Raw genomic sequence first — 57671 nt, 5'->3', positions numbered from 1 at the left:
CGACGAAGGCGATGCCGGCGGCCTCGCAGGCTTCGGCGAACGCCGCGTTTTCGGAAAGGAAGCCGTAGCCGGGATGGATCGCCTGGGCGCCGCTGCGTTTGGCGATGTCGAGCAGCTTGGCGACGTCCAGATAGGTGCCAGCGGCGGGGCCTTCACCGAGGCTGAAGGCTTCGTCGGCCTGACTGATGTGCAGGCTGGCGGCGTCGGCTTCCGAGTACACGGCGACGCCGCGCACCTGCAGCGTGCGCAGGGTTCGCAGGATGCGGCAGGCGATCGCGCCGCGGTTGGCGATCAGCAGCGTGCTGAACATGAGGTGTTCCCCATGAAGGGGCGGGGCGTCCCGCCGCTATTCGGTTGACACCACGGTCGTCCGTGGTGGGTGGTATCTCTGTGTTTCCTCATCCCTTTCGGACGGTGAGGGCGTTGCGTATTCGGAGGCTGGGTCGGGCGAAGCGATACCCATCAGGACCGGCGTTGGAAAGCGATGGGTATCGCGGGCTCAACCCATCCTCCGGTTGCCCTTTCGGGACGTTGCGTCACTCCCAGACCAGCAGCTCGGCCGCCGTGGGGTTCCAGCCGTTGCACGGGTTGTTCAGCTGCGGGCAGTTGGAGATCAGCACGATCACGTCCATCTCGGCGCGCAGTTCGACGTATTTGCCCGGTGCGGAGATGCCGTCCTCGAAGGTCAGCCCGCCTTCCGGGGTCACCGGGACGTTCATGAAGAAGTTGATGTTCGGCGCGATGTCCGGCTTGCTCAGGCGGCCGTCGTGCAGGCTGGCGCGCAGGAAGTTGTCGCGGCAGCTGTGCATGTAGCGCTTGTCGAGGGCGTAGCGCACGGTGTTGCTCTCCTGCGCGCAGGCGCCGCCGAGGGTGTCGTGGCGGCCGCAGGTGTCGGCGACGATGGTCAGCATCGGGTTGCCGAGGTTGGACCAGAGCACCGTGCCGGTGGTGAGGTAGACGCGGTTCTGCTTGCGCAGGGTGCGCTGGGCGTCGTAGCGCTCGCGCGGGTTGCGTGCGCTGAAGAACAGCGTGTCGACCGCCTGGTTGCCCTCTAGGTCATGGATGCGCAGGGTCTGCCCGGCTTTCAGCTCGGTCAGGCTCGGTTCGCCCGCCGGGATGTAGGTGCGGGTGGCGGCGTCGGAATGTTTTTCGCTGGTGGTCAGGGACATGGCGGCAGCCCTCAGAGGTACAGACGTTCGGTGTTGTGGAAGCCGCGGCCGTTTTCCGGGCGCGACGTGCGGCAGAGCACGCTGATGCCATCGCTGGCGACCTGGCTCCAGCTCAGCTGGACCGGTTTGGGCGCGTACTCGGGGTTCGGGTCCATCGGATGCTGCAGGGCGGTGAGCACCACCAGGCAGTCCATCGGCGCGTACAGCTCGATGTAATCGCCGGCCTTGGAGTTCTCCGCCTCGAAATGGAAGTAGCCCTCGGCGTCGACGCTGACCTTGCTGAACAGGTTGAGCACCATCAGCAGGTCGGCCAGGCCGAGGTTCCACTTGCCCATTTCCACCAGCAGGTTGTCCACACCGTTGCGGAAGAAACCGTTGCGCAGTTCCTGGTAACGGCCTTCGCCGTACTTCTCCTTCACCTCGGCGGCGTTGAGCAGGCCGCCGAAGCTGTCGTGCCAGCCGCAGGTGTCGGCGGTGATCGCCGCCAGCACGCGGCCCATGTCCGAATACAGGCAGTGACCGGTGGTCAGTTTGGCGGTGTGCTGGCACTTGAGGGTGTCCGGCAGGTTCAGCCGTTCGCTTTTCTCGGTGGCGTTTAGCAGCATCAGGCTGACGTTGGCGCCGCCTTCGAGATCGGTGATGCGCAGCAGCTGGCCGCGCTTGAGCACGAAGGAGGTGTGGCCGCCGCCCGGAACGGTTTCCTGGTAGAGGGCGGGACGCAGGGGCAAGCTCGAAGTCATGGCGATTACCTCGGGATCAGGGCCGCGGCTGAAGCGCCGGGCGACGTGACCACTGCAGCCAGCGACACCGGTTCGCGGCGGCGGCTGAGCGGGATGTTGTAGGTGATGCGTGCGCCATAGGCGCCCGGTTCGTGCGGATCGACGCGCAGCTTGTCGAAGACCAGCACGCGGCTGGCCAGGCTGAAGCCTTCGTTGAGGTCGTGGGTGACCATGAACACGGTCAGCCGGGTTTCCTGCCAGAGCTCGCGCAACAGCGCGTGCATGTCCTTGCGGATGCCCGGGTCGAGCGCGCCGAAGGGTTCGTCGAGGAGCAGCACGCGCGGCTTCATGATCAGCGCCTGGGCGATCGCCAGGCGCTGCTGCATGCCGCCGGAGAGCTGCGCCGGGTACTTCTGCAGCGCATGCCCGAGGCCGACGCGCTGCAACAGCTGGCGCGCTTGTTCGCGGGCTTCGGCCTTGGCGCTGCCGAGCAGGCGACCGAGCAGCGGCGCGCGCGGCAGTTCCAGGCCGAGGGCGACGTTGTCCAGCACCGACAGGTGCGGGAACACCGAGTAGCGCTGGAAGACCACGCCGCGGCTGCTGTCCGGCTCATCCGCCAGGGGCTTGCCGTCGAGGAGGATTTCGCCGCGCGAGGGCCGTTCCTGGCCGAGCAGCATGCGCAGGAAGGTCGACTTCCCGCAGCCGGAGGCGCCGACCAGGGAGCAGAACTCGCCTTCCTTGATGGTCAGGTTGATGCGTTCGAGCACGGTCTGGTCGCCGTACTGCTTCCACAGATTGCGTACTTCGATCATGCCCGGCCCCCTTCGTACCAGGGAAAGGCCAGTCGGGTGAGGTGCTTGAGGCCGAGGTCCATCAGCCAGGCGAGCAGGGTGATCCAGGCGACATAGGGCAGGATCACGTCCATCGCCAGGTAGCGGCGCACCAGGAAGATCCGGTAGCCGAGGCCATCGGTGGAGGCGATCGCCTCGGCCGCGATGAGGAACAGCCAGGCCGAGCCGAGCGCCAGGCGCAAGGCGATCAGCAGACGCGGCAGCAACTGCGGCAGGATCACCCGGAGGATCAGCGTCCAGGTGGTGGCGCCCAGGGTCTGGGCCTTGACCAGCAGCTCGCCGGGGATCTCGCGGGCGCGCTGTTCGAGGTCGCGGGCCAGTACCGGGGCGACGCCGATCACGATCAGCATCACCTTGGACAATTCCCCGAGGCCGAAGACGATGAACAGGATCGGCAGGATCGCCAGCGGCGGCACCATCGACAGCACGCCGATCAGCGGCGACAGCGGTGCGCCGAACAGCGGCAGGCTACCGGCGGCGATGCCCAGGCACAGACCGACCAGCGCGGCGATGCCCAGGCCCATGCCGAGGCGTTGCAGGCTGGACAGGGTATCGCCCCAGAACAGGTAGTCGCCGGAGCGCTTGTCCGCTTCGAAAGCCAGCCGGTGGACGGCATCGACCATCTGCGCGGCGCTGGGCAGCAGCTTGTCGTTGGGGTTTTCCGCGAGCCTGTCCGCCGAGCCGATGAAGTACACCAGCAACACCAGGGCGAACGGCATGAGCACCAGGAGCAGCCGGCTGGGCCGATCGGGGTAGCGGTTGATCAGGCGCATGGGCGTGTCCTCGTGCGGGAAGCGGGGCGTCGTCGGGCGGGCGCGTGCATCAGCGCCTGCCGCCGTGGGTGGCGGAACGCAGCGTGAGGTGAGCCGGGGCGCCCGGGTGCCGGGCAACGAGGAAGGCGATTGAGCGGGGATCGTGCATGTAACCTCCAGTTCGTTTCGGGGCCGGCAGGAGCTGCGCGATCTATCCCCTCAGCGTTGAGGGGCGCGCGTTCTCCCGGGCTTTTATCCCGCCGTGTAACCTCGACTGGAGGTCGCCAACTCTCGGACCAGACACTCGTCGCACCCCGAAGGTGGCGAGCCGGAACCCTAGTCGGCTATTTGCAAATTATGGTGCCGTACCCGGTGTCCTGGGCAGCTCCTGCACGCCAAGGCCAAAGCGAATGACGTGCCAACCTGGGGGCGATCCGCACGGGCTGGGCGTTTCGCCGGGTTTCCGCACAGAGGGCAGGCTGCCATTCGTGCTCCCTAACGGTGCGCGACATAACTGGAAATCAAGATTTTGCGCCGTCACACAGCAAAATCGCCGATTCGTTGTCCAACCTGGCAGGGAGTGAATCCCGGGTGTCGACGCCCGTCGACGCTTTCCCAGAACCGCCCGCGAACGCCGCCCCCGTGGTTCGTGAGCAGGTTCTCCAGCGGTCGCAGGAGGCCGCCCATGTCACTCAAAGCATTGCTGTTCGCCGTGATTGGTCTTTCGCTGGTCGGCTGCGCCTCGCCCTATGCCGATGCCGATGGCGTGCGTATCTACAGTGGCGGTGGTTACGGCGGCTACAACGTGCAGCGTTACGACTCCTACGAGTACTACCGGGCCACTCCCATCGAGCGTCGCTGGAACGATGGCCGCTATTACTACCGCGAGGATTTCCGCAACGATAATTACCGCTATCGTCAGGCACCGCCGCGCCACGATTACCGCCGTCCGCCACCGCCGCCGCGCTATTACCAGCCGAAGCGTCACTACGGTCCGCCTGGCTACGGCGGGCCGCGTCCGCACGGGCGCCCGCAGGGTGGGGCGATCCATGGCATGCCGCGCCGCTGACGGCGGCTTCGCCAGGTCGCGGGCGCAGCGGCGGCGCCCGCCTGCCGCAGTGAGCAGTGCTCGCCGTGATTCTAGAGTGCCATTGTCTTTTCACCCGCCAGCCCGCACCATTCCTCCCCCATGAAGGCGTTCGCCCAGCGGCCATTGGTCGCTTGGCGAGCCAGCGTCACTTTTTCGGGAATCCAGGCTGTGTTCAAAGGCTCCGTCAGGTTCTGCGCATGGCGTCGGCGCTGTTCGCTGACGGCGCTGCTGTGCCTGCTGATGGGCGTGCTGATCGGTTCGCTGCAGGCGGACTGGAATTTCTCCCTGATCACCGAACGCGCCGAGTCGCTGTACGGTCCGCTGGGTGCCGGGCGCGGACGGATCAACGCCTGGCAGCGTCTGCTCGAAGCCGAGGCCGGCAAGCCGGTGGATGAGCAGATGCGCGAAGTGAACGACTTCTTCAACCGGTCGCTGGAGTTCACCGACGACCGCTCGCTGTGGAACACCGAGGATTACTGGGCAACGCCGGTCGAGGCGTTGCGGGTCGGGGGCGGCGATTGCGAGGATTTCGCCATCGCCAAGTACATGAGCCTGCGTCACCTGGGGATTCCCAGCGAGAAGCTGCGCATCACCTACGTCAAGGCGTTGAAGCTGAATCAGGCACACATGGTGCTGACTTATTACGAAACCCCCGAAGCGGTGCCACTGGTGCTGGACAACCTGATCGACAGCATTCGGCCGGCGAGTCAACGCAAGGACCTGCTGCCGGTCTATGCCTTCAACGCCGACGGTCTCTGGTTGCAGGGCTCCGCGGGCAACAAACGTGTCGGCGACGCCAAACGGCTGTCGCGCTGGCAGGACCTGCTGAAGAAGATGGAAGCCGAGGGTTTCCCCACGGACTTGCCCCAATAGGAGAAACGATGTCCCTGTTCAAACAGCTCTTGCTTGCCATCTGCCTGTTCCTGGTCGTGGCGTTCAGCGGAAGTTTCCTGGTTGGCCTGGAAAGCTCTCGCGAGCAGTACGTCAACCAGCTGCGTTCCCACGCGCAGGACGCCGCGACGGCTCTTGGCCTGTCGCTGACGCCGAACATCGATGATCCGGCAATGGTCGAGCTGATGGTCAGCTCCATCTTCGACAGTGGCTACTACGAGAGCATCCGCGTGGTCGACCTGGCCAGCGGCAATGTGATCGTCGAACGCAGCGGCACGCCGGACGTGCCCTCGGTGCCCGCCTGGTTCGTCAAGCTGATCGGCCTCGAACCGGCCGGTGGCGATGCCATCGTCAGCCGCGGCTGGGAGCAGGCGGCGCGGGTCGAGGTGGTCAGCCATCCGATGTTCGCCGTCGCCCGGCTGTGGCGCAACGCCCTCGGCAGCCTGGCCTGGCTGGCGGTTTGCGGCGTCGTCAGTTGCCTGCTCGGCGCGTTTCTCCTGCGCCGTCAGCTGCGCCCGCTCGACTACATGGTCGAGCAGTCCCACGCCATCGCCCGTCGCGAATTTCTCAGCCTGCCGAACCTGCCGCGCACGCCGGAGCTGCGCCGCGTCGTGCAGGCCATGAACCAGATGGTCGAGAAGCTCAAGACGCTGTTCCAGGAGCAGGCGCTGCGCAGCGAGAAGCTGCGCGAGGAGGCGTACCAGGACAGCCTCACCGGTCTCGCCAACCGGCGTTACTTCGACATGCAGCTGCAGAGCCGGCTGGGCACCGAGGAGCAGGCCAGCCACGGCTACCTGCTGTTGCTGCGCGTCAACGACCTGGCCGGGCTGAACGCCCGCCTGGGCGGCCAGCGGACCGACCAGTTGCTGACGGCCATCGGCGAGCTGCTGCACCATCCGATCGCGCCGACGCGCAGCGACGTGCTGATCGCCCGCACCCGCGGTGGCGAGTTCGCCTTGCTGGTTCCCGGCCTGGTGCGCGAGGAGGCCGAGCAACTGGCGATCAGCCTGGAGAGCGCGCTGGCCAGCCTGCATGCCACGGGTGTCACCGATGTGTTGCCGGTCGCCAGCATCGGGCTGGCGCCCTTCCGCCCTGGAATGTCGCCGGCCACATTGTTGAGCCAGGTGGACGAAGCGCTTACCCAGGCCGAGGGTCTGGGCGAGCGTTGCTGGGCCTGCGTGGAGCTCGCCGGCGAATCGCAGCCGGGCGACGAGACCCATACCTGGCATGCGTTGCTCGACCAGGCATTGGCGCACAAGCGCTTCCAGCTGTTCTTCCAGCCCGTGGTGGACAGTCACGAGACCGACCGCGTGCTCCATTACAAGGTGCTGTCGCGGTTGCAGGACGGCGAGGGTGCGCTGATTCCCGCGGGTCGCTTCCTGCCCTGGATCGAACGCTTCGGCTGGTCCGGCCGGCTCGACCTGGTGATGCTGGACCTGGTGCTGGCGCAAATGGCCAGCCATGACAAATCGCTGGCCCTGAATCTCTCCGGCGCGACGCTGGAGGACTCGACGGCGCTCAATGCTGTGCTGGACAAACTGGCCCACTACAGCGCCTTCGGTTCACGCCTGACGCTGGAGCTGGAAGAGAACCGTCTGCCCGACCAGGCGGGCCTGGAGCGCCTGAACAAGCGCCTGCACGACCTGGGCTTCAACCTCAGCCTGCAACATTTTGGCGGACGCTTCAGCATGATCGGCAACCTGGCGCGCCTCGGCCTCGCCTGGCTGAAAGTGGACGGCAGCTACATCCGCCATATCGACCGGGAAAGCGACAAGCGCCTGTTCATCGAGGCGGTCCAGCGCGCCGCCAACAGCATCGATCTGCCCTTGATCGCCGAGCGCGTGGAAACCGAGGGTGAACTGCAGGTGCTGCGCGAGATGGGCATCCAGGGCGTGAAGGGCCGGCTGTTCGGCGAGCCGGGGCCGTGGGTGAGCAACTGATCGCCGTCTGGCAGGGCTGAAATGAAAAAGGACGCGACCGAGGTCGCGTCCTTTTTCGTTGCGCTGGATGTAATGCCTTTCTGTCCGGTGTTGCCGTTCAGATCATCCCGTCTTCTTCTTCGTTGATCAGGCTGTTCAACCCGCCCAGGGCTTCACGCGCCTGGTTGCGGTTGAGCAGCTTGGCCTGCGCCGCGGCCGGCAGATCGGTCAGGCGAATGACGCCCTTGATCATCAGCAACTGCAGCAGGTCGTCGAGTACCCGGATCATGTCCAGGTCGCTCTGCTTGAGGTGCAGCAGGCTGGTCTCCACCGACTGGTTGGAATACCAGGCCAGCACCTCCTGATCGTCCGCCGGAAGCGTCTCGGTCCTGCCAGGAAAATCGGCCGCTTCCACGCGAACCAGCTGTCCCTGCATGTCGCGTTGCACGTAAAGCATCGCTGATCCTCGTTATCGAACGGCCGATCCCGGCAGCACCCGCTGGGGTGCTGCCGGAGACCTCGCCGCTTAGTGGTCGACCTTCAGGTGTTCGCTTTGAATCAGCGAGCTGATGATCTGCGACGAGTTGGCGCCCAGGTTGCTGCTGCTCAGGTCAACCCCGTCGAGCTGGATGGTCAGGTCGGCCTTGCCGGTGTTGGCGGTGGCGCTGGCAGCGGTATCGAACTGGCCGGTGGTGCTGACCAGCAGCGTGCTGATGCCGTTCTGCGTGCTCATCTGCAGGAAGTGGTCGATGGAGTCCGTGGTCTCGCCTTGCAGCAGGTCGCGCAGGTCGATGCTGTCCTTCTGGCTCAGGCTGAAGTCCTTGATGATGTCGGCAGCCGGCGACCCGATGCTGCCGGCATCGCCGGATTTCCAGACGAAGGTATCCGCGCCGGCACCCCCCCACAGTACATCGTTGCCTTTCCCGCCGATGAGGATGTCGTTGCCGTCACCGCCATACAGCGTGTCGTTACCGTTGCCGCCTTCGAGGCGATCGTCGCCACCGTAGCCATACAGCGTGTCGTTGCCGTCTCCACCGCGCAGCAGGTCGGCCGCGGCGAGGGTTTCGGAGCCCTTCAGCGTGTCGTTGCCCGAGGTTCCGGTGCTGAGCACCGAGTTGCCGTTGGCCAGCGTCAGGTACTCGCTGGTGCTGGCGGAGTCGCCGTTGGGCAGGGTGCTGGTGGCGGTGAACACCAGGGTGCCGGATTCCGTACCCGTGTTGCTCAGGGTCAGCGAGCCCAGCGTCCAGCCGGTCAGGTCGACGTTGTCGTTGACCCCTGTCGACGTGTGGCTGTGGGTGCCGTCGCTGATGACGATGTCCTTGGCCAGACCGCTGACGGTGGTGGAGGTCACTCCGGCGCTTTCCGCCAGGCCCAGGCTGAGCTTGTCGGCGGCCGAACCCCAGGCGTTGGCGATGGCGGTGTGCTCGTAACCGTTCTCGACGTTGTGGATCGCCGCGATCTGGCCGGCGCTCAGCACGCCGCTGTAGATCCGCAGGTCATCGAGGGCGGCCGTCAGGTACTTGGTGTCCGTCAAATCGGTCACGTTACTGCCGTTGAGGTCGAAGCGGTTGGTCGCGCCGATCGACAGCAACTGGTTGTACAGGCCGTTGAACGCCGAGTCGCTGGTCGATCCGCTCGCGTTGAGAACACCGTCGATGTAGATGTCGACGGTCGACCCGCTGTGAGTGATCGCCACGTTGTGCCACTGGTTGTCGGTCACCGAGGTGGTGCTGTAGACGCCAGCGGCGTTGCCGACCGCCAGCCCGATCTGGCCGGCGTTGTTGATCGCGCCCCACTGGATGTCGTTGCCGCCACCGTTGTGTTCGCTGCCGATCACGCTCGGCAGGTCCCAGGATCTTCCTGCGCCATCGTTGCCGCTGTCTGGCTGGGCAGCCGCCTTGATCCAGAAGGTGAGGGTGGCCGCGGCTCCCATCAGCGCATGGGTCGCGCTGGCGTCGAGGTTGATGCGGTCGCCGGTGTCGTTCAGCGAAATGTAGTTGCCGGCCCCTTCGGCGCGCGGGGTGGTGACGAAGGTCGGCAGGCCGGTCCCGCCCGCGCTGTCGCTGTCCGCCAGGGTGCCTTTGGCGCCGCTGGACTGGTTGGTCGTGACGCTGCTGCCAGGCGCTTCATTGAAGGTCCAGAAGCCTTTCGGCGTGACGTTCAGCGTCGGGTTGACGGCATCGTTGGTCGACACCACATCGAGGTTGACGGTAGCCGTTTCGCTCACGCCGCCGGAGGAGACGGTGTAGGTGAAGGTCGCGGCACCGTGGTAGTCGGCGGCCGGGGTGAAGGTCAGCTTGCCGTCGGCGCCGAGCTTGACGACGCCGTGCTCGACGCTCACGGTGCCGTCGCTGCCGAAGGCCTTGCCGTCGATGGCGGTGATGGTCTTCGCCGCCGTGCCGAAGGTGTCGTTGGCCAGCACGTCGAGGGTGATCGGCGTGTCTTCCTTGACCGAGGCGGTGTCGTTGAAGGCGTCGGTCGCGGCGGTGACGTAGAGCGTGACCTTCGCATCGGCGGTGGCGCCGTTGGCGTCCTGCACGGTGTAGGTGAAGGTCGCTTCGCCGTTGTAGTTGGCGGTCGGGGTGAAGGTGACCACCCCGTTGACCAGTGACACGCTGCCGTGCTCGGCGGATTGCACGCTCTTGAGGGTCAGCAGCGTGCCGTCGACGTCCTTGTCGTTGGCCAGCAGCGAAGCGGCGCTGATGGTCAGCGGCGTGTCTTCGGTGGTCACCAGCGAGCTGGTGCCGCCGCTCGCGCCGAGTACGCTGTAAGCGCTGTCGGGCGCGCCGGCGGGCTTGCTTTCCACCTTGAGAATGGCGTCGCCGCCCTGATCCCAGTAGATGATCTCGACCTGGTGCGCGCCGCCGGTGGCGATGGTGTAGGGAACGGTGGAGATGGTCACGCCCTGGCTGCGGATGCCGTCGAACTTGACCACGTCCTGCCCGTCGATGCGCAGGATGAAGCCATCGTCCGAGGTGACCTTGAAGTCGTAGCTGCCCGCTGCCAGGGTCACCTGGCCGCTCAGCTTAATGATCGCGTCAGAGGTATCGCCCGGGTCCTGCGACAGCCTGCCCTTGTCGTTGCCGAGGAACTGCTGCAGATGGTCGGCCCGGCCAAGGTCCCCACCCACCGAGCCGTAGTTGATCGACGTGGCGGTGAAGGTGGCGTTCGGCGTCTTGCCGGCGATGAACCCTTCCACCTGGGCGATGCTGGTCAGGTTGGGGTTGGCCCCATTCTGCGCATAGCCGAAGTACTGACCGGTGAGACCCAGGCTGTAGTGATCGTCCACGGCAACCGGCGCGTCGTTGGCGCCCAGCACGTTGACCGTGATGGTCTGCGTGGCGGTGCCGCCGTGGCCGTCGGAAACCGTCGCCTGGAAGGTCTCCAGCTTGGACTCGCCTTCTTTCAACGCCTGCGTGGCCGCCGCGTTGTTGTCCAGGGTATAGGTCCACACGCCGGCGCTGGTCATGGCGATGGTGCCGTAGGTGCCGGCGGTCGATGCCAGCGACCAGGACGCGGTGGCTCCTGCGTCGGCATCGCTCGAGGCGAGGGTGCCGGAAACGCTGGGCTGGCCATTTCCGTTGACGCCCGCTTCGGTTACCGAACCGGTAGCCGCGGCGGCGGCGGAGGTGATCACCGGGATGTCGTTCGCCCCGTTGAGGGTGATCGCGATGGTCCGGGTATCGGTCGCGCCGTTCGGGTCGGTGACCGTCGCGGTGAAGTTTTCGGTGACCGATTGACCGGCGTTGAGCCCGTTGACCGCCGCGTCGTTCACCACGTAGGTGTAGTTGCCGTTGGCTTCGACGATCAGTTGCCCATAGGTGCCCGAAGCGCTGCCGCTCCAGGTGAGCACGCTGTCATCGGCATCGGTGGCCACCAGGGTGCCGGTGATGTTGGCGAAGTCGTCGGTCGCCGGCGTGTCGTTGATGGTGCTGGCATAGGTGCCGGTAGCCACGGGCGCATCGTTGGTGCCGATGATGGTGATGGTCGCCGTGGCGGTATCGGTACCGCCATGCCCGTCGCTGACGGTGTAGGTGAAGGTGTCGGTGGCGACCTGACCGGCTTTCAGACCGTCGAACTTGCCGTTGGGGTCGTAGCTGAAGCTGCCGTTGGCATTCGCGACGAGCAATGCGCCGCTGGCGAGCGTGATCGCACCGCTGGTGAGGTTGCTGCCGTTGATCTGGGTGACGGTGAGCGTGTCGCCATCGGCGTCGGTGTCATTGGCCAGCAGATCGCGGTTGCCATCGGCAATCGACAGCGTGGCGTTCTCGTTGATCGTGTAGGCGGTGTTGGCGCTGGCAGGCCCGGTTCCCTTGAAGCCGGTGAGGTAGTAGTCGGAGCCGTCCCCGCTCCGGTTGGCGGTATCCACGGACTCGAAGCGGATGCTGTCGAAGACCAGATCACCGGTATCGATCTGCACGGTCGTGGTGCCGCCAGTCGCGGCGCTGAAGGTGCCGCTGGCGACTACCGAGCCGTTGTACAGGGCGACCCATTGACCAATCTCGCCGCCGTTTTCGTTGGCGATCAGATGGCTGACGGTGAACTCGGCCTGGTTGAGGTTGCCGTTGAAGTTCAGCTCGACGGATTCGCTCTTGTCGGTAGCCCGGTCGTATTCGATCTGGTTGGCGACGGCGGTGGAATCACGCGGCGTGCCTGCCACGCCGAGCGCGTTGCGATCGCCATCCACATTCCCCGCGTAGAGGGTTCCGGGCGTTCCGTCGGCGTTCAGTGCGACCGGCGTGATGCCCAGCCCCTTGCTGTCCAGAGCATCCCAATGGGAAGCGCTGGTGCCGCCGGCCAGTTGACCGAGGGCAACGCTGTAGGCCACGCCACTCGGGTCGTCCACGGCATCCGGGTTGTCGTTGACCGGGGTCGCGCCCAGGGTGACGGTACCGGTGACGGTGGCCGTGCCATCGTTGACGCTGTAGGTGAAGTTGCCGACCGCTTGACCGCTGGTGTAGTCGGCCGGCCCGTTGTACTTCAGGCCCTGCAGTTCGGCGCTGGTCAGCGTCTGGCCGTTGGTGACGGCGGTGCCGTCGGCCAGGGTGACGCTGCCCAGGGTCGGCAGGCCGGTGACGGTAATGCTCAGCGCATCGCCGTCGGCATCGGTAGGTGCCTCGAGGCCCAGCGGGGTGCCCACGCTTCCTTCCGCCACGGTCAGCGAATTGCTGCTGACGACGGGCAGGTCGTTGGTGCCGGTGATGGTGACGACGACGTCGTGCGGCGTGCCGTCGGCGCTGAGCACGGTGAAGGTCTCGGTCTTCACTTCGCCGGCCTTGAGGTACTGCACATCGGCATTGGCGACGTTGTAGGTCCAGACGCCGGCGCTGGTGATGCTCAGGCTGCCCAGCGCGCCGTTGCTGGCGGTGATGCCGGTGGTCTGAAACACCGACTGGCCCGCATCGGCGTCGGCGATGGTGAGAGTGCCGGCGTCGGTCAGGACGGGGTTGGCGGCGTCTTCGACCACGGCGCCGGTGTCGTTGCCCGCGATGACCGGGGCATCGTTGGTGCCGGTGATGGTGACGACGATGTCGTGCGGGGTGCCATCGGCGCTGCGCACGGTGAAGGTTTCGGTCTTCACTTCGCCGGCCTTGAGGTACTGCACGTCGGCGTTGGCGACGCTGTAGGTCCAGGCACCGGCAGCGGTGATGCTCAGGCTGCCCAGCGCGCCGTTGCTGGCGGTGATGCCGGTGGTCTGGAACACCGACTGGCCTGCATCGGCGTCGGCGATGGTGAGGGTGCCCGCGTCGGTCAGGACGGGGTTGGCGGCGTCTTCGACGACGGCGCCCGCATCGTCACCCGCGATGACCGGGGCATCGTTGGTGCCGGTGATGGTGACGACGATGTCGTGCGGGGTGCCGTCGGCGCTGAGCACGGTGAAGGTCTCGGTCTTAACTTCGCCGGCCTTGAGGTACTGCACGTCGGCGTTGGCGACGTTGTAGGTCCAGACGCCGGCGCTGGTGATGCTCAGGCTGCCCAGCGCGCCATTGCTGGCGGTGATGCCGGTGCTCTGGAAGCTGGCCTCGCCGCTGCCGTCGAGCCCGGTGTCCGGGTCGGCGATGGTCAGGGTGCCGGTATCGGTCAGGGTCGGGTTGCTGGCGTCCTCGGTCACCGTGCCACGGTCGTCGCCGGCGATGGTCGCGCCATCGTTGGTGCCGGTGATGGTGACGACGATGTCGTGCGGGGTGCCGTCGGCGCTGCGCACGGTGAAGGTTTCGGTCTTCACTTCGCCGGCCTTGAGGTACTGCACGTCGGCGTTGGCGACGCTGTAGGTCCAGGCGCCGGCGGCGGTGATGCTCAGGCTGCCCAGCGAGCCGTTACTGGCGGTGATGCCGGTGGTCTGGAACACCGACTGGCCTGCATCGGCGTCGGCGATGGTAAGGGTGCCGGCGTCGGTCAGGACGGGGTTGGCGGCATCTTCGACGACGGCGCCGGTGTCGTCGCCCGCAATGAGCGGAGCATCGTTGGTGCCGATGATGGTGATGGTCGCGGTGGCGGTATCCGTGCCGCCGTGGCCGTCGGAAATAGTGTAGGTGAAGGAGTCCTTGCCGACTTGCCCGGCGGTCAGGGCGTCGAACTTGCCGTTCGGGTCGTAGCTGAAGCTGCCGTCGGCATTCACCGTGAGCAGCGCGCCGCTGGCGAGGGTGATGGTGCCAGTCAACGGCTGGCCGTTCACCGCGGTCACGGCGATGGCATCCCCATCGGCGTCGCTGTCGTTGGCGAGCAGGCTGGTGCTGCCATTGGCGATAGCGAGGGTCCCGTTTTCGCTGAGGGTGTACGGGCTGTTGAGCGCCGCGCTGCCGCTGCCGGAGAAGCCGGCAAGGAAGTAGTCGGAGCCGTCGCCGCCACCAGCGGCGGTGTCCAGCGACTCGAAGCGGATGCTGTCGAAGGCCTTGCCGCCGGTGTCGATGCCGAACGTCGCGTAGCCGGTGGTGTTCGTCGGGTCCAGCTGGAAGGTCCCGCGGGCGACTTCCGCACCGTTGTACATCGCGACCCAGCGGCCGACTTCGCCGCCGTTTTCGTCACCGATCAAGTGGGCGACGGTGAACTGTGCCTTGTCCAGGTTGCCGCTGAAGTTCAGCACGATCGCTTCGGACTTGCCGGTGGTGGGGTCGAATTCGGTTTGCGGGGCCACCTGGCTGCCCGGACGGGTGGTGCCGTCGACGCCAATGGCGTTGGCGTTGCCATCCCAGCCGCCCTGATAGAGCGTGCCGGTGCTGCCATCGGCGTTCAGCGCCACGATCGAGGTCGGGTTGCCCTTGCTGTCGACCTGGTTCCAGCGGTTGTTGCCATAGTCGTAACCGGTGCCGGACGCGCTGAGGTTACGGTCCCCCAGCGTGACCGTGTAGGGAGTTCCGGAAATGTCGTCCACCGCGTCCGGCGGGGTGTTGATGACGATCGCGCTGTCGCTGCCCGGCGCCGACTGGTTGCCGGCGAGGTCGGTCTGGGTCGCTACGACGGTCAGCGAGCCGCCGAGCGGCGGTGCGTTTTCGGTGAAGGTGATGGTGCCGTTGTCGTAATTGAAGCCACTGAGCGGGTTGCCCTGGGCATCGGTGAACTGGGCGGTGCCGTTGTCGAGGCTGAGGTTGACGGTGCTCGACGTGTTGCCGTTGGTGATTTCGAGCGTCACGGAGCCACCGGCCACCAGCTCGGCGTTGCTGACCTGCACGCTGACCTGAACGCCGTCGTTGCCGATCTCGCCGACCGTTAGCTGCCCGTCGTCCGGGTTGTTGTCGTCGACGATGACGACCGTGGGCGCCGAGGGTGCAGTGGTGTCGAGCACGGCGCTGTCGGTGGCCGGCGCGGAGACGTTGCCCGCCGCGTCGGTGACCGTCGCGGTGACGACCAGCTCGGCACCTTCCGGCGGACGGGGCACGGTGGTTTCCACCGAGCCCGCGGCGATCTGGTCGGCGGTGAGGATGATGTCCTGGCTGTTGACGCCGTCGGTAACGGTCAGCGTGTCGCCGGCTACCGCGGTCGCCGGCAGACCTACGGTGACCGCGACGGTGGTGCTGTTGCCCAGCTCGCCGTTGCTCAGGAACGCGTCATTGTTGACGTCACTGGTGATGACGATGGTCGGTGCGTCGGTCGGCGTGGCGTCCAGCGCGGCATCGTCGGTGGCCTGCGCCGGGTTGCCGGCGGCGTCGGTGACGCTGGCATTCACGGTCAGCGGGCCGTCGCTCAGGCTGCTCAGGTCGACATTGGTGCTGTAGCTGCCGTCCGGGTTGGTGGTCGCGGTGACGGTGATGTCGGGCGTGTTCGGGTCGTTGTCGCTGATCACCAGGGTGACGGTGCGACCGCCGCCTACATCGGAGGTGCCGGTGATGGGGGCATTACCGACGTTCGAGGCATTCAGGTCGTCGAGGCTGACGGTGATGTTGGCGATGGTGTCCAGGTTGGCGTCGTCGACCGCCTGGGCCGGGTTGCCGGCGGCGTCGGTGACACTGGCATTGACCGTCAGGGGGCCGTCGCTGAGGCTGCTGAGGTCGGCCGTGGTGCTGTAGCTGCCGTCGGGGTTGGTCACGGCAGTGACGGTGATGTCCGGCGTGCTCGGGTCGCTGTCGCTGATCACCAGCGTCACGGTGCGCCCGCCGCCGACGTCGGAAGTACCGCTCAGCGGGGCATTGGCCACGGTCGCGCCGTTGAGGTCGTCGAGGGTGACGGTGAGATTGGCCTCGGTATCGACAGTGTACGGGCGGTCGGTGGTCGCGCTGGCGACGTTGCCGGCGTTGTCGGCGCTGGTAACGGTGGCGATGACATTGTTGTTCGCCGCCAGATTGCTGCTGCTGACGTCGATGCTGAAGCCAAGGTTGCCATTGGCCAGTTGAATGACGTTGCCGTTGTAGACCACGCCGCCGATGTTCAGGGTGATGGCGTCTCCGACCCGCACATCGCCGCCGACGGTGCCGGTGAGGGTGATGGTGCCGCTGTTGGCTTCGGCGCGGTTGATCACGTCGTCCGAGGTGATTGGGTCGAGGGCGATGGAGACGGCCGGCGGAATCAGGTCCTGCGGCAGCTGGGTCTCGCCGATGAAGGTGTCGTCGGCAGCGATCGCGAAACCATCGGTGGACGTGGGGTAGCCGATGGTGGGCTGGACACTGCCTGCGGTGGCGTCGAGAACCACGAAGCTGTGCCCGCCACCGGCATTTCCGGTACCGGTGCCCGCAGCGGTCGGGCCCGCTGCGGTGGGCTCGAAGGCTTGCGTCGGGTCAGCCCCGGCAGCGATGGCCTGCTGCAGGTCGGCGACCGATTGTTCGGTGGCGGCGACGTCCTCGGTGTACTCGGAGCCGGTCTGCTGGCTCCACTGGGTATCGCGCCCCAGATCGAGCATCCTTCCGTCGCTCATTTCCAGTGTGATCATCCCCGAAGTGCCGGTCAGCACCTGGTCGTCCTGGAATATGCGGTCACCCTCCACGAGCAGGCGGCTGGCGCCTTCGGCAGACACCGCAAAGACCTGGCCGACAACACTTTTGACGATCGCGATCACACTGCTCATGAATAAGTAACTCCCGTTTATTTTTAAACCGAACGCTTCGATGCTTCCGGCATCGAAGAGTGCCCGCAGGACCACAAAAAAAGATGGACAAAACACGCTGCGTCAAGTATCTGGCATGGCGTCCGCCTGCCGGGAAAAATCGCCAATGTCTTGACCAAATGAGGCCTATCCTAAAGAATCTGCTACATCATGTCACTTTGATATTAATTGCACTTCATGATCGACCGCTTCAAGCCCTGTAGGCCCTCCGAAAGTTGGGTGGAAAGGTGTACGAAGGAATGGTTTTTTGGCTGCGCGATGCGCGCAGTCACCGTCAAACAAGGAAATCATAAATGCGTCTTCCCTATTTAGCTCTGCTCCCGCTTTCCCTGGCGATCACCGTTCACGCCCAGGCACAGACACTGACGGAAGCCGTCCAGCAAGCCATCGAGAATCACCCGGAAGTGCAGGCAGGCATCAACGGTCGTATGGCGGCCGATTATCAATTGAAAGCGGCTCGCGGTGCATACCTGCCGTCGGTCGACATCCTCGCCGGCATCGGCCGCGAAGGCACCGACAACACCACCACCCGTTTCAACAGCAACGACAACGATCATTACCGTACCTTGACCCGCGGTGAATCCTCCATTCGTCTGCAACAGATGATCTACGACGGTTCCGCCACCCGTGAAGAGGTCGGCCGGCAGACCGCCATCGTCAATTCCCGCGCCTACGGGCTGCTCGCCACCTCCGAGAGGACCGCGCTGGACGCCATCCAGGTGTACCTGGAAGTGCTGCGTCGCGAGGAGCTGGTTCGTCTGGCCGAGGACAATTTCAAGAACCACCAGCGCATCTATGACCAAATCAGCCTGCGCAGCCAGCGTGGCGTCGGCAGCACCGCCGACCGTGACCAGGCCGACGCGCGTCTGGCTCTGGCGCGCAACAACCTGATCACCGAGCAGACCAACCTGGCTGATGCGCGGGTCAACTACTATAGCGTCATCGGCAGCGAGCCGACCGATCTGAGCATGCCCAACAGCCTCAACGGCCTGCTCCCGGCGACCCTCGCCGAAGCCAAGCAGCAGATGGTCGCGACCAACCCGAGCCTGCGTTCGGCCGAGTCCGACGTGGCCGCCACCGAAAGCCAGTACGCCGCCGCCAAGTCGGCCTTCCTGCCACGCGTCGACGCCGAGGTTTCGCAGAGCTTCGATAACAACATCGATGGCATCGAAGGTCACTCCAACGAATGGCAGGCGATGCTGCGCATGCGCTACAACCTGTATTCGGGTGGCAGCAACAAGGCCACGCTGGAAGCCCGCAGCTACCAGATCAACGAAGCGCTGGACATCCGCAACAACGCCCTGCGCCAGCTCAACGAAGAGCTCGGCCTGGCCTGGAACGCCCTCGAAAACGCCCGCACGCAGAAGCCGATCGCCGAGGACAACGTCGGTTTCAGCAAGCGTGTGCGTGAGGCCTACCAGAAGCAGTTCGGTCTTGGCGAGCGCACCCTGCTCGACCTGCTGGACAGCGAGAACGAACTGTTCACCGCGCAACGCCGCCTCTCCGACGTCAACTTCATCGAGCTGATGACCCAGTACCGCATCAAGGCGACCATGGGTGACCTGCTGAAGAGCCAGGGCGTGGTCGCGCCGATGGCCTCGACCGCGATGTCCGACGTCAAGACCAAGGTCCAGCTGCCCGGCCTGAACTGATGCACCGCAGTCCCCGCCGTCCGGCGGGGACTGCACGGCGAGGCCGGATTTCGTCGTTCCGCTCTGGTGCGGGCCGCCGAAATGCTGGAGCATGCGGCCCGGCCGCGACCTTCGGTGGTTGTCGGACTTTCCTTTCCTCCGTCACGAGAGTGTTCCCGCGTGGTGTCCCAAGCCAGTCAAGCGCAGCCCGGAGGCGATCCGCGTAGCCGCTACGACGACCCTCTGCTCGATAGTCTGTTGTCTCTGTGCATGCTCCATCAGCGACCCGCCAGTCGGGCGATCCTGACAGCGGGCCTGCCGTTGCCGGATCAGCGCCTGAGCGCCGACCTGCTGCCGCGCGCCGCCGCACGGGTGGGGCTGCAGGGCCGATTGCTGCGTCGCAGCCTGGGGCAGATCCCGCAGCTCGCGCTGCCGGCGTTGCTGCTGCTCAAGGAAGGCCGTTCGGCGATCCTGCTGGGTCGCGACGAGCAGGGCCGCTATCGGCTGATGCTAAGCGAGAGCGAGGGCGGCGAGGCGCTCGTGGATGCCGAGCACCTCGCCGCCGACTACAGCGGCGAGGTGTTCTTCGCGCAGCCGCGGCATAAATACGACCTCAACCACGGCAACCTGGTCCCGCGTGCGCGCGCCTGGTTCCGCGACACCCTCCGGCGCTCCCGCTGGCTGTATGTCGATGCCATCGCCGCCAGTTTCCTGATCAACCTGATCGGTCTGTTCGCGCCGCTGTTCGTGATGAACGTCTACGACCGCGTGGTGCCGAACCAGGCCGCGTCGACGCTCTGGGTACTGGCGATCGGCATTTCCGGGGCCTACCTGTTCGACCTGCTGCTCAAGACCATGCGCGGCCTGTGCCTGGACCTGGCCGGCAAGAAGACCGACATGATCATCTCGGCGACGCTGTTCGAGCGCATCGCCGGCATGGCCATGCGCATGCGCCCGGCGCGGGTCGGCAGTTTCGCGCAGAACATCCACGAGTTTCAGACGCTGCGCGACTTCCTCGCCTCGCTGACCATGACCAGCGTGATCGACATGCCGTTCACCCTGCTGGTGTTGGCGGTGATCGCCATCCTCGGCGGGCACCTGGTGTGGATTCCGCTGCTGGCGTTCCCGCTGGCGCTGGCGATCGGCTGGGTCCTGCAGCGTTCGCTGGCGGAAACCCTCAACCGCACCATGGCGCTGTCCGCCGAGCGTCAGTCGAGCCTGATCGAGACCCTTTCCGGGCTCGACGCGATCAAGGCGAACAACGCCGAGAGCGAGCGCCAGTATCAGTGGGAGCAGACCATCGGCACCCTCGGCCGGCTCGAGCTGCGGGCGAAGATGCTCTCCAGCCTGGCGCTGAACATCACCCAGCTGATCCTGCAGCTGGCCGGCGTGGTGATGATCGTGCTGGGCGTCTACCTGATCATCGACGGCAAGCTGAGCATGGGCGGGCTGATCGCCTGCTACATGCTTAACGGTCGCGCCATGGCGCCGCTGGGGCAGCTCTCCGGGCTGCTCACGCGCTACCAGCAGGCGCGTCTGACCATGGTCAACATCGACCAGATGATGGAGCTGCCGCAGGAACGCAAGGAGAACCAGCGCCCGCTGGTCCGCCAGTCGCTGCAGGGCGCCATCGAATGCCGCGGCCTGGAATTCCACTACCCGAACCAGCAGAACGCCGCGCTCAGCGGGGTCAACCTGGTCGTTCGTCCCGGCGAGAAGATCGGCATCATCGGCCGCAGCGGCTCCGGCAAGAGTTCGCTGGCCAAGCTGCTGATCGGCCTCTACGAACCGGACGCCGGCAGCCTGCTGGTGGACGGCGTGGACGTGCGCCAGCTCGATGTCAGCGACCTGCGCCACAACGTCGGCTATGTCCCGCAGGACATCCAGCTGCTCAGCGGCAGCCTGCGCGACAACCTGGTGTCCGGTGCGCGCTACGTGGAGGACGAACGCGTCCTGCGCGCGGCCGAACTGGCCGGCGTGCACGAATTCGCCCGCCTGCATCCGGAAGGCTACGAGCTGCAGGTGGGCGAGCGCGGCCACCAGTTGTCCGGTGGTCAACGGCAGAACGTGGCCCTGGCCCGCGCGCTGCTGCTCGACCCGCCGATCCTGCTGCTCGACGAACCGACCAGCGCCATGGACAACCCCGGCGAGGAGCGGCTCAAGCAGCGTCTCGCCGCCGTCATCCAGAACAAGACCTTGCTGCTGGTCACGCACCGCTCCTCGATGCTCAGCCTGGTGGACCGTCTGATCATCGTCGACAAGGGCCAGATCATCGCCGATGGACCCAAGGAAGCAGTGATGGAAGCCTTGAAGAAGGGGCAGATCAATGTCGCCTGATTCGCGTAGACAGGGGCTGTTCAGCGCCCTGCGTGGTTATTTCAACGGCGGTGATTCGCTGGCCGGGCAACCGGTGCCGGAGGTTGACAAGGCGCTGGTGGAGGATGCCCCGCGGGTCATCCGGCTGACCATCTGGGTGCTGGTCGGATTCTTCGTCTTCGGCCTGGTGTGGGCGCATTTCGCGGTGGTCGACGAGGTCACCCGCGGCGACGGCAAGGCCATTCCGTCCTCCAAGCTGCAGAAGATCCAGAACCTCGAGGGCGGCATCGTCGCCGAGCTGTTCGTCCGCGAAGGGCAGATCGTCGAAGCCGGCGCGCCGCTGCTGCGCCTGGACGACACCCGCTTCACCTCCAACGTCGGTGAAACCGAGGCCGATCGGCTGGCGATGCAGGCCCGTGTCGAACGCCTGCAGGCGGAAGTCGATGGCACCGAACTGGAACTCTCGCCCGATCTGGTCAAGGCCGCTCCCGGTCTTGCGCAGAGCGAACTGGCGCTGTTCAAGAGCCGCCAGCAGCAACTCAAGGACGAAATCGGCGGCCTCGAGGAGCAACTGGTCCAGCGCCAGCAGGAACTGCGCGAGTTCGGCTCCAAGCGCAGCCAGTACGCTCGCAGCCTGGAACTGCTCAGCCAGGAAATCCGCATGTCCGAGCCGCTGGTGGCGGAAGGTGCGATTTCCCAGGTCGAGGTGCTGCGCCTGCGCCGCTCCGAGATCGAGAACCGCGGGCAGATGGAGGCCACCGACCTGGCCATTCCGCGCGCCCAGGCGGCAATCAAGGAAGTCCAGCGCAAGATCGACGAGACCCGCGGGCGTTTTCGCAGCGAGGCCCTCGGCAACCTGAACGAGGCGCGCACCGACCTGAGCAAGGCGCAGGCGACCGGCAAGGCGCTGGAAGACCGCGTCAGCCGCACGCTGGTGACCTCGCCCGTGCGCGGCATCGTCAAGCAGATGCTGGTCAACACCATCGGCGGGGTGATCCAGCCGGGCAGCGACCTGGTGGAAATCGTGCCGCTGGACGACAACCTGCTGGTCGAGGCGCGCATCCGTCCGCAGGACATCGCCTTCCTCCATCCGGGGCAGAAGGCGGTGGTCAAGTTCACCGCCTACGACTACACGATCTACGGCGGCCTGCAGGCCAAGCTGGAACAGATCGGCGCGGACACGGTGACGGACGAGGACGGCAACAGCTTCTACCTGATCCAGTTGCGCACGGACAGGAGCCACCTGGGTTCCGACGAGGCGCCGCTGCTGATCATCCCCGGCATGGTCGCCTCCGTGGACATCATGACCGGCAAGAAGAGCATCCTCAGCTACCTGCTCAAGCCGATCCTCCGCGCCCGCGCCGAAGCGTTGCGCGAACGCTGAGTTCTGGCTTTCCGCCTTCGACGCCGTCGACAGGCGGCCGCCCGGCCGACGAGGGGCGTCGGCCGGGCAAGCCACGGGTCACTAGCGCAAATCCGCCAGCGGATGCTCGCCTTCCCAGGTCGGTTCGAAGTGCGCCTCGATGACCGCGTCCGGGATGCTCGCGACATCCGGCCAGTGCCAGCGCGGGGCGTGGTCCTTGTCCACCAGACGCGCACGCACGCCTTCGCTGAATTCAGGGTGGCGGCAGCAGTTGAGGCTCATCGCGTATTCCATGCGGAACACTTCGGCGAGCGACATGTGGCGCGCGCGGGCGATCTGTTGCCAGACGAGGTGCGCGGTCAGAGGGCAGCCTTCGGCGAGGGTCTTGCCGGCATGCGCCAGCAGGCTGTCCGGGTCGTCGCGCAGCGCGGCGATCGCCCGCCAGGCGGCAGGCAGGTCGGCGACGTCGAGCAGGTCGTCCAGGCGTTCCCGGCGTGGCAGCCACTGGGCCGCCGGGAGCTGATCGCGGGCTTCGTGTTCCAGCGACCTGAGCAGGCTGATCAGCTGCATCTCCGGCTGTTCCAGCCAGTTCAGCTGGACCATCCCTTCGAGCAGCTCGTCCTGCTGTTCGTCGAGCAGGAAGCGGTCGGCGAGGTTCAGATCCAGCGCATCGCGCGCATTCATCTGGCTGGCGGTGAGGCCGAGGAAGGTTCCGAGCTTGCCCGGCAGGCGTGAAAGGAACCAGCTGGCGCCGACGTCCGGGTACAGGCCGATGTTGATTTCCGGCATCGCCAGCCGCGAGCTCGGGGTGACGATGCGCAGCGAGGCGCCCTGCAACAGGCCCATGCCGCCGCCCATCACGTAGCCATGGCCCCAGGCGATCAGCGGCTTCGGGAAGCGGTGGAGGTGATGATCGAGGCGGTACTCGGCGGCGAAGAAACGCGCCGCCAGAGCCGGCACCTCGCCGGGCTGCTCGCGGCAGGCTTCGACCAGCTTGCGCACGTCGCCCCCGGCGCAGAACGCCTTGGTGCCATTGCCGCGCAGCATCACGCAGACGATGCCCGGGTCGTTGGCCCAGGCCGTCAGCTTGTCGTCGAGGGCCTCGTTCATCGCCAGGCTCAGGGCGTTGAGGCTTTTTTCCGCATCCAGCGTGGCGATGCCGATGCGCACGCCGTGCAGCGCGGGGAGTTCCTGAAAGAGCACATTCATTCTTGGGTTCCCATCGCGAGGCGCGTGGCCTCGCATCTGGTTGTCGTTCAGCGGTTGCGCCAGCGGGCGTCGCGTTTTTCGAGGAAGGCGTTGACGCCCTCGCGGGTATCTTCGGCGTCGAACAGGTCGACGAAGCGCTCGCGCTCCTGGGCCAGCCAGGTGCTCGGGCCGCGTTCGCGGGCGCCCTGGATCAGCGGCTTGATCGCGCGCACCGCCACCGGGCTCTGCCGTGCGACGCGCGCCGCGAGGAGGAGCGCGTGGCCGCGCGCCTCGCCGGCATCGACGACCTGCTCGACCAGGCCGATGCGCAGCGCGGTTTCCGCATCCACGCGCTCGCCACAGAGGATCATGCGCTTGGCCCAGCCTTCGCCCACCAGCCAGGGCAGTGCCTGGGTTCCGCCAGCACACGGCAGCAGGCCGACCGAGGCTTCCGGCAGGGCCAGCTGCGATTGGCGCTCGGCGATGCGGATGTCGCAGGCCAGTGCGCACTCCAGTCCGCCACCCATGGCGTAGCCGTTGATCGCGGCAATCGACACGCCGCGGAAGTCGCGCAGCGCCTCGAAGGCCTCGCCGAACAGCCGGGCCATCTCGCGGGCGCGGGCCTTGTCGCCATCGGCGAACAGCTTGAGGTCGGCCCCGGCGCTGAAGAACTTCTCGCCGCGCCCGGTGATGACCAGCGCATAGATGTCATCGTCGCGGTCGAGGTGCTCGATCAGCTGCCGCAGGCCGATCAGCGACTCGCGCTCCCAGGTGTTGGCCGGCGGGTTGTTGATGGTCAGCAGGGCGGTGTTGCCGTGCTTCTCCACGGTGAGTTTGTGGGTCAGGTCGAATAACTGGGTTTTGTAGGGTTCCAGTGCATTGCTCATGCGAATCCTCCTGTGTTCTTCTCAAGTCCTGGCGGGAAACATCGTGCGCGCCGCACACCGCGGCGCACCTACGCAATCCGGTCGAGCATGCCGCCCTGTTCGAGCAGGCGCCGCGCGATGATCACCCGCATGATCTCGTTGGTGCCTTCCAGGATCTGGTGCACGCGGCTGTCGCGTACCCAGCGCTCCAGCGGGTAATCGTTGAGATAGCCGTAACCGCCGTGGAGTTGCAGGGCCTGGTTGCACAGCTCGAAGCAATGGTCGGTGGCGAAACGCTTGGCCATCGCGCAATACAGGCTGGCCTCGGCGTCGCCCGCGTCGAGCTTGTGCGCGGCGAGACGGACCATCTGCCGGCTGGCGACGAGGTCGGTGAGCATGTCGGCGAGCCTGAACTGCAGCGCCTGGAACTCCGCCAGCGGCTTGCCGAACTGCTTGCGTTCCTCCACATAGCGCAGCGATTGCTCCAGCGCGGCCTCGGCGGCGCCCAGCGAACAGCTGGCGATGTTGATGCGCCCGCCATCCAGGCCCTTCATCGCGTAGACGAAGCCCTGGCCTTCCGGGCCGATGCGGTTGCCAGCGGGGATGCGCACGCCCTCGAAGGTGATGGTGCGGGTCGGCTGTGCGCGCCAGCCCATTTTCAGTTCGTTGCGCCCGTAGCGCACGCCCTCGGCATCGCCGGGCACCAGGAAGCAGGAAATGCCACGGGCGCCGTCTTCGCCGGTGCGCGCCATCACGATCAGCACCTGGGTGCTGCCGGCGCCGGAAATGAAGCACTTGCTGCCGTCGATCACGTAGCTGTCGCCCTCGCGGCGCGCGCGGGTGCGCAGGTGCGCGGCATCGGAGCCGGCGTCCGGCTCGGTGAGGCAGTAGGAGGCGAGCAGTTCGCCGCTGATCAGGCGCGGCAGCCAAGCGTCCTTCAACGCAGGTTCGGCGAAGCGCGCGAGCATCCAGCTGGCCATGTTGTGGATGGTGAGGAAGGCCGTGGTGGCGACGCAGCCGGCGGCCAGCTGTTCGAAGATCAGCGAGGCGGAGAGCCGCGACAGGCCAAGCCCGCCGTCCGCCTCGTCGAGGTAGAGCGCCAGGAAGCCCTGGTCGGCGGCGAGGCGAATGACATCCACCGGGAAATGGTGGTCGCGGTCCCAGTCCGCGGCGTGCGGCGCCAGTTCGCGGCAGGCGAAGGTGCGTGCGCTTTCGATCAGCAGGCGCTGCTCTTCGGAGAATTCGAAATCCATGGGCGTCCTCGTGGGTACGTTGTTCTTGTTATGCCCTCGGTGCGAGGGTTGCAGGGCGGGCCGCTCGTGGCTGCCGGCCTCTGGACGCCCTCAGGTTGCCTCATTCTCCGGCGGGCGTCATGCCGTTTTCAGTTGGCCTTGCCACCCAGCAGCTTGAGCCAGAACGCCGCTTCGCCTGGAACCTCCTCGCCCAGTTGCTGCGCCAGCGCCGCATGGTCGGCGTCGGGAAACAGGCGGCGGAGCGCGGGCAACTGCGCCAAGGGTGCCTCGTCGCGGGGTTGTTGCAGCAGGCTGGCGACCTGCACCAGATCGGCCAGATCGGCCTTGCCGGCGTGTTCGCGCTGCCAGTCGTCGCGGTGACGGGTGACATCGACGATTGCCGGCACCTGGTTCCAGCTGGTCAGCAAGATCACCCCGATCGGCCCGGAGATGGCGTCGCAGAGCGCGTGCAGTTCGTCTTCCTCGCGCGGCGCGTCCGGCCAGCGGCCGATCTCGTCGAGCAGGGGCAGGCTGCCGATGTCCTGCAGCAAGCCGGCGAGCAGGGCATCCTCCACGGCAATGCCCGGGCAGCGGCCGCACAGCGCCGCGCTGTAGGCGGCGCGCAGCTGGGCGTTCTTCCAGCGGTTGCGGAAGACCCGCTGCAAGGTCGGTTCGGTGCTGGTGAACAGGTTGCGCAGGGAGAACGCCAGAACCAGGTTGTTGAGGTTGCGGATGCCCAGGCGGCCGAGGACGTCGCGCAGGTGCTGGCAGGGGCGGCCGGTCTTGAACAGCGGGTTCTCGGCGAACTGCATGAGGTAGGCGGCCAGCGCCGGGTCGCCGTTGATCACCCGTGACAACTGTTCCAGCTGGGTCCGTGAATCTTCCAGCAGGCGCCGGATGGCTTCGGCGTTCTCGGGCATCTGCGGGACTCGGGCCTCGCCGCGCAGAAAGCGGTCGAGGAGGGCGAGACGCAGGTTTCTGGCGTCGGCATGGGGTTGGCTTTGCATGGGGGCTCGCTATTGCAGATTGACAAGCCGGTGAGGCTTTCCTAGGGTGCCGCGGCTACTTTCACGGCAGGTGCACCATGGCGCAGACGCAGGATCGGATCAAGCTCGAGGCAGGCTGGAAGGCCGTATTGCGCGACGAGTTCGACAAACCCTACATGCGGCAGCTTAGCGAGTTTCTGCGCCAGGAGAAGGCGGCCGGCAAGGTCGTTTTCCCGCCCGGGCCGCTGATCTTCAATGCCTTGAACTCCACGCCGCTCGATCAGGTGAAGGTGGTGATACTCGGTCAGGACCCCTACCACGGGCCCGGCCAGGCCCACGGCCTGTGCTTCTCGGTACAGCCGGGCGTGCCCACTCCGCCGTCGCTGCAGAACATCTACAAGGAGCTCAAGCGCGACCTGAACATCAACATCCCGCGCCACGGCTACCTGCAGCACTGGGCGGAACAGGGCGTGCTGCTGCTGAACACTTCGCTGACGGTGGAGCAGGGCAATGCCGGCTCCCACGCGGCGAAGGGCTGGCAGCCGTTCACCGACCGCATCATCGAGGTGGTGAGCGAGCGGCGCCCGCACCTGGTGTTCCTGCTCTGGGGCTCCCACGCGCAGGGCAAGCAAAAGCTCATCGATGCGACCAAGCACCTGGTGTTGAAGTCCGCGCATCCCTCGCCGCTCTCCGCGCACCGCGGCTTCAACGGCAACGGGCATTTCAGTCGCACCAACAAGTACCTGCAGCAACAGGGCCTGGAGCCCATCGATTGGCGCCTGCCGGACGCGCCTTGAGTGCCGGCGCTACGCCCGGGCGCCGGTTTTTGCGCGATTTCCAGCGAAAGGTGAGCGAAAGCTCGCCGCATTAGGATCGACGTGCCGCCGATTCCGATCGGCGCCTGGCCACAGAGCCAGTTACAAAAACAACAACGGTGATCGCCATGAAACGTCCCTTGCCGCTCTTCCAGTCTCTCCCGCCGATCGTTTGCTCTGCGCCAGAAACGTTGCGCTGACAGCATGCCGTGCCCTGAACCGATGCTGACGTTGCTCGATCGTCGACAGCCGGCGCGTCTGCCCTGTGCGCCGCTTTCGTTGCCCGGTCTGCGGACGGGCGGGCGAGGATCGGGCCTGACGAGCCGCGCCTCACCTCGAAGTGGGCAGTCGGCATCCGCGCCTGTATCCTGCTCGGCGGTTTCGCCGACGGGGATTTTCCCGGCCACGGCGGCGTCTGATGCGAACGGCAAAAGCCCGGGCAGGCAGGAAGTCCGGGCTTCCGGGTCGCCACGTTTAGCGTCATCCGAACACTCTCGAACTCCCTAGAGGAACCATCATGGAATGGCTCACCAATCCGGAAATCTGGATTGCCTTCTTCACCCTGACCGCCCTGGAAATCGTCCTCGGCATCGACAACATCATCATGATCTCGATCCTGGTGGGGCGGATGCCCAAGCACATGCAGCCGAAGACGCGCTTCTTCGGGCTGGCGCTGGCGATGGTCACGCGGATTCTGCTGCTGCTGTCGATCACCTGGGTGATGCGCCTAACGGCGGACCTGTTCCATGTCCTCGGCCAGGGGATTTCCGGGCGTGACCTGATCCTCTTCTTCGGCGGCCTGTTCCTGCTCTGGAAGAGCAGTTCGGAGATCTACCACGGCCTCGAGGGCGAAGACGAAACCGCCGGCGAAGAGCCGAAAAGCAAGGCCAGCGGTTTCGTCGGCACCATCATCCAGATCGCCATCATCGACATCGTCTTCTCGCTGGACTCGGTGATCACCGCGGTCGGCATGGTCGCCCACGTCCCGGTGATGATCGCCGCGATCGTCGTCGCGGTGATGGTGATGATGCTGGCCGCCGGCACCATCAGCGACTTCATCGAAAAGCACCCGTCGCTGAAGATGCTCGCCCTGTCGTTCCTCATCGTGGTCGGTACGGTGCTGATCGCCGAAGCCTTCGAGGTCCACGTGCCGAAGGGCTATGTCTACTTCGCGATGGCCTTCTCGCTGGGTGTCGAGGCGCTGAACATCCGCCTGCGCACCAAGCTGGGCCGCAAGCAGAACGACCCGGTCAAGCTGCGCAAGGACATTCCCGGCGGCGAATGAGCCGCGACGCCTCCCTCTCCCGTGCGGGGAGGGAGGCGTGTTTCACCTCCCTTCATCCAGGCGTCTGCGCCAGATCCGGAACAGCGGTTCGGCGAGGAACAGCACCAGCAGCAGACGCATCACCTGCATCGCCGTCACCAGCGGCACCGACAGCGCCAGGGTCTCCGCCGTGAGGCTCATCTCGGCGATCCCGCCGGGCATCATGCCCAGCGTCAGCGAGCGGATATCCAGCGCCGTCAGCGCGCCCAGGGCGAATGCCGCCAGCGTGGCGAGCGCCATCATCAAGGCCGTGGAAAACAGCGTGCGCAGCAGGAACGCCGGTGCGCGGCGGAAGAATGCACGGTCGAAATGACAGCCCAGCCCGCTGCCGATGAGCAATTGGCCAAGCTGGCTGGCACCGTGCGGCAGGCCGATGTGCAGGTTCCAGACGATGCTCGCGGTGGCGCTCACCAGCAGCGGGCCGAACAGCCACGGGTTCGGCTGCTGCAGGCGTTGCCATAGCCAGGCGAGCAGCGCGCCGGCCGGCAGCAGCACGGCCAGCCAGAGCCCGTCCACCGGCGCCGCCTGGAACTGCGCGTCGCCGTCGCCCATCAGCAGTTTGAAGATCGTCGGCACGCAGAGCACCAGGGCCACCACCCGCAGGCTTTGCGCCGCGGCTACCCGGCTGAGTACCGCGCCGTGACGCTGGCCGAGGTTGACCATCTCCCCGGAGCCGCCGGGCATGCAGGAAAAGAACGCGGTGGCCGGGTCTTCGCCGGTGCGCCGCAGCAGCCACACGGCGGCGACGCTGGAGAGGAGGGTGAACAGGGCGCCGAAGAGGATCAGCCAGAAGTGCGCCAGCACCTGCTCCACCACTTCGGGGCTGAAGTGCAGGCCGATGCCGACGCCGATGATGCATTGACCGGTCTTGCGGCCGCCTGGCAGATCACGGATCTGCCAGGGGGTGGTGCAGCGGAACAGGATGACCGCCACCAGGGCGCCGATCATCCATGGCAGGGGCCAGTGGGCGAGGCTGGCCAGCAGCCCGCCCAGCGCGCCTACGAGTGGGGTCGCCCACCAGGCGCGCCAGCCATCACGCATCGGCCAGGGTGCGCTGCCGGGCGCTGCGGCGGCGCCAGATGCGCAGCAGCGGCAGGGCCAGCATCACCACCACCAGGGCCCAGGTGCTCATGCTGATCGGGCTCGACCAGAGGATGCCCAGTTCGCCGTTGGAGATCGACAGCGCACGGCGCAGGTTCTGCTCCATCAGCCCGCCAAGGATGAAGCCCAGCAGGATCGGCGACAGGGGGAAGTCCAGCTTGCGCAGGATGTAGCCCATGATGCCGATGCCGACCATCAGGAACAGGTCGAAGGTGGTGGCATGCACTGCGTACACGCCGATCGCGGTGATGATGGCGATCACCGGCACCAGCGCCCAGTTCGGTACGGCGAGGATGCGGGTGAAGATGCGGATCATCGGGATGTTCAGGATCACCAGCATGATGTTGGCGACGAACAGCGAGGCGATCAGGCCCCAGACGAGGTCAGGCTGTTGCTGGAACAGCAGCGGGCCGGGGGTAATGTTGTACAGGGTCAGCGCGCCGATCATCACCGCGGTGGTGCCCGAGCCGGGTACGCCGAGGGTCAGCATGGGCACCAGAGCACCGCAGCAGGACGCGCCGATGGCGGTTTCCGGGGCTGCCAGGCCGCGCATGTCGCCCTTGCCGAAATTGCCCTTGTCTCCGGCCATGCGTTTTTCGGTCATGTAGGCCACGGCGCTGGCCAGGGTCGCGCCGGCGCCCGGCAGTACCCCCATGAAGAAGCCCAGCAGGCCGCAGCGGATGTTCACGACGAACACCGAGGCCGCTTCCTTCATGTTGAACAGCATGCGCCCGGTGGCCTTGACCGCTGCGTGGCCATGGTGGGTCTTTTCCAGCAGCAGGAGGATCTCGCTGATGGAGAACAGGCCCAGCACCAGCACCACGAACTGGATGCCGTCGGCCAGGTGCACGTTGTCGCCGGTGAAGCGGTACACACCGCTGTTGGCATCGATACCCACGGTGGAGAGGAACAGGCCGATCAGCGCGGCGATGAAGGTCTTCAGCGGCTTGTCGCCAGCCATGCCGCCCAGGGCGACGATGGCGAACACCATCAGCACGAAGTACTCCGCCGGCCCGAAGGCGATCGCCCATTTCGCCAGCAGCGGGGCGAACAGCACCATCCCGCAGGTGGCGATCAGCGCGCCGATGAACGAGCTCCACGCCGACAGCGACAGGGCCACGCCGGCCAGGCCCTGACGCGCCATGGGGTAACCGTCGAGGGTGGTCATCACGGTGGAGGCTTCACCGGGGATGTTCAGCAGGATCGAACTGATCCGGCCGCCGTATTCGCAGCCCAGGTAGACCGCGGCCAGCAGGATCAGCGCCGATTCCGGTGGCAGGCCCAGGGCGAAGGCGATGGGGATCAGCAGGGCCACGCCGTTGATCGGGCCCAGGCCCGGCAGCAGGCCGACCACGGTGCCGATCAGGGTGCCGGTGAGGGCGGTGACCAGGTTGTAGGGGCTCAGGGCGACGCCGAAGCCCTGGCCCAGGTAGCTCAAAGTATCCATGTGTCAGTTCTCCAGTGCGCTCAGCAGGCCTAGGGGCAGGGGCACGTCCATCACGCGATCGAACAGCCAGTAGAGGAAGATGCTCATGCCCACCACGACGACGGCGCCGGGCAGCCAGCGGCCGCCATACAGGCGTGCCATGGGCAGGCCGACCAGGATCGCGCTGAGGATGAAACCCAGCGACTCGAAGGTGGCGGCCAGGACGATCAGCAGACCGACGCAGGCGGCGATCTTGATCAGGCTTTCGCGGTCCAGTTGCGGCTCGTCTTCCTTGTGCACGATGGGGGTGGGGCGGATGGCCAGGTACAGCAGGCCCAGGCTCATCAGCCCGAGCATCAGCAACGGGTAGGCCCGGGGTCCGACCGGTTCATAGGAAAATGCAGCCTGGTAGGGCCAGGCCATCACGGCCAGGGCGGCGCATACGGCCAGCAGAACCAGGGCGAAAAGGCGTTGCAGGATCATGGAAGAATCCTCGTTGGAGATGCTCGAACTGGATGAGTGAACGGGGTGCTGAAGCCGAAAGGCTTACTGGATCAGCCCGAATTCCTTGGCCAGCGACTTGTATTCCGCCACCTGCTTCTTCACGTAGGCATCCAGCTCCTCGCCGGTCAGGGCGAAGGGGAACAACTCACGCTGGTCGCGCAACTTGGCGAAGTCTTCGGAGGCGAGCATCTTGTCGAACGAGTCCTTCCACCAGGCGTAATCCTCATCGCTGACCTTCGGCCCGAGGTAGAAGCCGCGAACCACCGGCCAGACGATGTCGTAGCCCTGCTCCTTGGCGGTGGGGATGTCCTTCATTTCCGGCTCGTCCATACGGTTTTCCGAGAGCACGGCGAGGATGCGGATGTTGCCGCTCTGGATGTGCGGCATGGAGTCGGAAATGTCGGTGGAGCCGATCTGGATATGTCCTCCGAGCAGCGCGGTGGCGATCTCGCCGCCGCCTTCCAGGGCCACGTAGCGCAGGTCGCGCGGGTTGATCCCGGCGGCCTTGGCGATCAGCGCGGTCTGCATCCAGTCCTGGCTGCCCACGGTGCCGCCGGAGCCGATCACCACCTTGCCCGGGTCTTTCTTCAGTGCCGCGACCAGATCGTCGAGGGTCTTGTAGGGCGAGTCGCTCTTCACCGCGATGGCGCCGTAGCTGGTACCCACGGCGGCCAGCCACTTCACGGCGTTCTCGTCGAAACGGCCGAACTTGCCCTGCGCGAGGTTGAGCAGCGAACCGCTGGACCAGGCCACCAGGGTGCCGGCGTCGGCCGGGCGCTGGGCGACTACGGCGTTGTAGGCGACCGCGCCGACGCCGCCGGGCATGTAGGTGACGCGCATCGGTTTGCTCAGCAGCTTGGCGTCCACCAGGGCGCTCTGGGCCAGCTTGCAGGTGAGGTCGAAGCCGCCGCCGGGCGCGGCCGGTGCGATGCACTCGGGACGCTTGGGTTCGGCCAGCAACTGGCCCGAGATCAGTAGGCAGGACGCAGCCAGGGCAAGGCGGGTGAGGGCAATCTTCATCGGTGTTCTCCTTTGGGTCTTATTGTGAATCACCAGATCGGCAGGGCGTAGCTGACGATCAGGCGTAGCTCGTCCGCATCACGGGCGAAGGTAGAACGGAATCCCGCATGGCGGGCACGGAAGGTCAGGTCCTTGAGCGCGCCGCTCTGAACCACGTACTTGAACTCGACATCGCGCTCCCACTCGCGGCCTTCCTCGGTGCTGCCGGTGACCTTGGCGTTGTCGCCGCTGATGTAGCGGGTCAGGAAGCTCAGGCCGGGCACGCCCATGGCGGCGAAGTTCAGGTCGTAGCGGGCTTGCCAGGAACGCTGGTCGGCGTTGGCGAAGTCGTTGATCTGCACGAAGTTGACCAGGAAGGGGTCGCTGCCATCGATGTAGGCGAAACCGGTGTCGCCGCTCATGCGCTGTTAGCCGAGAGCGAACTTGTGGCTGCCCTGGGCGTAGCTGAGCATGCCGTTGAGCGCGCGATTGTCCACCTTGCCGGCTTCGGCGCGGCCGCTGTCGTCGCTGATGGCGTAGCGCAGGTCGGCGCTGAGGGTGCCGGCGCCCAGGGGCTGGCTGGCGAGCAGGCCGAGGAAGTGCTGGCGGTAGACGTCATCCAGTTCGGCGAAGTAGTAGCGCCCGGTGAGCTGCTTGCTGAAGGCGTAGTCGGCGCCGGCCAGGTCGAAGTGCGAACCGCTGGCGGCACTGGCGAAGCGGCGGTTCTTGTTGTTCAGCGCGATGTCTTCGGAGTTGGTCGAGGCGCGGTCCTTGACCTCGCGCAGGCGACCACCGGTGAAGGTCAGGCCGGCGATCTCCTTCGAGCTCAGCAGGCCGCCCTCGAACACCTGGGGCAGGATGCGGCTGTCGCTGGCCTTGACAACCGGCAGCTCGGGGATGTGGCTGCCCAGGCGCAGCTCGCTCTTGGAAAAGCGCATCTTCGCGGTGAGGCCAAGCTTGCCGTACTCGCCCGGGGTGCCGCCGTCGTCCTGCACCGGCAGCAGGTCGGTGCCGCTCTGGCCGCGACCGGAGTCGAGCTTGATGCCGAGCATGCCGAGGGCGTCCAGGCCGAAGCCGACGGTGCCTTCGGTGTAGCCGGACTCGACGTTGAGGATGAAGCCCTGGGCCCATTCGTCGCGGCGCGACTGGCCAGCGCCGTCACGGAAATCGCGGTTCAGGTAGATGTTGCGGGCTTCCAGGGTCGCCGAGCTGTCTTCGAAGAAGTCGGCCTGGGCGAAGGGGGCGAGCGAGCAGCCTACGAGGCTGAGCGTCAGGGTGCGAACAGGCGGCAGCGCCTGGCGGGATGCAGTGAGCATCGGTGGTCTCCAATTCTTGTTTTTGTGAACGCGGCCCGACCAGGAGCCTGCGTCTTTGGGTGGTTCTTGCCACCCTGGCCGGATGCTAGGGGCTGAAACTTTCGCCAGCCTTTCAGCGTGAAAGAAATCTCCCGGTGTCATTCACAGCGGCTTTCTGGCCGTTACACTTCAGCCCGATCGCCCGTCTTCCGGAGTGCCGCCTTGCGAATCCTGCTGGTCGAAGACCACCCCCAACTGGCCGAGAGCGTCGCCCAGGCCTTCAAGGCCGTGGGCTGGACGGTGGACGTGCTGCACGACGGCGTGGCTGCCGACCTGGCCCTGGCCAGCGAGAACTACGCCCTGGCGGTGCTCGACGTGGGGTTGCCGCGCATGGATGGCTTCGAGGTGCTGGCGCGCCTGCGCGAGCGGGGCAAGACGCTGCCGGTGCTGATGCTCACCGCGCGCGTCGAGGTCAAGGACCGGGTGCATGGCCTCAACCTCGGCGCGGACGACTACCTGGCCAAACCCTTCGAGCTCAGCGAGCTGGAGGCGCGGGTCAAGGCGCTGCTGCGGCGCAGCGTGCTCGGCGGCGAACAGCAGCAACGCTGCGGCCCGTTGCTCTACGACCTCGGCACCCGGCGCTTCAGTCTCGACGACGAGGTGCTGACGCTCACTTCCCGCGAGCAGGCGGTGCTGGAGGTGCTGATTGCCCGGCCGGGCCGGGTGATGAGCAAGGAGCAGCTGGCTTCCCAGGTGTTCGGCCTGGACCAGGAGGCGAGCCCGGACGCCATCGAGATCTACATCCACCGCCTGCGCAGGAAACTCGAAGGCAGCGCGGTGCGCATCGTCACCTTCCGGGGCCTCGGCTACCTGCTGGAACACCAGGATGCGTGAAATCGGCAGCCTGCGCGGACGGCTGCTGCTGCGCCTGGCCGCGCTGCTCACGGTTCTGTTGCTGATAGGCAGCCTGACCGCCTACTTCAACGCCCGCGAGGCTGCCGACACCGCCTACGACCGCACCCTGCTGGCCTCGGCGCGGGCCATTTCCGCCGGGCTCTACGAGACCGACGGCCGGCTCAAGGCCGATGTGCCCTACGTGGCCCTGGACACCTTCGCCTACGACAACGCGGGACGCATCTTCTACCAGGTGACCGACATCGAGGGGAACCTGGTATCCGGCTACGAGAACCTGCCCGGCCCGCCGAAGGGGATGCCGCGCACCAATGACTATCCGGCCCTGGCGCGCTTCTACGATGCGCGCTACGAGGGCGTCGACGTGCGTGTGGTGAGCCTGCTGCGGCCGGTGAGCGAGGAGAGCATCAAGGGCATGGCGGAAATCCGCGTGGCCGAGACCGAGGAAGCCCGCGAGCGCCTCGCACGCGGGCTGCTGGTGGACACTCTGTGGCGCCTCGCGGTGATGTCGCTGGCGGCGCTGGGGCTGGTCTGGCTGGTGGTGAGCGCGGCGCTGCGCCCGCTGACCGAACTGCGCAACGCCGTGGAGGAACGCCAGGCCGACGACCTGCGCCCGTTGCCGGTGGTGGCGGTGCAGGCCGAACTGAAGCCGTTGGTGGACGCCCTCAACCAGTTCACCGAGCGCCTGCGCGGGCTGTTCCAGCGCCAGGCGGATTTCATCGCCGATGCCTCCCACGAGTTGCGCACGCCACTGGCGGCGCTCAAGGCGCGGGTGGAACTGGGGTTGCGCGAGCGGGAGCCGGAGCAGTGGCATCGCACCCTGGTGGAGGCCGCCGCCAACACCGACCGGCTCACCCACCTGGCCAACCAGTTGCTGTCCCTGGCGCGCATCGAGAGCGGTGCGCGCGCCATCGCCGAGGGCGGCGCCGAGCGCATCGAGCTTGGGGCGCTGGCACGTGAGCTGGGCATGGCGCTGGCGCCGCTGGCCCATGCGCGGGGCATCGCCGTCGCGCTGGAGGCGGAAGACGCGGCCTGGGTGATGGGTGAGCCGACGCTGCTCAACGAGCTCCTGAGCAACCTGCTGGACAACGCGATGGCGCACAGCGCGAGCGGCGGCAACGTCATCCTGCGGGTGGTCGCGCCGGCGACGCTGGAGGTCGAGGACGACGGTCCGGGGATTCCTGCGGCGGAGCGCGACAAGGTCTTCCAGCGCTTCTACCGGCGCAACCCTCAGGTCGGCGGCGCCGGGCTGGGGTTGGCGATCGTCGGCGAGATCTGCCGTGCCCACCTGGCGCAGATCAGCCTCCACGAGGGCGCCCAGGGCGGTTTGCTGGTGCGGGTGCGTTTCCCCGAAGCGGGCTGAGTGGCGGGCGTAGCGCGGACTGTGCGTGCGTTGTGCGGTGGCGCGTTTACCGCGTCATGCTCAGCGACTGCCGGGTTTCCATCAGGTACAGGGCTACCCTTCCGCTGGCGCGCAGGCTGGCCAGGCCACGGTTGAACCGAACCATCAGGGCGTCGTTGCCGGCCACCTTGCGCGACAGCAGCAAGTGCAGGCTGTCGCTGCGCAGCGGCTTGGGAGCGTAGGTGAGGCGCGCGCGCTCGGCGGCGCTGAAGTGGCTGTGCAGCAGGTCCATGGCGACGACGGGATCGATGGGAAACACATCCAGACGGTTCGCCAGGAGCATCCGCAGCCCCTGTTCTTCGCTGGGCAGGCGGACCACCTTGAGTTCGCCGGACTGCTCGGCGCGCTGGAAATCCGCGCCATAGTCATAGCCGTTGATGCCGCCGATGCGCAGCCCGCGAAGGTCGGCAACGCGTTGCCAGTTCAGCGTCTCACCCTTGCGATGAAACAGGCTGTAGCCGCTGCTGACCACTTCGGTGCTGACGTAGAACTGCGTGTCACGCTCGGGGCTGCGCAGCCAGACCGCCGTGCCGGCGCGCTGGCCCTGTTCGGCCAGGTGAAGCGCGCGCGCCCAGGGCAGGAATTCCCACTTCACCTGGACGCCTTCGATGGCGAAGGCTTTGCTGACGATGCGCGAGGCCACGCCATTGTGAGGCAGCTGCTGGCCCAGGTACGGCGCCCACTCGCCGTTGGTGAGGACGACTTCCTCCGCCGCCACGCCATGGCCGAACAGCACGAGCGAAGCGAACAACAGGTAGGTCAACGACTGGCGCATGGCTAATTCCTTTTGGCCGTCGGGTGAGATGAAACCGCCCCTTAGTCGGCGGCCCATCATGCGGAGGCGCTGCTCAGCGAAGCATGCTCATCGCCGCTTCCATCGCATTGGACAACTCGTCCTCCGCCTGCATGTCGATGTTCGGATCGAGACCCAGCTTGGCGAAGGCGCTGATGCCGCTCCAGTCCAGCTGGGTGAACGGGTGCTTGGTGCCCAGGTAGCTCTGCAGCGTGGCGACCTGGACGATATCGACGTAATCGACCTTTTCCGAGTTGCGGGTGAAGTCGAGGTACTCGCCGGGCACCACCGCGATCGGCAGCGGGAAATCCCAGGTGCGCAGGATCTTGTCGCCAATGACCGGGTGGATGCGCTCGATCACATGGTTGAGGCTGATTGAATCGTTCATCAGTTCGGCGTGATCCTCGGCGTAGGTGAGGATCGGCAGTGCGCCGATCTGGTGGACCAGCCCGGCGAGGGTCGCCTGGTCAGGCGCCAGGCGGGTGTAGCTGCGGCACAGCACATGGCAGATGCCGGCGATTTCGGTGCTGCGGTTCCACACCTCGCGCATCTTGCGATCGATGACGTCGGAGGTGGCTTGGAACATCTGCTCCATGGCCAGGCCCGTGGCCAGGTTGCAGGTGTAGTTGATGCCGAGCCGGGAGACCGCCATCTGCAGATCGGTGATCTCCTTGTTGGTGCGCAGCAGCGGGCTGTTGACCACCTTGATGATGCGTGCGCTGAGCGCGGCGTCGTTGCCGATGACCTTGCTCAGCGCGGGGATGCCGATGTTCGGGTCTTCGGCCGCCTCGCGAACGCGCAGCGCGACTTCCGGCAGCGTCGGCAGTACCAGTTCGTCGTTCTCGATCGCCTGAATCAACTCGTGTTGTACTTTTTCGGCAAGCTTGCTCATGGGTTCTCTCTGAGGTTTCAGGCGTTCTTGGGGGACTGCGCTCAGCGCATGATCTCGCGATCGGCGTCCAGGCTGTAGGGCAGGTCCAGCAGGCGCAGGGTGGGCCCGTCGCTGCTCGCCAGGTGAATCCGGCCGTCGCCGACGGCGTCTTCCTGGAGCACGGCGAGCAGCTCGATGCCGTCCTCCGAGTGGGCGGCGAGCACGACCTCGCCGACGCTGGTGCTATGAACCGGGGAGAACAGTTCCGTGCCGGGAGCGGGCAGGTCGGCGTCACCGGCCAGCCGTTGCAGGCGCCGCTTGAGCTTGCCGAGGTACTGCATGCGCGCGACGATTTCCTGTCCGGTGTAGCAGCCCTTCTTGAAGCTGACGCCACCGACGGCCTGCAGGTTGATCATCTGTGGAATGAACGCCTCGCGGGTTTCGCCGAAGACCTGGCCGACCCCGGCGCGAATCTGCGTCAGCTTCCAGGCGTCGACGTCTGCCGTTGGCAGCAGGGCGACCAGCTTGCCGAGCAACGTCGGTGCCTGGTCCGCCGGAGCCCAGAGTTCTGCGCGGCCGTTCTCCAGGCGCAAGGCGAGCAGGCCATCCTTTTGCTGCAGCGCGCCGGGTTCCGGTGCCAGGGCGAAGCCCAGTTCGCCGAGGGCCGAATCACCCTCGAACAGGCCGAAGCGCGACCAGGCGTCGCTTTCATCGAACAGCTTGGACTTGGAAAACACGGCGTATTTCTTCAGGTCCTCGAGCTGCGGCTGGACCAGTTCGGCGGCCATCGCCAGCAGGTAACCATCGCCCTGGGGCAGGATGCGGAAGCTCGACAGCATGCGTCCCTTGGGCGTGCAGCGGGCGCCGAGACTGTGGCTTTCGTTCAGGTAATTGAGGTTGCAGGTCAGCTGGCCCTGGAGAAATGTGCTCGCATCCGGACCACGAACGGCGATGACGCCCTCGTGGGCGAGTGGGCAGAAAAAAGCGGAGTCGGCCATGGAGTTCGCTGCGCAAGGGTTTGGAGCGTCATCATAGAGTGCCGCTCCCGGGTTGTCAGCGGGTGTCGGCCGAGGGGCAGGTGGCTATAATGCCGGCCTTCACAAAGGAGCCCGCTGCATGGTCGACGATATCGAACTCAACAGACTTTTCTGGCACAGCCGCCGCGGCATGCTGGAACTCGACGTGCTGCTGGTGCCATTCGTGCGCGAGGTCTATCCCAACCTCGATGACGAGGACCGCGCGCGTTACCGCAAGCTGCTCGCCTGCGAGGATCAGGACATGTTCGGCTGGTTCATGCAGCGCGGCGAACCGGACGATCCGGACCTCCAGCGCATGGTTCGCATGATCCTGGACCGTGTCCAGCCCAAGTGATCGATTCGAATGCCACTGGCGACCGTCGCGGTGGCTGCTGGCGTTCTACCTGGTCGCGGCCGTGCTGGCCTCGATAGCGGTCATCGTCGCCGACATTCCCTGGCCATTCCGGCTGCTCGGCCTCGTACTGTGTCTCGCCCACGCGGCGTGGTATCTGCCGCGCAACGTGCTGCTGAGCGCAGACGCCGCATTTCGCGGGTTGCAGCATGACGAGGATGGCTGGCGGCTGTGGAGCCGGGGCGCCGGCTGGCAGCCTGTTCAACTGCGACCGGACAGCCTGGCGTTACCCTCGATCGTGGTGCTGCGCTTTCGTTTTCCTGGGCAGCGCCGGGTACGCAGCCTGTGCATTCCCCGCGACGCCCTGAGCCGTGCGGAGCATCGGCGCCTGCGGGTCTGTCTGAAATTCAGTCGGCGTAGATGGGCGGCAGCAGAATAGTGTCGTGGGCTTCGGCCTGCATCTCCGGGTAATCCAGGGTGTAGTGAAGGCCGCGGCTTTCGTGACGCTGCATCGCCGAGCGGATGATCAGGTCGGCGACCTGCGCCAGGTTGCGCAGCTCGATCAGGTCGCGACTCACCTTGTAGTTGCTGTAGAACTCGTCGATCTCGTTGAGCAGCAGGCGCACGCGATGCTGGGCGCGCTGCAGGCGCTTGTTGGTGCGCACGATGCCGACGTAGTCCCACATGAAGCGCCGCAGCTCGTCCCAGTTGTGCGCGATGATCACATCCTCGTCCGAGTCGGTGACCTGGCTGGAGTCCCAAGTTGGCAGCTTGCTGGGCAAGGTGACGTCGTCCAGCTGCCCGACGATGTCCGCCGCCGCCGAACGTGCGTAGACGAAACACTCCAGCAGCGAGTTGCTGGCCATTCGGTTGGCGCCGTGCAGGCCGGTGAAACTGGTCTCGCCTATCGCATAGAGGCCGGGAATGTCGGTGTGTCCATGCTGGTCGACCAGAACGCCGCCGCAGGTGTAATGAGCGGCGGGGACCACCGGAATCGCTTCGCGGGTGATGTCGATGCCGAAATCCAGGCAGCGCTCGTAGACCGTGGGGAAATGTGCCTTGATGAATTCGGCGGGCTTATGGCTGATGTCGAGATAGACGCAGTCAACCCCCAGCCGCTTCATCTCGTGGTCGATGGCGCGGGCGACGATGTCGCGCGGGGCGAGCTCGGCGCGCGGGTCGAAGCGCTGCATGAAGCGCTCGCCGTTGGGCAGCTTGAGCAAGCCGCCCTCGCCACGCACGGCTTCGGTGACCAGGAAACTCTTCGCCTGCGGGTGATAGAGGCAGGTCGGATGGAACTGGTTGAACTCCAGGTTGCCCACCCGGCAGCCGGCGCGCCAGGCCATGGCGATACCGTCGCCACAGGCGCCGTCCGGGTTGCTGGTATAGAGGTAGACCTTGGAGGCACCGCCGCTGGCGAGCACGACGAAGCGCGCGTGGTAAGTGTCCACTTCTCCGCTGTCGCGATTGAGTACGTAGGCGCCGAGGCAACGCTTGCCGTGCAGGCCGAGTTTGCGCTCGGTGATCAGGTCGACGGCCACGCGCTGCTGCAGCAGCTCGATGTTCGGCTTGCGTCGCGCCTGGTCCAGCAGGGTGTTGAAGATCGCGGCGCCGGTGGCGTCCGCCGCGTGGATGATACGCCGATGGCTGTGGCCGCCCTCGCGCGTCAGGTGAAAGGCGAAGCCGCCATCCTCGCGATCCGTCTCGTCATCCGGGGTGAATGGCACGCCCTGGTCGATCAGCCACTGAATGGCTTCGCGGCTGTGCTCGACGGTGAAGCGCACGGCGTCTTCGCGGCACAGGCCGGCACCCGCGACGAGGGTGTCCTCGACATGCGATTCGACGGTGTCGGCGTGGTCCAGCACCGCCGCTACGCCACCCTGCGCCCAGTAGGTCGAACCATTCGCCAGCTCGCCCTTGCTGAGCACGGCGATACGCAGATGGGACGGCAGGGTGAGGGCGAGGGTGAGGCCGGCAGCACCGCTGCCAATGACCAGGACGTCGTGCTGTAAGTGTTGGCTCATGACCAGATTCCGCGGAAGAAGCGGGACCTAGTATATAGAGCAGGGGCTCGGCACAATAGCGGGCTTATGTCGTTCGGTGGTGCTCTGGAACTTTCTAATTCAGCCAGGTTCCATAGCAGGTTACCTAGAAAGGTACGCCCGGCGCTTGTGGTGTAAGTAGTCTCACGGTTGCCCTCACTTCAAGGCTCGGCATAAAGACGTATTCGATGCAGTGGAAAGCCCACTGCCTGATTTTCCAAGCAGAACCTGAGCGGGCTGCTGGAGCTTTGCCTGGAGGGGAGAACTTTTGCGCAACATGTGGGTCTATTTTGCTAAGCCGATCTGTCACGGAGCGCGACCTAACTCCAGGCTCAACGAGGAGTTGTCATGCTAACCCAGGAGCAGGATCAGCAGCTGGTCGAGCGTGTTCAGCGCGGAGACAGAAGGGCTTTCGATTTGCTGGTGCTCAAGTACCAGCACAAGATTTTGGGTCTGATCGTGCGTTTCGTGCACGACAGCCATGAGGCTCAGGACGTGGCTCAGGAAGCCTTCATCAAGGCATACCGGGCACTGGGAAACTTTCGCGGGGACAGCGCGTTCTATACGTGGTTGTACCGGATCGCCATCAACACGGCCAAGAATCACCTGGTAGCACGCGGTCGTCGTCCACCCGACAACGACGTGAGTGCCGAAGACGCGGAGTTCTATGACGGCGATCACGCCCTGAAGGACATCGAGTCGCCGGAACGAGCAATGCTGCGGGACGAGATCGAGGACACGGTCCATCGAACCATCCAGCAGTTGCCTGAGGATTTGCGTACAGCGCTGACGCTGCGCGAGTTCGATGGTTTGAGCTACGAGGACATTGCGAGCGTCATGCAGTGTCCGGTGGGCACTGTACGTTCGCGCATCTTCCGAGCGCGAGAAGTGATCGATAAAGCATTGCAACCCTTGTTGCATGATAACTCCTAAGACAGCGGCGAAAGCCAAGAGAGGAACTGCCATGACTCGTGAATCCCTGCAGGAATCGCTGTCCGCGGTGATGGATAACGAAGCGGACCAACTTGAACTGCGTCGAGTGATCGCCGCCAGCGACGATGCCGACGTACGTGCCACCTGGTCCCGCTACCAGGTCGCCCGCGCCGTTATGCACAAGGAGTTGCTTGTCCCTCACCTAGACATCGCTTCCGCGGTCTCCGCAGCGATCGCTGAAGAGAAGGTTCCGGGCAAGGTTTCGACCGCCTGGCGCAGCGTTGGCCGCCTGGCCGTTGCTGCTTCGGTGACCGTCGCCGTGCTGGCAGGCGTGCGCTTCTACAACCAGGACGAAGTGGGCGGCGTTCAGCTCGCTCAACAGGCTCAGCCTTCCCAGGTAACCGTGCCTCAACAGGTCGCTGGTGGCGCTGTGCTCGCAGGCTTCACCGCCAACGGTGCCCAGGCCGAGACTCCGGTTGCTGCAGACGGCAATCAGGCAGCCTGGCATGACCAGCGTCTGGCCGAGTACCTGCGTCAGCACGCCCAGCAGTCCGCCTCCAACGGTGTCGAAGGCCCTCTGCCTTACGCCCGCGCAGCGAGCCTCGAAGAACAGCACTGAGGGGTTACATGCGCAGTCTCCCCTTGGTGGTGTTGATGGGGGGCTTGTTGGCGACCTCGGCGGCCAATGCCGCCGATGCGCAGGACTGGCTTCTCAAACTGCAAAGCGCCGAGCAACAGAAAAGCTTCCATGGGACGTTCGTTTATGAGCGCGATGGGAGCTTTTCCACGCATGGCATCTGGCATGAGGTGGACGCGAGTGGCGCCGTGAAAGAGCGGCTGTTGCAACTCGACGGTCTTGCTTACGAAGTGCTGCGCACCAACGGCAAAACCGATTGCGCCACCGGTACGCCGGTTGAGCAGTCGAGCGAGGCGGGCCAGTCCTGGCTCACCCGCACGCTGGACCCTCAGCAACTCTCCCAATGGTATGACTTGCGCGATGCGGGCGAATCCCGGGTCGCGGGTCGCAATGCCGTAGTCCTGGCACTGGTTCCGCGTGACCAGCATCGCTACGGCTTCGAGTTGCACCTCGATCGGGAAACCGCGTTGCCGTTGAAGTCCCTGCTGATCAACGAAGACGGTCACGTCCTGGAGCGTTTCCAGTTCACCGACTTCGTTCCGCAAGAGGCCGGGGATGGCGCCGCCGCCAGGGCGAGCGGCGACTGCAAGCCGGTTCAGGTCGCACAAAGCAAGGTTCTTCCCGATAACGCCTGGCGTTCGGACTGGGTTCCTCCGGGATTCACCCTGAATAGCATTCTCCAGCGACGCAGCCCTGCGTCCTCCGAGCCCGTCGCCTGCATGCTTTATGGCGATGGCATCACCCAGTTTTCTGTATTTCTCGAGCTGTTGCGCGGCGCCCGTTTCGACGATGCGCGTAGCCAACTGGGCCCGACCGTAGCCGTCTCCCGGCATATGCCGACCGCCGAGGGCGAGGTGATGGTGACCGTTGTGGGCGAGATTCCGCTGGGCACCGCCGAGCGAATAGCGCTGTCGATCCGTCCTGGTGAAGCGCAAAGCCTGCAATGAGCGAAGAAAGGCGTGATTTCGTAGTATCCGTCGTCCTGCGAGGCTCATAGATGCAAATGCCCATTTCCTGATTCTCAGCCTTGTGCTGATGTCGAGTTGCGCCGCCTGGGGTGGCGTACCAGACTCGCGGTGCCTTCGGGCGCGTGCCGAGTTTTTTTGTTTCCGGGGAGGCCCCATGTTCAAAGCAAGTTTCAAATCCTATCTGTCGGGTGTCGCGGCGCTGCTGCTGATGTCCCAGGCGCTGGTGGCGAAGGCGGAACTGCCTGATTTCACCGGACTGGTGGAAGCGGCTTCGCCCGCGGTGGTGAACATCAGTACCACGCAGAAACTGCCCGACCGCGGCGTCGCGCAATCGCAGATGCCCGACCTCGAAGGTCTCCCGCCGATGCTGCGGGAATTCCTGGAGCGCGGGATGCCTCAGCAGGGGCCCAACGCGCCCAAGGGTCGCCAGCGTGAAGCGCAGTCCCTGGGTTCGGGTTTCATTATTTCCGATGATGGTTATGTCCTGACCAACAACCACGTGGTCGCCGATGCCGATGAGATTCTCGTGCGCATGCCCGATCGCAGCGAGCTCAAGGCCAAGCTGATCGGTGCCGATCCGCGCACCGACGTGGCGTTGCTGAAAATCGACGGTAAGAACCTGCCGACCGTGAAGATCGGCAACTCCGAGGCGCTCAAGGTCGGTGAGTGGGTGCTGGCCATCGGCTCGCCGTTCGGTTTTGATCATTCCGCGACCTCCGGCATCGTCAGCGCGAAGGGCCGCAGCCTGCCGAACGAGAGCTACGTGCCGTTCATTCAGACCGACGTGGCCATCAACCCGGGTAACTCCGGCGGTCCGCTGTTCAACCTGAAGGGCGAGGTGGTCGGGATCAACTCGCAGATCTTCACCCGTTCCGGCGGGTTCATGGGCCTGTCGTTCGCCATCCCGATCGATGTCGCGATGGACGTCGCCAACCAGTTGAAGACCGACGGCAAGGTCAGCCGCGGCTGGCTGGGCGTGGTGATTCAGGAAGTGAACAAGGATCTCGCCGAGTCCTTTGGTCTCGACAAACCGGCCGGTGCGCTGGTTGCCCAGGTCCTCGACAACGGCCCGGCGGCGGCTGGCGGTCTGAAGGTCGGCGATGTCATTCTCAGCCTCAACGGTCAACCGATTGTGATGTCCGCGGACCTTCCGCACCTGGTCGGTGCGATGAAGTCGGGGTCCAAGGTCAAGCTGGAAGTCGCCCGCGAAGGTCAGCGCAAGACGCTCGAACTGACGGTCGGCGCGCTGCCGGCGGAAGGCGAGGAGATGTCGATGGGCGGCGCCGAGGAAGGCGTCGAGCGCAGCAGCAACCGTCTGGGCGTGAAGGTGGTCGAGCTGACCGCCGAGCAGAAGAAATCCCTCGATCTGCAGGGCGGCGTGGTCATTCGCGAGGTGCTCGACGGTCCCGCAGCGCTGATCGGCCTGCGTCCGGGTGACGTGATCACCCACCTGAACAACCAGTCCATCGATTCGGCGAAGACTTTCACCGAAGTTGCCCAGCAACTGCCGAAGAATCGCTCGGTATCGATGCGTGTACTGCGTCAGGGACGTGCCAGCTTCATCACCTTCAAGCTGTCCGAATAGCGGCTAAAGGCCATTGGAGCGATGTGAAAAGGGGCGCTGCGAATCGCCCCTTTTTCATGCCTGCAATCCTGCTCGGGCGTGACCTTTGAGCAGGCTATCGGGTACACTTGCCGGCTATTTTTCGGCGGGATTCTTCCGCGGTCTTTCGAGTGTTGATCCGTGAGTGATCTGAGTCATATCCGCAACTTTTCCATCATTGCCCACATCGACCACGGCAAGTCGACGCTGGCGGACCGCTTCATCCAGATCTGCGGCGGTCTTTCCGATCGCGAGATGGAGGCCCAGGTCCTCGACTCCATGGATCTGGAGCGTGAGCGCGGTATCACCATCAAAGCCCACAGCGTAACGCTGCACTACAACGCGCAGGACGGCAAAACCTACCAGCTGAACTTCATCGATACCCCCGGGCATGTCGACTTCACCTACGAAGTCAGCCGCTCTTTGGCGGCCTGCGAAGGCGCGCTGCTGGTGGTGGATGCCGGCCAGGGCGTCGAGGCGCAGTCGGTGGCGAACTGCTACACCGCCATCGAGCAGGGCCTGGAAGTGATGCCGGTGCTGAACAAGATGGACCTGCCCCAGGCTGAGCCGGAGCGGGTGAAGGACGAGATCGAGCACATCATCGGTATCGACGCGACCGACGCGGTGGCGTGCAGTGCCAAGAGCGGCATGGGCGTGATCGATGTGCTCGAGCGTCTGGTCAAGGTGATCCCGGCGCCGACCGGCGACATCGAGGCGCCGTTGCAGGCGCTGATCATCGACTCCTGGTTCGACAACTATCTGGGCGTGGTCTCGCTGGTGCGGGTACGCCACGGGAGAATCAAGAAGGGCGACAAGGTGCTGGTCAAATCCACCGGCAAGATCCATCAGGTGGACAGCGTCGGGGTATTCACTCCCAAGCACACCAGCACCGAGGACCTCAAGGCCGGTGAAGTGGGCTTCATCATCGCCGGCATCAAGGACATCCACGGCGCGCCCGTGGGCGACACCCTGACCCTGTCGAGCACGCCGGATGTCGACGTGCTCCCCGGCTTCCAGCGGATCAAGCCGCAGGTGTACGCCGGCCTGTTCCCGGTCAGCTCCGACGATTTCGAGGATTTCCGCGAAGCGCTGCAGAAGCTGACGCTGAACGACGCCGCGCTGCAGTACGAGCCGGAAAGCTCGGAAGCGCTGGGCTTCGGTTTCCGCATCGGCTTCCTCGGCATGCTGCACATGGAGATCATCCAGGAACGCCTGGAGCGCGAGTACGACCTCGACCTGATCACCACCGCGCCAACCGTGGTCTTCGAAGTGGTGATGAAGAACGGCGACACGCTCTACGTCGACAACCCGTCCAAGCTTCCCGATCTCGCCTCCATCGAGGAAATGCGCGAGCCGATCGTGCGCGCCAACATCCTGGTGCCGCAGGAACACCTGGGCAATGTCATCACCCTGTGCATCGAGAAGCGCGGCGTGCAGCGTGACATGCAGTTCCTCAGCAGCCAGGTCCAGATCAGCTACGATTTGCCGATGAACGAGGTGGTACTGGACTTCTTCGACCGCCTGAAATCGGTGAGCCGCGGTTATGCCTCGCTGGACTACGCGTTCGACCGCTTCCAGTCGGCCAACCTGGTCAAGCTCGACGTGCTGATCAACGCCGAGAAGGTCGATGCGTTGGCCCTGATCGTGCATCGTGACAAGGCGCACTACAAAGGCCGCGCCCTGACCGAGAAAATGAAAGAGCTGATCCCGCGTCAGATGTTCGACGTCGCGATCCAGGCCGCCATCGGCGGTCAGATCGTTGCGCGGACGACCGTGAAGGCGTTGCGCAAGAACGTTCTTGCCAAGTGCTATGGCGGCGATGTCAGCCGTAAGCGCAAGCTTCTGGAAAAGCAGAAGGCCGGTAAGAAGCGAATGAAACAGGTCGGTAGCGTGGAAATTCCCCAGGAAGCCTTCCTCGCCGTACTCAAAGTGGATAGCTAGATGTCGTCGATCAATTTCCCGTTGTTGCTGGTCATCGCGGTGGCCGTTTGCGGCTTCCTCGCGCTCATCGATCTGCTGGTGCTGGCGCCGCGTCGGCGTTCTGCCATCGCGGCCTACCAGGGCAGCGTCGGGCAGGCCGATCCCGTGGTGGTGGAGCGCCTGAACAAGGAGCCGCTGCTGGTCGAGTACGGCAAGTCGTTCTTCCCGGTGCTGGCCATCGTGCTGGTGCTGCGGTCGTTCCTCGTCGAGCCCTTCCAGATCCCGTCCGGCTCGATGAAACCGACCCTTGAAGTGGGCGATTTCATCCTCGTCAACAAGTTCGCCTACGGCATCCGCCTGCCGGTGCTGGACAGCAAGGTGATCGAGGTGGGCGATCCGCAGCGTGGCGACGTGATGGTGTTCCGTTACCCCAGCGATCCCAACGTCAACTACATCAAGCGTGTGGTCGGCCTGCCGGGCGACAAGGTGCGCTACACCACCGACAAGCACCTGTTCGTCAACGACCAGCCGGTTGCCGAGCAACTGATCGGCGAGGAGCCGGGCACCCTCGGCAGCGCGGTGCTTTACAAGGAACAGCTGGGCGAGGCCGAGCACCTGATCCGCAAGGAGATGAGCCGTTACCGCGCCGAACCCGGCCGCGAGTGGACGGTGCCCGGTGGTCACTACTTCATGATGGGTGACAACCGCGACAACTCCAACGACAGCCGCTACTGGAACGATCCGAAGATTCCGAAGGACGTTCTCGGCATGGTTCCGGACCGCAATATCGTCGGCAAGGCCTTTGCGGTCTGGCTGAGCTGGCCGGATCCGAAGATGAGCAACCTGCCCAATTTCAGCCGGGTCGGTCTGATCCACTGATTCGTCGACGGCGCCTCCGGGCGCCGCTGCGTTTCCCCATCGGAATACATGACATTGAGGTCGAGCATGAAAGGTGCGCGTTCGCAGAAAGGCTTTTCGCTGTTGGGCTGGATGCTGGTCCTGGCACTGGTCGCGTTCTTCGCCAGCGCGGCGTTCAAGATGATCCCGCACTATCTCGACTACATGTCGATGGAGAAGATCATCACCTCGGTGGAAACCGAGAAGGCCTCGCAGATCCGCACCATTCCCGAGTTCTACAGCCATGTCAGCCGGGGCATGCAGATCAACAACATCCGCGACCTGAACGTCAACGATGCGGTCAAGGTCGAAGTGGTGAACAACGACTTCCGCGTTCACCTCCAGTACGAAAAACGCGAGCCGCTGATCCAGAACCTCGATCTGGTGGCCCGTTTCGATAAAGAATTTCGCGTAAGAATGCCGTGAATCCACAGTTGGCCCGTCTCGAGCGTCAGCTCGGCTACACCTTCAAGGACAGCGAGCTGATGCTCCTGGCCCTCACTCATCGCAGCTTCGCCGGACGCAACAACGAGCGTCTGGAGTTCCTTGGCGATGCGATCCTCAACTTCGTCGCCGGTGAGGCGCTGTTCGAGCGCTTCCCGCAGGCCCGCGAAGGGCAGTTGTCGCGCTTGCGCGCGCGGCTGGTCAAAGGCGAGACACTGGCGCTGCTGGCGCGCGGTTTCGACCTCGGCGAATACCTGCGTCTGGGCTCGGGCGAGCTGAAGAGCGGCGGTTTTCGTCGCGAGTCGATCCTGGCGGATGCGCTGGAAGCGCTGATCGGTGCCATCTATCTCGATGCCGGGATGCAGGCCGCCCGCGAGCGCGTGCTGGCCTGGCTAACTTCCGAGCTGGACAGCCTGACGCTGGTCGACACCAACAAGGACCCGAAGACGCGCCTGCAGGAGTTCCTCCAGTCGCGCGCCTGCGAACTGCCGCGTTACGAAGTGGTGGATATCCAGGGCGAACCGCACTGCCGGAGTTTCTTCGTCGAGTGCCAGATTTCGCTGTTGAACGAAAAGACCCGCGGGCAGGGCGCCAGCCGGCGTATCGCCGAGCAGGTAGCGGCCGCTGCCGCCCTAATCGCCCTGGGCGTGGAGAATGGCAATGAATGATGAAAGCGTGACGCGTTGCGGCTATGTCGCCATCGTCGGCCGTCCCAACGTCGGCAAGTCGACCCTGCTCAACCACATTCTCGGGCAGAAGCTGGCGATCACTTCGCGCAAGCCGCAGACCACCCGCCACAACATGCTCGGGATCAAGACCGAGGGCGCGATCCAGGCGGTCTATGTCGATACTCCCGGCCTGCACAAGAACGGCGAGAAAGCGCTCAATCGCTACATGAACAAGACCGCGTCGGCCGCCCTGAAGGACGTCGACGTGGTGGTCTTCGTGGTCGACCGCACCCGCTGGACCGATGAGGACCAGATGGTTCTCGAGCGCGTGCAGTACGTCACCGGGCCGGTGATCGTCGCGGTGAACAAGACCGATCGCCTGGACGAGAAGGGCGATCTGCTGCCGCACCTGAAGTGGCTTTCCGAGCAGTTGCCCAACGCCGAGGTGGTGCCGATTTCCGCCCAGCACGGGCAGAACCTCGAGCTGTTCGAGAAACTGGTGGCCGAGCGGCTGCCGGAAAACGAGCACTTCTTCCCCGAAGACCAGATCACCGATCGCTCCAGCCGCTTCCTCGCCGCCGAACTGGTGCGCGAGAAGATCATGCGCCAGCTCGGCGCCGAGCTGCCGTACCAGATCACCGTGGAAATCGAAGAGTTCAAGCAGGAAGGTCGCATCCTGCACATCCATGCGCTGATCCTGGTCGAGCGTGACGGGCAGAAGAAGATCATCATCGGCGAGAAGGGCGAGCGGATCAAAAGCATCGGCCAGAACGCCCGCAAGGACATGGAAGTGCTGTTCGACTCCAAGGTGATGCTCAACCTCTGGGTCAAGGTGAAAGGCGGTTGGTCCGACGACGAGCGCGCGCTGCACTCGCTGGGCTACCACGACCAGTAAACCCCGCACCCTCCGGCGCCCCTGCCCGTCGCGGGCGTCCGTTTCCGAACCGCTGCAGTGTCCCCGCCCATGAGCCAGCTCGCGTTCGTCCTGCACAGTCGGCCGTACAAGGAAACCAGCGCGATGGTCGACCTGTTCACGCGCGAGCAGGGTCGTCTGCGCGCCGTGCAGCGCAGCGCCAGGGGCAAGTCGGGAAGTGGCGCGCGGCCTTTCTTGCCGCTGGACGTCGAACTGCGCGGGCGCGGCGAGCTGAAGAGCATCGCCCGCCTGGAAAGCGCCGGCGTTCCGAACCTCCTGGCGGGCGAGGCGCTGTTCAGCGGCTTCTACCTCAACGAGTTGCTGATCCGCCTGCTGCCGGCCGAAGTCGCGCACCCGCAGTTCTTCGAGCACTACGCCGCGACAGTCGCGGCGCTGGCCCAGGGGCGGCCGATCGAGCCGCTGCTGCGCGCCTTCGAATGGCGCCTGCTGGACGAGCTGGGCTATGGTTTCGCCCTGGACACCGACCGGCATGGCGAAGCGATCGCCGCCGACGGCATCTACCGGCTGCTCGCCGACGCCGGCCTGGAGCCGATCGGCCAACTGCAGCCCGGCTCGTTCCATGGCGCCGACCTGCTGGCCATGGCCGAGGCCGACTGGTCTTCTTCAGGCGCGCTGGCTGCGGCCAAGCGCCTGATGCGCCAGGCCCTGGCGCCCCATCTAGGCGGCCGACCGCTGGTCAGCCGCGAGTTGTTCATGACCCTCAAGGAGCCTCCCAAGTGAGTGACCTCAATCGCATTCTGCTGGGCGTCAACATCGACCACGTCGCCACCCTGCGCCAGGCCCGCGGCACGCGTTATCCCGACCCGCTGAAGGCCGCGCTGGATGCCGAGGAAGCTGGCGCCGACGGCATCACCCTGCACCTGCGCGAAGACCGCCGGCACATCCAGGAACGCGACGTGCGGGTGATGAAGGACGCCCTGCAGACGCGGATGAACTTCGAGATGGGCGTCACCGAGTCGATGCTGGCGTTCGCCGAAGGCATTCGCCCGGAGCATATCTGCCTGGTTCCGGAAACCCGCCAGGAACTGACCACCGAGGGCGGCCTGGATGTCGCCGGTCAGGAAGAGCGCATCCGCGACGCGGTCGAGCGCCTCGGTCGGCTGGGCTGCGAGGTGTCGCTGTTCATCGATGCCGAGGAACGCCAGATCGCCGCCGCCAAACGCATTGGCGCGCCGGCCATCGAGCTGCACACCGGTCGCTACGCCGACGCCGAGACGCCGGCCGCCGCGGCTCAGGAGCTGCAACGTCTGCGCGACAGCGTGGCCTTTGGCGTGGCCGAAGGGTTGATCGTCAACGCCGGCCACGGCCTGCATTACCACAACGCCGAGCAGGTGGCGGCGATCAAGGGAATTCACGAGCTGAACATCGGCCATGCCATCGTCGCGCACGCGCTGTTCGTCGGTTTCAAGGCCGCGGTGCTGGAGATGAAGCACCTGATCGTCGCGGCGGCCGGGCGCCGCTGAAGATAGCCGGGGGCCTCCCGTCGGCCTTCAGGTCACGGCTTGCGCGCGACCAGTACCGCGCGACGCGGGGCGGGCAGGCCTTCGACGGTGCGGCGGTGGTCCTCGGGATCGAGGAATTCAGGCAGCGACTGGTAGCGCATCCAGTCCGTGGCGCGCTGTTCCTCGACCGAGGTGATGCTGACGTCCACGCAGCGCACGTCGACGAAGCCTGCGCGGCGCAGCCACAGCTCCAGTGCCGGCACCGACGGCAGGAACCAGACGTTGCGCATCTGCGCGTAGCGATCCTCGGGAACCAGCACCTGCTGGGCATCGCCTTCCACCACCAGGGTTTCCAGCACCAGTTCGCCGTCGCGCACCAGGCAGTCCTTGAGGTCGAGCAGGTGGTCGATGGGCGAGCGACGGTGATAGAGCACGCCCATGGAAAACACCGTGTCGAAGCCTTGCAGCTTGCCCGGCAGTTCCTCGAACGCCAGCGGCAGGTGCCAGGCGGGTAGCTCCGGCAGGTAATGCTTCATCGCCAGGAACTGGCAGAGGAACAGCCAGTTGGGGTCGATGCCGACCACCGCATCGGCGCCGGCGCCGAGCATGCGCCACATGTAGTAGCCATTGCCGCAGCCGACATCCAGCACGCGCTTGCCGGCCAGGTCCAGGTGCGGGGCGACGCGCTGCCATTTCCAGTCCGAGCGCCATTCGGTGTCCACGTGCACGCCGAACAGGTGGAAGGGTCCCTTGCGCCAGGGAATCAGGCCGCGCAGGGCGGTTTCCAGGGCGTCGCGGGCGGAATCGTCGCGCGGGCCGTCGAGGCTGAAGGCGTGCAGCAGGTCGACCTGCCCGGCGTGCAGCGACGGCAGCGCCTCGACGGCGGCATACCAGCGCGGCAGGTCGCCGTGGCCGATGGCCAGCTTGGCATCGATCTGCGCCGGCAGGTCGGCGCTCCAGTCCTGCAGCGGGCTACCGGCCAGTTGGGCCTGCAAGGCATCGAGGTCGAAGCGGCCGATCATGGCAGGGCGATCAGTGAGGCGAAGTTCAGGCACTGGAACCACGGCACCACCTTGCTGAAACCGGCCGCCAGCAGCCGCTCGCGGTGTTGTTCCAGGCTGTCGGGCTTCATCACGTTCTCGATGGCGCTGCGCTTCTGCGCGATTTCCAGCTCGCTGTAGCCGTTGGCGCGCTTGAAGTCGAGGTGCAACTCGTTGAGAAGGGCGTGTTCCTCGACGTCCTCGAAACGCAGTTTTTCCGAGAGGATCAGCGCACCGCCGGGCACCAGCGCCTGGCGGATACGGCCGAGCAGGGCGAGGCGCTGCGCCGGTTCGATGAACTGCAGGGTGAAATTCAGTGCCACCAGCGACGCCGGCTGGAATTCCAGGGCGAGGATGTCGGCGTCGATGACCTCCACCGGCAGCAACTCCTGGAACATCGAATCCTGCGCGTGCAGGTATTCGCGGCAGCGCTCGACCATAGCCGGCGAGTTGTCGATCGCGATCACCCGGCAGCGCTCCGTGCGCACGTGGCGGCGCAGCGCCTGGGTCACCGCGCCGAGGGAACTGCCCAGGTCATAGAGCGCGGTGTCGGGTTGGGCGAACCGCGCGGCGAGCACGCCGAGGTTCTCGACGATGGTCGGGTAACCCGGCACCGAGCGCTTGATCATGTCCGGAAACACGCGCACCACGTCTTCGTTGAAGACGAAGTCCGGCACCTGCTGGACGGGCTGGGCGAAGAGGCGGTCGGGCTGTTGTTTCACGGTGGTCACTACCGGCGCTGTGCGGAAAGGCCGGCATTCTAGCCAAGCCTGAGCGAATGCCAAAGCCGGCACGCCGGCTGGCCGTATTCGGGCGGCGTGGCGTCACTCGGCGTGCAGGGCGCACTCGAAGGTCCGGGCCGGGGCGCCGTCGGCATCCCACGCCTGCTGATAACGCAGCGCCAGGTGCGCGTCGCCCGCGTTCGCCACCTGGAAGCGCCAGGTCGACTCGCCGCCACTACCCACCAGGTCGCCGCTGTCTTCAGGGTTGGCGTAGACCTCCGGGCCGAGGCTGCGCAGCACCGCGGGAGCGGCGTCGAGCAATTGCCAGCGGTAGCCGCTGGTGGGATCGCTGGGCAAGCTGAGCACCAGCGTCTGGCCCTGGTGCAACTTCAGCGGATGGCATCGGGAAGCCTGGCTTTCTTCCAGGGTCACGGTAGCGGGCGGCTTGCTGGCGCAGCCGCCGAGCAGCAGGACGGCGGGCAGGAGCAGGCGGAGCGGAACGGACATCGACGGATACCTCGAAGGGGATGCCGCCTTACTCTACCCAAAACCGCGCCAGCCGGGTCAGTTCGAGCGCGCCGCTGCCCAGGCTGGCGGCCGCAGCCGGCATGACCACGCCCGCTCGTCATCACGGCGCCGGGCGCCAGCCATCAGGGGAAGAGCACGTTCGCCACGTCCGCGAAGCGCTTGGCGAAGTGCACGGTGATGCCTTCCTTGAGATAGTCCGGCAGTTCCTTGAAATCGCCGCGGTTGGCTTCCGGAAGGATCAGCTCGAAGATCTTCTGCCGCCGCGCGGCGATGACCTTCTCGCGAACCCCGCCGATCGGCATCACCTGGCCGGTCAGCGAGAGCTCGCCGGTCATCGCCACGCCTTTCTTCGGCGCCTGCTCGCGGGCCAGCGACAGCAGCGCGCTGGCCATGGTCACGCCGGCGCTGGGGCCGTCCTTGGGCGTGGCGCCGTCGGGCACGTGGAGGTGGACGAAGGCCTGGTCGAAGAAGGTCGGGTCGCCCTTGAACGCCTTGAGGTTCGAGCTGATGTAGCTGTAGGCGATCTCCGCCGATTCCTTCATCACCTCGCCGAGCTGCCCGGTGAGCTTGAAGCCGCGGTTCAGCGTATGGATGCGCGTGGCCTCGATCGGCAGGGTGGCGCCACCCATGCTGGTCCAGGCCAGACCGGTGATTATGCCGACCCCGGACAGCACCTGTTCGGTACGGAAGTGCGGCATGCCGAGGGATTCTTCCAGGTCCCTGGGCGCGATCTTGATCTTCGCCTGCGGGTCGTCGAGCAGCTTGATCACCGCCTTGCGCACCAGTTTTCCCAGCTGCTTTTCCAGTTGGCGCACCCCGGCTTCGCGGGCGTAGCCCTCGATCACCAGGCGCAGGGCGGCGTCGCTGATGCTAAGGCGGTTCTTCGGCACGCCGGCCTTTTCCAGCTGCTTGGGCCACAGGTGGCGCTTGGCGATGGCCAGTTTCTCCTCGGTGATGTAGCCGGACAGGCGGATCACTTCCATGCGGTCGAGCAGCGGGCCGGGGATCGAGTCGAGGGTGTTCGCGGTGCAGACGAAGAGCACCTTGGACAGGTCCAGGCGCAGGTCCAGGTAATGGTCGAGGAAGTCGACGTTCTGCTCCGGGTCGAGGGTTTCCAGCAGCGCCGAGGCCGGATCGCCCTGGTAGCTCTGGCCCATCTTGTCGATCTCGTCGAGCATGATCACCGGGTTCATCACCTCGACATCCTTCAGCGCCTGCACCAGCTTGCCCGGCTGGGCGCCGATGTAGGTGCGCCGGTGGCCCTTGATCTCGGCTTCGTCGCGCATGCCGCCGAGACTGAAGCGATAGAACGGCCGGCCCAGGGATTCGGCGATGGACTTGCCGATGCTGGTCTTGCCGACGCCGGGCGGGCCGACCAGCAGCACGATGGAGCCGGCGATCTCACCTTTGAAGGCGCCCACCGCGAGGAACTCGAGAATGCGGTTCTTCACGTCGTCGAGGCCGGCATGCTGGGCGTCGAGCACCTTGCGCGCGTGCCTGAGGTCGAGCTTGTCCTGGCCGAACACGCCCCAGGGCAGGGCGGTGGCCCAGTCCAGGTAGTTGCGGGTGACGGCGTATTCCGGCGAGCCGGTCTCGAGGATGGACAGCTTGTTCAGCTCCTCCTCGATGCGCTTCTGCGCGGCCGGTGGCACCGTCTTGCCCTCCAGGCGGGCGCGGAATTCGTCGGTGTCGGCGCTGCGGTCATCCTTGGTGATGCCCAGCTCCTGCTGGATCACCTTCAGCTGTTCCTTGAGGAAGAACTCGCGCTGGCGCTCGCCGATCTTGCGGTTGACCTCGGCGGACAGCTCCTTCTGCAGGCGCGCCACCTCGACTTCCTTGCGCAGCAGCGGCAGCACCTTCTCCATGCGCTTGAGCATCGGCACGCAGTCGAGCACTTCCTGCAGCTCGATCCCCGGCGCCGTGGTCAGCGCGGCGGCGAAGTCGGTGAGCGGCGAGGGATCGTTGGTGCTGAAGCGGTTCAGGTAGTTCTTCAGCTCCTCGCTGTACAGCGGGTTGAGCGGCAGCAGCTCCTTGATCGCGTTGATCAGCGCCATGCCGTAGGCCTTCACCTCGTCGCGCGGGTCCGGCGGGCTCTGCGGGTAATCCACCTCCACCAGGAACGGTGGCCGGTGGCGCTTAAGCCAGCCGCGGATACGCACCCGCGAAAGCCCCTGGGCGACGAACTGCACCTTGCCGTTCTCGCGACTGGCGCGGTGGATGCGCACCAGGGTGCCGTGCTCGGGCAGGCTGCTGGTGTCGAAATGGCGGGGGTCCTCGGGCGGGTTCTCCATGAAGAACAGCGCCAGGCTGTGGTGGTCGGTCTTCGCCACCAGCTCCAGGGTTTCCGCCCAGGGCTCCTCGTTGACGATGATCGGCAACACCTGCGCCGGAAAGAACGGCCGGTTGTGGATCGGAATGATGTAGACCTTGTCCGGCAGGGTCTGCCCGGGCAGCGCCAGTTTTCCTTCCGAATGGATGACTTCTTCAACGAGTTCAGCGGTGATGTCCTGGTCGCTCATGGGGCACCTGTAATCCGTGTATGCAGATCTAGATGGGTCGGTGCAGCGAGGAATTCAATGGCACCGCGGTGGAACCTGCCGTCGACCGGCCAATATTGGGAAAAAGGCGTCCTTCCAGTAGAATGCGCAAAATTTGATCAGCCGTGATCCGCCCATGCTCAAAGCCCGCCTCATGTGCCTGGATGCCCAGGCCCACGAACATGCCCATGACTATCACCAGTTGGTGATGTCCCTTTCCGGGCGCGCGGAATTCGAGGTGAACGGTGCGGGCGGCGAGGTCTGCCGGATGCGCGCCTGCCTGGTGCCGGGTGATGCCGAGCACGAGTTCGCCGGCGTGGGTGACAACCGCATGCTGATCATCGATATGGACGGCGAGGAGTCCAGCGCCGAGGATCTCCAGTTGCTCATGCGCCTGTTCGAGATTCCGCGCTACCCGGCCCTCGATCCGGACTTCCAGAACCTTCTCAACTACGCCGGCGCCGAACTCACCCGCTACGGCAGCGACCCGGCGTTGTCGCGCGCCCTCGGCGGCCTTTTGCTGCGTGCCATGCACCTGCGCCTGTTCGGCGAGCAGGCGCCGCAGGTGCGCGGCCCGCTGGATCTGGAACGGCTCGACGCACACATCCAGGACAACCTGGCGCGGCGCATCAGCGTGGCCGAACTGGCGCAGGTGGCCTGCCTCAGCCCGAGCCACTTCCACGTCCAGTTCAAGGACAGCGTCGGCCTGACCCCTCACCAATACCTGCTGAAGACCCGCCTGGACCGCGCCGCCCGGCTGTTGCGCGAAAGCCCGCTGCCGCTGGTGCGCATCGCCGGCGAGTGCGGGTTCTCCAGCCAGAGCGCGCTGACCACCGCCATGCGGCGCTACCTGGGCCTGACGCCGAAACGTCTGCGCGGCAGCGACGCCTGATCTGCCGTTCGCCGCCGAGAGCGGCTCGTTCGGCCGTGGTTTTCCCGAGAAGCATGCCCCGCTCGCACGGGCCACGTAGGAGGATCGGAATGGTGCGCATCTTTCGCCGCAGGAGAATCACCGACGCGCGCGTGCTGCTGGTGGCG

At 65.6% G+C, this 57671-nt stretch carries 47 protein-coding genes, 1 pseudogene and 1 riboswitch (1 of these 49 cut by a window edge); of the genes and pseudogenes, 24 read left to right on the top strand and 24 right to left on the bottom strand.

The window, feature by feature from the left end; translation table 11 throughout:
* The 5 genes from uca to B2X67_RS15205 form a co-directional block, all read right to left on the bottom strand.
* Nucleotides 1-310 carry the 5' end (the start) of an urea carboxylase gene (gene uca, locus B2X67_RS15225; RefSeq protein WP_273228667.1) on the bottom strand. Its footprint begins 3374 nt before the window's first position, so the window shows 310 of its 3684 coding nt (coding positions 1-310); it begins with the start codon at nt 308-310; its stop codon lies off the left edge, out of view.
* Between the two features lie 226 nt (nt 311-536).
* Nucleotides 537-1169 carry an urea amidolyase associated protein UAAP2 gene (locus tag B2X67_RS15220; RefSeq protein ID WP_090229913.1) on the bottom strand — a complete coding sequence of 211 codons (633 nt, stop codon included), beginning with the start codon at nt 1167-1169 and terminating at the stop codon, nt 537-539.
* Between the two features lie 11 nt (nt 1170-1180).
* Complete coding sequence (locus tag B2X67_RS15215; protein ID WP_090229911.1) at nt 1181-1909, bottom strand: urea amidolyase associated protein UAAP1; 729 nt, start codon at nt 1907-1909, stop codon at nt 1181-1183.
* Nucleotides 1910-1914: 5 nt separating this feature from the next.
* Nucleotides 1915-2700: an ABC transporter ATP-binding protein gene (locus B2X67_RS15210; RefSeq protein WP_312206500.1), complete on the bottom strand. Its 786-nt coding sequence runs from the start codon at nt 2698-2700 to the stop codon at nt 1915-1917.
* Nucleotides 2697-3512: an ABC transporter permease gene (locus B2X67_RS15205; protein WP_273228666.1), complete on the bottom strand. Its 816-nt coding sequence runs from the start codon at nt 3510-3512 to the stop codon at nt 2697-2699. Before B2X67_RS15205 ends, B2X67_RS15210 begins: the two co-directional genes overlap by 4 nt.
* 218 nt (nt 3513-3730) lie before the next feature.
* Nucleotides 3731-3842, bottom strand: a riboswitch (guanidine-I (ykkC/yxkD leader).
* A gap of 334 nt (nt 3843-4176) precedes the next feature.
* On the opposite strand from B2X67_RS15205, the gene B2X67_RS15200 reads away from it, so the two are divergent.
* From B2X67_RS15200 to lapD, 3 genes are all read left to right on the top strand, one after another.
* Nucleotides 4177-4560 carry a hypothetical protein gene (locus B2X67_RS15200; RefSeq protein WP_273228665.1) on the top strand — a complete coding sequence of 128 codons (384 nt, stop codon included), beginning with the start codon at nt 4177-4179 and terminating at the stop codon, nt 4558-4560.
* A 189-nt stretch (nt 4561-4749) separates the two neighbouring features.
* Complete coding sequence (gene lapG, locus B2X67_RS15195) at nt 4750-5454, top strand: cysteine protease LapG (protein ID WP_349677794.1); 705 nt, start codon at nt 4750-4752, stop codon at nt 5452-5454.
* 8 nt (nt 5455-5462) lie between these two features.
* Nucleotides 5463-7412: a cyclic di-GMP receptor LapD gene (lapD, locus tag B2X67_RS15190; protein WP_286786006.1), complete on the top strand. Its 1950-nt coding sequence runs from the start codon at nt 5463-5465 to the stop codon at nt 7410-7412.
* 97 nt (nt 7413-7509) lie between these two features.
* Here the strand turns inward: lapD and B2X67_RS15185 are convergent, their stop codons facing one another.
* A complete protein-coding gene (locus B2X67_RS15185; RefSeq protein ID WP_286786005.1) occupies nt 7510-7848 on the bottom strand; it encodes a tryptophan synthase subunit beta in 339 nt (112 codons plus the stop codon).
* Nucleotides 7849-7917: 69 nt separating this feature from the next.
* A complete protein-coding gene (locus tag B2X67_RS15180) occupies nt 7918-16887 on the bottom strand; it encodes a retention module-containing protein (RefSeq protein ID WP_286786004.1) in 8970 nt (2989 codons plus the stop codon).
* Nucleotides 16888-17219: 332 nt separating this feature from the next.
* Here B2X67_RS15180 and B2X67_RS15175 point away from each other — a divergent pair, with 332 nt between their 5' ends.
* From B2X67_RS15175 to B2X67_RS15165, 3 genes are all read left to right on the top strand, one after another.
* The gene (locus B2X67_RS15175) at nt 17220-18578 is read left to right on the top strand and encodes a TolC family outer membrane protein (protein WP_273228661.1); all 1359 of its coding nucleotides are present in this window, start codon (nt 17220-17222) and stop codon (nt 18576-18578) included.
* A 159-nt stretch (nt 18579-18737) separates the two neighbouring features.
* Nucleotides 18738-20894, top strand: coding sequence for a type I secretion system permease/ATPase (locus tag B2X67_RS15170; RefSeq protein WP_286786003.1), 2157 nt, complete (start codon nt 18738-18740; stop codon nt 20892-20894).
* Nucleotides 20884-22257 (top strand): HlyD family type I secretion periplasmic adaptor subunit, encoded by a 1374-nt coding sequence (locus B2X67_RS15165; protein WP_090229886.1) that lies wholly within the window; start codon nt 20884-20886, stop codon nt 22255-22257. Before B2X67_RS15170 ends, B2X67_RS15165 begins: the two co-directional genes overlap by 11 nt.
* 81 nt (nt 22258-22338) lie before the next feature.
* On the opposite strand, the gene B2X67_RS15160 is transcribed toward B2X67_RS15165, so the two are convergent.
* From B2X67_RS15160 to B2X67_RS15145, 4 genes are all read right to left on the bottom strand, one after another.
* A complete protein-coding gene (locus tag B2X67_RS15160; protein ID WP_286786002.1) occupies nt 22339-23445 on the bottom strand; it encodes an enoyl-CoA hydratase/isomerase family protein in 1107 nt (368 codons plus the stop codon).
* 47 nt (nt 23446-23492) lie between these two features.
* Nucleotides 23493-24311 (bottom strand): enoyl-CoA hydratase, encoded by an 819-nt coding sequence (locus B2X67_RS15155; RefSeq protein WP_286786001.1) that lies wholly within the window; start codon nt 24309-24311, stop codon nt 23493-23495.
* A gap of 68 nt (nt 24312-24379) precedes the next feature.
* Nucleotides 24380-25543, bottom strand: coding sequence for an isobutyryl-CoA dehydrogenase (locus tag B2X67_RS15150; protein ID WP_286786000.1), 1164 nt, complete (start codon nt 25541-25543; stop codon nt 24380-24382).
* Nucleotides 25544-25671: 128 nt separating this feature from the next.
* A complete protein-coding gene (locus tag B2X67_RS15145; protein ID WP_286785999.1) occupies nt 25672-26529 on the bottom strand; it encodes an HDOD domain-containing protein in 858 nt (285 codons plus the stop codon).
* 77 nt (nt 26530-26606) lie between these two features.
* Here B2X67_RS15145 and ung point away from each other — a divergent pair, with 77 nt between their 5' ends.
* Both ung and B2X67_RS15135 read left to right on the top strand, forming a co-directional pair.
* The gene (gene ung / locus B2X67_RS15140; RefSeq protein WP_286785998.1) at nt 26607-27305 is read left to right on the top strand and encodes a uracil-DNA glycosylase; all 699 of its coding nucleotides are present in this window, start codon (nt 26607-26609) and stop codon (nt 27303-27305) included.
* A 535-nt stretch (nt 27306-27840) separates the two neighbouring features.
* Entirely contained in the window at nt 27841-28608 is a 768-nt protein-coding gene (locus B2X67_RS15135; protein WP_273228656.1) for a TerC family protein, read from the top strand.
* 42 nt (nt 28609-28650) lie between these two features.
* Here B2X67_RS15135 and B2X67_RS15130 read toward each other — a convergent pair whose 3' ends face one another.
* From B2X67_RS15130 to B2X67_RS15110, 5 genes and pseudogenes are all read right to left on the bottom strand, one after another.
* Nucleotides 28651-29688 carry an AbrB family transcriptional regulator gene (locus B2X67_RS15130; RefSeq protein ID WP_286785997.1) on the bottom strand — a complete coding sequence of 346 codons (1038 nt, stop codon included), beginning with the start codon at nt 29686-29688 and terminating at the stop codon, nt 28651-28653.
* Nucleotides 29681-31195 carry a tripartite tricarboxylate transporter permease gene (locus B2X67_RS15125; RefSeq protein ID WP_286785996.1) on the bottom strand — a complete coding sequence of 505 codons (1515 nt, stop codon included), beginning with the start codon at nt 31193-31195 and terminating at the stop codon, nt 29681-29683. The genes B2X67_RS15130 and B2X67_RS15125 overlap by 8 nt, the downstream gene beginning before the upstream one ends.
* Nucleotides 31196-31198: 3 nt before the next feature.
* Nucleotides 31199-31657: a tripartite tricarboxylate transporter TctB family protein gene (locus tag B2X67_RS15120; RefSeq protein WP_273228653.1), complete on the bottom strand. Its 459-nt coding sequence runs from the start codon at nt 31655-31657 to the stop codon at nt 31199-31201.
* A 63-nt stretch (nt 31658-31720) separates the two neighbouring features.
* Nucleotides 31721-32698 (bottom strand): Bug family tripartite tricarboxylate transporter substrate binding protein, encoded by a 978-nt coding sequence (locus tag B2X67_RS15115; RefSeq protein WP_286785995.1) that lies wholly within the window; start codon nt 32696-32698, stop codon nt 31721-31723.
* Nucleotides 32699-32727: 29 nt separating this feature from the next.
* Nucleotides 32728-33993: pseudogene (locus B2X67_RS15110) on the bottom strand (OprD family porin).
* A gap of 201 nt (nt 33994-34194) precedes the next feature.
* Here B2X67_RS15110 and B2X67_RS15105 point away from each other — a divergent pair.
* Both B2X67_RS15105 and B2X67_RS15100 read left to right on the top strand, forming a co-directional pair.
* Nucleotides 34195-34866 (top strand): response regulator, encoded by a 672-nt coding sequence (locus B2X67_RS15105; RefSeq protein WP_286785994.1) that lies wholly within the window; start codon nt 34195-34197, stop codon nt 34864-34866.
* Nucleotides 34859-36247, top strand: a complete 1389-nt coding sequence (locus tag B2X67_RS15100) for a sensor histidine kinase (protein WP_273228649.1) — start codon at nt 34859-34861, stop codon at nt 36245-36247. The genes B2X67_RS15105 and B2X67_RS15100 overlap by 8 nt, the downstream gene beginning before the upstream one ends.
* A 46-nt stretch (nt 36248-36293) precedes the next feature.
* Here the strand turns inward: B2X67_RS15100 and B2X67_RS15095 are convergent, their stop codons facing one another.
* From B2X67_RS15095 to B2X67_RS15085, 3 genes are all read right to left on the bottom strand, one after another.
* Nucleotides 36294-37061 (bottom strand): substrate-binding periplasmic protein, encoded by a 768-nt coding sequence (locus B2X67_RS15095; protein WP_286785993.1) that lies wholly within the window; start codon nt 37059-37061, stop codon nt 36294-36296.
* Between the two features lie 73 nt (nt 37062-37134).
* Nucleotides 37135-37971, bottom strand: coding sequence for an HDOD domain-containing protein (locus B2X67_RS15090; protein WP_273228647.1), 837 nt, complete (start codon nt 37969-37971; stop codon nt 37135-37137).
* 41 nt (nt 37972-38012) lie between these two features.
* Nucleotides 38013-38948, bottom strand: a complete 936-nt coding sequence (locus B2X67_RS15085) for a YgfZ/GcvT domain-containing protein (RefSeq protein WP_286785992.1) — start codon at nt 38946-38948, stop codon at nt 38013-38015.
* 118 nt (nt 38949-39066) lie between these two features.
* Here B2X67_RS15085 and B2X67_RS15080 point away from each other — a divergent pair, with 118 nt between their 5' ends.
* Together B2X67_RS15080 and B2X67_RS15075 are read left to right on the top strand one after the other, a co-directional pair.
* Complete coding sequence (locus B2X67_RS15080; protein ID WP_273228645.1) at nt 39067-39321, top strand: succinate dehydrogenase assembly factor 2; 255 nt, start codon at nt 39067-39069, stop codon at nt 39319-39321.
* A complete protein-coding gene (locus B2X67_RS15075; protein WP_286785991.1) occupies nt 39305-39757 on the top strand; it encodes a protein YgfX in 453 nt (150 codons plus the stop codon). Before B2X67_RS15080 ends, B2X67_RS15075 begins: the two co-directional genes overlap by 17 nt.
* Here the strand turns inward: B2X67_RS15075 and nadB are convergent.
* Nucleotides 39726-41342, bottom strand: coding sequence for an L-aspartate oxidase (gene nadB / locus B2X67_RS15070; protein ID WP_286785990.1), 1617 nt, complete (start codon nt 41340-41342; stop codon nt 39726-39728). The two genes, B2X67_RS15075 and nadB, sit on opposite strands and share 32 nt — an antisense overlap.
* Nucleotides 41343-41708: 366 nt before the next feature.
* Here nadB and rpoE point away from each other — a divergent pair, with 366 nt between their 5' ends.
* The 11 genes from rpoE to pdxJ all read left to right on the top strand — a co-directional run bounded on the left by rpoE (nt 41709) and on the right by pdxJ (nt 51827).
* Nucleotides 41709-42293, top strand: a complete 585-nt coding sequence (gene rpoE, locus B2X67_RS15065) for an RNA polymerase sigma factor RpoE (protein WP_090229832.1) — start codon at nt 41709-41711, stop codon at nt 42291-42293.
* A 31-nt stretch (nt 42294-42324) separates the two neighbouring features.
* Nucleotides 42325-42912 (top strand): sigma-E factor negative regulatory protein, encoded by a 588-nt coding sequence (locus tag B2X67_RS15060; RefSeq protein WP_286785989.1) that lies wholly within the window; start codon nt 42325-42327, stop codon nt 42910-42912.
* A gap of 8 nt (nt 42913-42920) precedes the next feature.
* On the top strand, nt 42921-43877 hold the full coding sequence (locus tag B2X67_RS15055; RefSeq protein ID WP_286785988.1) for a MucB/RseB C-terminal domain-containing protein: 957 nt from the start codon (nt 42921-42923) through the stop codon (nt 43875-43877).
* A gap of 175 nt (nt 43878-44052) precedes the next feature.
* A complete protein-coding gene (locus B2X67_RS15050; RefSeq protein WP_273228640.1) occupies nt 44053-45483 on the top strand; it encodes a DegQ family serine endoprotease in 1431 nt (476 codons plus the stop codon).
* Between the two features lie 159 nt (nt 45484-45642).
* The gene (lepA, locus tag B2X67_RS15045) at nt 45643-47442 is read left to right on the top strand and encodes a translation elongation factor 4 (protein ID WP_273228639.1); all 1800 of its coding nucleotides are present in this window, start codon (nt 45643-45645) and stop codon (nt 47440-47442) included.
* Entirely contained in the window at nt 47443-48300 is an 858-nt protein-coding gene (lepB, locus tag B2X67_RS15040; RefSeq protein ID WP_273228638.1) for a signal peptidase I, read from the top strand. It abuts the gene before it with no gap.
* A gap of 66 nt (nt 48301-48366) precedes the next feature.
* Complete coding sequence (locus tag B2X67_RS15035) at nt 48367-48744, top strand: DUF4845 domain-containing protein (RefSeq protein WP_273228637.1); 378 nt, start codon at nt 48367-48369, stop codon at nt 48742-48744.
* Complete coding sequence (rnc, locus tag B2X67_RS15030) at nt 48741-49430, top strand: ribonuclease III (RefSeq protein ID WP_090229814.1); 690 nt, start codon at nt 48741-48743, stop codon at nt 49428-49430. Before B2X67_RS15035 ends, rnc begins: the two co-directional genes overlap by 4 nt.
* Nucleotides 49423-50325: a GTPase Era gene (gene era, locus B2X67_RS15025; protein ID WP_273228636.1), complete on the top strand. Its 903-nt coding sequence runs from the start codon at nt 49423-49425 to the stop codon at nt 50323-50325. Before rnc ends, era begins: the two co-directional genes overlap by 8 nt.
* A 69-nt stretch (nt 50326-50394) precedes the next feature.
* Complete coding sequence (recO, locus tag B2X67_RS15020; protein ID WP_286785987.1) at nt 50395-51084, top strand: DNA repair protein RecO; 690 nt, start codon at nt 50395-50397, stop codon at nt 51082-51084.
* Nucleotides 51081-51827, top strand: a complete 747-nt coding sequence (pdxJ, locus tag B2X67_RS15015) for a pyridoxine 5'-phosphate synthase (RefSeq protein WP_090229803.1) — start codon at nt 51081-51083, stop codon at nt 51825-51827. Before recO ends, pdxJ begins: the two co-directional genes overlap by 4 nt.
* A 32-nt stretch (nt 51828-51859) precedes the next feature.
* Here pdxJ and cmoB read toward each other — a convergent pair whose 3' ends face one another.
* The 4 genes from cmoB to lon form a co-directional block, all read right to left on the bottom strand.
* Nucleotides 51860-52828, bottom strand: coding sequence for a tRNA 5-methoxyuridine(34)/uridine 5-oxyacetic acid(34) synthase CmoB (gene cmoB / locus B2X67_RS15010; RefSeq protein WP_286785986.1), 969 nt, complete (start codon nt 52826-52828; stop codon nt 51860-51862).
* Nucleotides 52825-53568: a carboxy-S-adenosyl-L-methionine synthase CmoA gene (gene cmoA / locus B2X67_RS15005; protein ID WP_286785985.1), complete on the bottom strand. Its 744-nt coding sequence runs from the start codon at nt 53566-53568 to the stop codon at nt 52825-52827. The genes cmoB and cmoA overlap by 4 nt, the downstream gene beginning before the upstream one ends.
* Nucleotides 53569-53670: 102 nt before the next feature.
* Nucleotides 53671-54075 carry a protease inhibitor I42 family protein gene (locus B2X67_RS15000; RefSeq protein ID WP_286785984.1) on the bottom strand — a complete coding sequence of 135 codons (405 nt, stop codon included), beginning with the start codon at nt 54073-54075 and terminating at the stop codon, nt 53671-53673.
* Nucleotides 54076-54218: 143 nt separating this feature from the next.
* Nucleotides 54219-56615 (bottom strand): endopeptidase La, encoded by a 2397-nt coding sequence (gene lon, locus B2X67_RS14995; protein ID WP_286785983.1) that lies wholly within the window; start codon nt 56613-56615, stop codon nt 54219-54221.
* A gap of 154 nt (nt 56616-56769) precedes the next feature.
* On the opposite strand from lon, the gene B2X67_RS14990 reads away from it, so the two are divergent.
* Nucleotides 56770-57525, top strand: coding sequence for an AraC family transcriptional regulator (locus B2X67_RS14990; protein WP_273228629.1), 756 nt, complete (start codon nt 56770-56772; stop codon nt 57523-57525).
* Nucleotides 57526-57671: the final 146 nt, after the last annotated feature.

The sequence above is a fragment of the Pseudomonas sp. UBA3153 genome (genome assembly GCF_002364635.1).
GTDB lineage: Bacteria > Pseudomonadota > Gammaproteobacteria > Pseudomonadales > Pseudomonadaceae > Pseudomonas_O > Pseudomonas_O kuykendallii.
Note: the sequence above shows the minus strand (reverse complement) of the source record. Positions and strands in the feature narration are given on the sequence as shown.

Bases quoted from the DNA above. Each gene is read 5' to 3' on its own strand.
- recO (WP_286785987.1), top strand. From the start codon at position 50,395: ATGAGCCAGCTCGCGTTCGTCCTGCACAGTCGGCCGTACAAGGAAACC.
- B2X67_RS15090 (WP_273228647.1), bottom strand. From the start codon at position 37,971: ATGAGCAAGCTTGCCGAAAAAGTACAACACGAGTTGATTCAGGCGATC.
- B2X67_RS15160 (WP_286786002.1), bottom strand. From the start codon at position 23,445: ATGAATGTGCTCTTTCAGGAACTCCCCGCGCTGCACGGCGTGCGCATC.
- B2X67_RS15165 (WP_090229886.1), top strand. From the start codon at position 20,884: ATGTCGCCTGATTCGCGTAGACAGGGGCTGTTCAGCGCCCTGCGTGGT.
- B2X67_RS15130 (WP_286785997.1), bottom strand. From the start codon at position 29,688: ATGCGTGATGGCTGGCGCGCCTGGTGGGCGACCCCACTCGTAGGCGCG.
- B2X67_RS15125 (WP_286785996.1), bottom strand. From the start codon at position 31,195: ATGGATACTTTGAGCTACCTGGGCCAGGGCTTCGGCGTCGCCCTGAGC.
- B2X67_RS15055 (WP_286785988.1), top strand. From the start codon at position 42,921: ATGCGCAGTCTCCCCTTGGTGGTGTTGATGGGGGGCTTGTTGGCGACC.
- B2X67_RS15155 (WP_286786001.1), bottom strand. From the start codon at position 24,311: ATGAGCAATGCACTGGAACCCTACAAAACCCAGTTATTCGACCTGACC.
- B2X67_RS15215 (WP_090229911.1), bottom strand. From the start codon at position 1,909: ATGACTTCGAGCTTGCCCCTGCGTCCCGCCCTCTACCAGGAAACCGTT.
- cmoB (WP_286785986.1), bottom strand. From the start codon at position 52,828: ATGATCGGCCGCTTCGACCTCGATGCCTTGCAGGCCCAACTGGCCGGT.
- lapD (WP_286786006.1), top strand. From the start codon at position 5,463: ATGTCCCTGTTCAAACAGCTCTTGCTTGCCATCTGCCTGTTCCTGGTC.
- B2X67_RS15180 (WP_286786004.1), bottom strand. From the start codon at position 16,887: ATGAGCAGTGTGATCGCGATCGTCAAAAGTGTTGTCGGCCAGGTCTTT.
- lepB (WP_273228638.1), top strand. From the start codon at position 47,443: ATGTCGTCGATCAATTTCCCGTTGTTGCTGGTCATCGCGGTGGCCGTT.
- B2X67_RS15220 (WP_090229913.1), bottom strand. From the start codon at position 1,169: ATGTCCCTGACCACCAGCGAAAAACATTCCGACGCCGCCACCCGCACC.
- B2X67_RS15100 (WP_273228649.1), top strand. From the start codon at position 34,859: ATGCGTGAAATCGGCAGCCTGCGCGGACGGCTGCTGCTGCGCCTGGCC.
- B2X67_RS15080 (WP_273228645.1), top strand. From the start codon at position 39,067: ATGGTCGACGATATCGAACTCAACAGACTTTTCTGGCACAGCCGCCGC.
- era (WP_273228636.1), top strand. From the start codon at position 49,423: ATGAATGATGAAAGCGTGACGCGTTGCGGCTATGTCGCCATCGTCGGC.
- B2X67_RS15000 (WP_286785984.1), bottom strand. From the start codon at position 54,075: ATGTCCGTTCCGCTCCGCCTGCTCCTGCCCGCCGTCCTGCTGCTCGGC.
- B2X67_RS15095 (WP_286785993.1), bottom strand. From the start codon at position 37,061: ATGCGCCAGTCGTTGACCTACCTGTTGTTCGCTTCGCTCGTGCTGTTC.
- B2X67_RS15115 (WP_286785995.1), bottom strand. From the start codon at position 32,698: ATGAAGATTGCCCTCACCCGCCTTGCCCTGGCTGCGTCCTGCCTACTG.
- B2X67_RS15185 (WP_286786005.1), bottom strand. From the start codon at position 7,848: ATGCTTTACGTGCAACGCGACATGCAGGGACAGCTGGTTCGCGTGGAA.
- B2X67_RS15035 (WP_273228637.1), top strand. From the start codon at position 48,367: ATGAAAGGTGCGCGTTCGCAGAAAGGCTTTTCGCTGTTGGGCTGGATG.
- B2X67_RS15200 (WP_273228665.1), top strand. From the start codon at position 4,177: ATGTCACTCAAAGCATTGCTGTTCGCCGTGATTGGTCTTTCGCTGGTC.
- B2X67_RS15210 (WP_312206500.1), bottom strand. From the start codon at position 2,700: ATGATCGAAGTACGCAATCTGTGGAAGCAGTACGGCGACCAGACCGTG.
- rpoE (WP_090229832.1), top strand. From the start codon at position 41,709: ATGCTAACCCAGGAGCAGGATCAGCAGCTGGTCGAGCGTGTTCAGCGC.
- nadB (WP_286785990.1), bottom strand. From the start codon at position 41,342: ATGAGCCAACACTTACAGCACGACGTCCTGGTCATTGGCAGCGGTGCT.
- B2X67_RS15120 (WP_273228653.1), bottom strand. From the start codon at position 31,657: ATGATCCTGCAACGCCTTTTCGCCCTGGTTCTGCTGGCCGTATGCGCC.
- ung (WP_286785998.1), top strand. From the start codon at position 26,607: ATGGCGCAGACGCAGGATCGGATCAAGCTCGAGGCAGGCTGGAAGGCC.
- B2X67_RS15085 (WP_286785992.1), bottom strand. From the start codon at position 38,948: ATGGCCGACTCCGCTTTTTTCTGCCCACTCGCCCACGAGGGCGTCATC.
- B2X67_RS15145 (WP_286785999.1), bottom strand. From the start codon at position 26,529: ATGCAAAGCCAACCCCATGCCGACGCCAGAAACCTGCGTCTCGCCCTC.
- B2X67_RS15205 (WP_273228666.1), bottom strand. From the start codon at position 3,512: ATGCGCCTGATCAACCGCTACCCCGATCGGCCCAGCCGGCTGCTCCTG.
- B2X67_RS15050 (WP_273228640.1), top strand. From the start codon at position 44,053: ATGTTCAAAGCAAGTTTCAAATCCTATCTGTCGGGTGTCGCGGCGCTG.
- B2X67_RS15060 (WP_286785989.1), top strand. From the start codon at position 42,325: ATGACTCGTGAATCCCTGCAGGAATCGCTGTCCGCGGTGATGGATAAC.
- B2X67_RS15150 (WP_286786000.1), bottom strand. From the start codon at position 25,543: ATGGATTTCGAATTCTCCGAAGAGCAGCGCCTGCTGATCGAAAGCGCA.
- B2X67_RS15135 (WP_273228656.1), top strand. From the start codon at position 27,841: ATGGAATGGCTCACCAATCCGGAAATCTGGATTGCCTTCTTCACCCTG.
- B2X67_RS15175 (WP_273228661.1), top strand. From the start codon at position 17,220: ATGCGTCTTCCCTATTTAGCTCTGCTCCCGCTTTCCCTGGCGATCACC.
- lon (WP_286785983.1), bottom strand. From the start codon at position 56,615: ATGAGCGACCAGGACATCACCGCTGAACTCGTTGAAGAAGTCATCCAT.
- B2X67_RS14990 (WP_273228629.1), top strand. From the start codon at position 56,770: ATGCTCAAAGCCCGCCTCATGTGCCTGGATGCCCAGGCCCACGAACAT.